The organism is Flavobacterium sp. MR2016-29, assembly GCF_015350695.1.
Classification (GTDB): domain Bacteria; phylum Bacteroidota; class Bacteroidia; order Flavobacteriales; family Flavobacteriaceae; genus Flavobacterium.
Genome location: NZ_JADKPU010000002.1, coordinates 1 through 57,671 on the forward strand (window position 1 = coordinate 1; position 57,671 = coordinate 57,671).

Genomic DNA, 57,671 nt, shown 5'->3' on the forward strand with positions numbered 1-57,671 from the left:
TTTTTTTGTTTTTAATACTTTTTGGTGATTGAACGCAAAGGTTCACAATAGTAAATCTTGTGTGAACCTTTGCATTTTTATTTGTGGGCTTTGCGGCAAAATGACAAAGCATGGCTTAATTTCTAAGCTTTTTATTTTGTGCTTGAGGTTAAATCTCAATTCCTACTTTAATATTTCTGATAATTCTAAGAAAAACATACCTAGATTTTATTCTTTAAGAAGAAACAACTTTCATTTTTATTTTTAAACTATAAAAGTCAGCAAATAATGTACTTTTGTTAAAAAAGTATTGATTATTTAAACAAATATGCTTTATATTCGTAAAACAATACCTTATACTTTTATTTATTAAGAAGAACACAAGATTATTTTATGGGTAAAAATTCTACAAAAGGCATTTGGAAAGTAATTTCGGCTTCATCAATGGGAACCATGATTGAATGGTATGATTTCTATATTTTTGGCAGTTTAGCTGTTGTTATATCAACTAAATTCTTTCCGAGTGATAATCCTACTGCAGCATTTCTATCGACATTGGCCACTTTTGCTGCTGGATTTGTAGTAAGACCTTTTGGAGCTTTATTTTTTGGACGCCTTGGCGACATTATTGGCCGTAAATACACTTTTATGGCTACCTTATTATTAATGGGAGGCTCTACTTTTTTAATAGGTTGTATTCCGAGTTATGAATCTATTGGTTTTTTTGCACCTTTATTGATTTTAATTCTTCGTTTATTACAAGGGCTTGCTTTGGGTGGAGAATATGGTGGCGCAGCAACTTACGTAGCTGAACATGCCCCTGTTGGACAAAAAGGATATTGGACATCATGGATTCAAACCACAGCTACAATTGGTTTGTTTATCTCCCTAATGGTAATTCTAGCCACTAAAAATGTACTTTCAAGCGAAGATTTTGATTCTTGGGGATGGCGTATTCCTTTTTGGGTTTCGATTGTAATGGTAGGAATTTCGTATTTGATCCGAAAAAATATGGACGAATCTCCTGTGTTTGCTAAAGCTAAAAAAGAAGGCAAAACGAGTACAAATCCGCTAAAAGAAAGTTTTGGCAACAGATATAACTTAAAATTCGTATTGCTCGCATTATTTGGAGCAACAATGGGGCAAGGCGTTGTTTGGTACACAGGACAATTTTACGCTATGAGCTTCATGAAAACAGTTATGAATGTTGATTCATCGCAAGTTGATGAATTACTTGGAATAGCTTTGTTGCTAGGAACTCCCTTTTTTATTGTTTTTGGATGGCTCAGTGATAAAGTTGGAAGAAAATATATTATGATGTTTGGAATGTTGCTTGCAATTTTATCTTATAGATCTATTTACACAGAAATGTACAACACAGCAGATGTTAGTTACAAAACCGAAATTGTAGAAAAAAGAAGTCAAAACATTGAAAGAACAAAAAATAATGATGTAATAACCACAATTTCAAAAACCTACACAGACGGAACTACGTACATTGAAAAAAAGACAGATTTTAATACTAAGAAAAAATCACAAGTCAATGTTAGTATCAATATCAATTCTGAAGACGAATGGAGTTTAATTTTTTGGGTCTTTATTCAGGTTTTATTTGTTACAATGGTTTACGGGCCAATTGCTGCATTTTTAGTTGAGATGTTTCCAGCTAAAATCAGATACACGTCAATGTCATTGCCATATCACGTTGGTAACGGAATTTTTGGAGGCTTGCTTCCAGCGATTTCAACCTATTTTGTAACACACGCCAAAGCGAATGGCAAACCAGAATTTTATCTTGACGGACTTTGGTATCCTATCATTATTGCTTCAGTCTGCTTTGTAATAGGTATGATCTATATTGATAATAAAAACAAAACGAATCACCTTTAATACCTACATATATATGAATACAATTAAAAAAATTTTAGGTGTTTTATGGATCATACTTTCCATCGCCGCTGCTTATTTTTGTGTGTTTGAATTTGGCTTGCCAAAGTTTTTATCAGACCAGCAAGATGACTTGGTTTTTGGAGTTATCATCCTATTTATTCTCACCCCGCTGATCGTTTTGGGTTTGGGTACTTTTGGTTATTTTTCTGTTATCGGCGAATACAACAATGATAAAAAATAACCAAAATCACTTAAACAACAAGAGGGCTGTCTATAATAGACAGCCCTCTTGCATTACTAACAAAACCAATTTTTAAATTACTGTACGCAATGTTTATTTTTTAATAAATTTCATTACCTGAATTTTATTATTCTCATCAAGTGCTTTTACAATATACAATCCCGTTTTTAGGTCGCTTACGCCAAATTGAAAATCTGTATTTCCATTTGCAGCAAAGCTTTTCACTAATTGACCTGATATCGCATAAACCTGAACTTTAGTTACAGCAATATTTAAAGTGAAATAATTTGAAACTGGGTTAGGATATAAATTAACTGAGCTTCCTTTTTCAAAATCAGGCAAAGCCAGATTAGCCGTTTTGTTTCCGTAAACTCTATATTCTCCAGGCACTAAATTTATAGTAGCTGTTGGGTCAGTAACATTTAAAGTTGAGTTGTCCATTAAATTGTACCAAGTTCCACTATACTGAAAACCTGTAGCTACATTTTGAGCCGTAACATCAAAATTGGCTATAATCAATACATCTTTTAATTGTGTCGAAGCCAAGCTTGCATTTGTAATTTTTATATTTACAGTTAATGTATTTGCATTTGCCATTGTAGCTGTTCCTAAAAACACAGGCTCAGTTACTTTCAGGTTAATCATTTTGGCCCAATCGTAATAAATTTTATTTCTATTTGGATCGCCCAACCAATTTTCTGCCCATTGTGGCTGGGGTTTAGTGTCTAATTTACAATCTCCGGTGATAGTTGCCGAAGCATCATTTACAGTTCCGTTATTACAGGTAAAAATAGAATCATCCCAACCAAGTTCTCCAAAATGCCAAATCATTTTTGGCCCCGGAATCAATAAAGAAACGGCTCCAATTGCAGACATTCTTGACAAGGCTGTATTTAATGTTTTTACGTTATAAGTTCCAGCAGCATTTCCATACTGTACATTTTTATACATCAAACGTTCTTCATCATGACTTTCTGCATAACCCATCAAACGATTCGCTGTAAAACCGCGGTTCGCACTAACCATTCTTGAAATATTATTGCTTGTAGCATATCCCATTGATAGTTGATTGTATTGATCTGTCATTTTTCCCCACAACATAATACCTTTGCTTGGCGTCTCGGCAACTCTGTAATTTGCCCATTGCTGTTCTTCAGTATCAGTTCCTAAATGTTCGAAAATAGTATAATGTGTTGGATCAAGGCTCCAAGAGTAGTCAGCATACTTCTTCAATACATCTACTCTATCTTGCTGATAAGCATTTGTACAAGATTCATCTGCTGCCGTACAGGCTTGAGTAAATCCTTTGGTTAAATCCCAACGGAAACCGTCAATTTTATACTCCTCAATCCATTGTTTTACAACGCGCTCTACATAATATTGTGTTTTAACAGATTGATGATTGAAATCTTCGCCAACACTATAACTGTGTTTTGCTACGGTATTAAAATAAGGATTTTCAGCTGTTGGCGATCCAAAACCATCTCCATCAGGATCATTCATCCACATTCTAACCATCGGATTTCTACCAAAAGCGTGATTTAATGCTACGTCAAGAATAACTGCAATTCCGTTTTGGTGACATAGATCAATCAACTCTTTTAATTTGTCAGAAGTACCGTAAAATTTATCTAAAGCCATATGAAATGACGTATTATAACCCCAGCTCTCATTTCCTTCAAATTCCATTACAGGCATCAATTCGATAGCATTTATTTTAAGTGTTTTAAAATAATCTATTCTGTCAATAATGCTTTGATAATTTCTTTTAGCATCAAAATCACGAACCAAAAGTTCATAAACTACTAATTTATCTTTTTCAGGTTTTGCAAAATTAGTTACCTGCCAATTATATGGAGTTTGTCCTGTTTTAAGAACCGTAACTTCAAAATTTTGTCCTGCTGGGTAAATTGGTAAATTAGGGTACGAAGCTGAAGGAATCGATGAATCATCGTAAGGAGACAAAACCAAAGTAGAATAAGGATCAGCCGTTTTTACTAATGAAGGCGAGTTTGCAAGCGGTGTATTGTCTACAACCCAATATTGATACGTATTATTAACTCCAGAAACTAATCCCGTTAATTCTAACCAGAATTTCCCTGAAACTGGGTCTTTTTTCATGGCATACGAAGATGTCGGATTCCAGTTATTGAAACTTCCTGCAACGTATACAAAATCTTTTAAAGGCGCATCTAACACTAAAGTTGCTTTTGTACCATCTGAAGGATTATAATTAATTCCGTCAACTAAACCTGCTGGCATAGCTTCAGAAACTGTATTTGGATTTATTACAATAGAAAACTTTTTAGAAATTGTAACCGTTCCCTGTACTACAACCAGCTCATAATTTTGATTAGCTGTTACATTAGCAGCAGTATACGAATAACTTGATGTGCTTGCATTAGTATCAATTGAGATTCCGTTTGCTTTTAAAGTATAACTTGCTGTTCCGTTTGTATTTGTTGCAGCAATAGTAAAATTAGAACCCGAAGCTAAAATTGCTGTGCTATTTTCTACAGGAGAAGTTAGATTAACTTGAAAAGATCCAACTTCAACTAAAATGTCTTGTGATTTTTTATCACCAGTTCCGTTTTTAGCTTTAATTAAAAAACCAATTTTGCCAATTCCAGTAGTATTATAATATGTTGTTGGCGTAATGGTTTTTGTATAAGTATCTGTAGCGGCATTGTAAGTAAATTTACTTGCTTCACTTGAAGCTTCCCAAGCACCATTATCTGGAGTTCCTTTTTGAGTAGTATCATTGGTATCAAAAGCCCAAGCCCAAAGATAAAGTGAGTTGTCTGTAACGCCCCAAGTACTTTCATTTATACTGCTCCCATTAATTGTAATCGTAATTGAAGCAGTTTCCTCAAAAGAAGAAGGACTCACCGTATAAGTTGCCGTTTGCTGCTGTGCGAATGACATCGCAGACAACAAAAGGAAAAGTAATAGTAAAGTTTTTTTCATAATTAATAGCTTTTATTAAAAAAGGCTATCCGTAGATAGCCTCTTTTTTGGTTTTCAACTTATTATTGTTTTACCATTGTGTAAGTATAATTTCTTGGACTGCTTAAATCTAAAGTGATTAAATAAGTTCCAGCAGAAGTACCAATATTAGTTCCTCCTTCTTCTAGAGTTCCATTAGCACCCGTATCTCCATAATTTAAATCCCAGTTGCCATTTGCTCTAAATTTCATACCATTGTCAGGAGCAGCTTGAGCTGTTAAAACTACAGTAACTGTCCATTTTTTAGTAGTAGGATTATAAGTCATTGGTGTATCTGCATCCCATCCTCCTGGAGTTCCGTTACCAATAATTCCCCAAGTAACTTTAGTTGCAGAGTATGTTAATTTTGCAGGATCAGTATCTGCTTTAATTCTATAGTAACCTGCTGTAAGAATTGGAAGATTTTTAGCTGTTGGAGCAGCACTTAATGTTCCAGCAGCAGCACCAATTCCGTAGTTTGTACCATTAAAGTCAGCTTGAGTAGTTAACTTAAATCCTTTTCCATCAACAGTGTTATCTTGAGCTGTTGCAAAATATACATAACCGTCAAAAGCAGTTTTTCCGTAACCTTCAGCTAATAATGTAGGAGCAGAAGATTGAGTCCAATCTGAACCGTAACCACTTGCCGCTTGATATCCTCCTGGAACCCATAATTTTGGAGTTTCAGTAGTGTAAGGTGTTACAACAATTCCGACAACGTTAGAATACATAATATTTGTTGCTACAGTAGATTTAACACGTACTTCAAAATCTGCTGTTACAAATGGAGTCGCTTTTAAAGCTAATGCCGCAGTATTTAATTTTCCAACAGAAACTGAAACCTGATTTGCAGATTTTACTGTTCCTAATTCTTGAGGTGTTTTAAAAGAATTTCCTTTTGAGTCAACCTCAACTGTATAAGTTACTTCAACATCTCCGCCGTAATTTGCAGAATTCCATGTAAAACGCTCTGCTTGTGCATCTGCGTTAGCCGGAGTTAAAACGTAAGCGGCACCAGATAAAGGAGCTGTTAAAACAGGAGCATCAACTCCGTCAATAACAGGTCTGTCTTGTACATCTTCAACGCTGCATGATACTGCAACTAATGCGAATAAAGCAATTAGTGATTTAGTTATATTTTTCATTTGTGGTATTATTTAGTTAGTAAGTTTTTTTTTAGTATCCAGGATTTTGTTTCAATTTTTGGTTTGAACCTAAAGCCCCTGCTGGAATTGGAAATAAGTCTCTGAAAGATTGTGTAGATGTTCCTGCAGCAACATTTCCTTTCCATGGCCATAAATAAGCGCCTCCAGTAAATTTACCGAAACGGATCAAATCAGTTCTACGGTGTCCTTCCCAGTGAAGTTCTCTTCCTCTTTCATCTAAAATGAAATTTAAGTTAAGATCTGTTTGAGTTATAGTATTACCTTTTGCTCTAGTTCTTAATGCATTTATATAATTAGTTGCAGTTCCTAAACTACCTCCTGCACCTCTTACAACACATTCTGCATACATTAAATAAGCATCAGCTAATCTAAATATTGGAAAATCAGTATCTGCAAAATTTCCTGCTTTATCTGATCCTTGAACACCATTCACATCAACGTTCTTAAATTTCTGAATAGCATATCCATCTGTAAATGAACCAAGATCTGCAATTTCTTTAGACTGTCCAGCTGTATAAAACTGACCTCTTGTATCTGTTGTATTAGCATCAAACTTATTTACAAAAGCAGATGTTGTTCTAATACCTCCCCAGCCTCCATTTATACCAAACTGCGCGATAGGCATACTTCCTCCAACTGGTGCATGAACTAAGAATGTCGTTCCTCCGTAAGTTTGAGTTTTGATTCCGTCAAACGCAACAGCAAAAATAAATTCATTTTGAGCTCCATTTTTATCGTTATCAGCTAAAAACAACTGATTGTAGTTATTATGAATAGTATAACCAGAAGTAATAACTTTTTCAATTAATGGAAGTGCAGCTGCATAATTGTCTGTACCAATATAAACTTTTGCATTCATGTATAATTTAGCATGCAGCATCCAAGCAGCAGCTTGATCAGCACGATACAATTCATTTGTTTTTGGTGCTTTCAATAACGGCTCAATTGCAGTAAGTTCTTCATCTATAAATTTATACAGCTCAGCTCTTGTAGCATACTCCGGATAGTAGAATGTAGTTGGAGAATCTTCTGTTACTAATGATCCTCCTCCAAAAGTATCTACCAAATGCCAGTATGTTAAAGCTCTTAAAAAACGAGCTTCTGCACGATACAACTTAATATCTGCTAAAATAGCAGCATCTGTTACTCCTCTTCCTGCTAATTTTTCATCTGTAGTTTGTCTTAAAAACTCATTACAGTTTACGATTTGAAAAGAAAAACGTGCAAATGTTGCAGCAATAAAAGTGTCTGATGATGACCAAGTCTGTGAGTGAAAATCTTTGATAGTACCATCATTCCATGCAATAACAGCTTCATCAGTTGTTAATTCCTGCATCATCCAAAAACCTCTAATATATTGGCTTGTTCCTTCGTCGATTCCAGAAATATCTGGACTTCCTGCTGGACCTTGCTGTCCTGTAGTTGCAAAACCAGCATATAATTTAGCTAAGTTTCCTTTGTAAGCGGCAGGATCTGCAAAAAGTTCGTCACTGCTTACAGAATCTCCTGTATCTGGTGATTGGTTTAAATCATCTGTACATGATGAAAACAACATCGTCATCATAAACAAAGAAATACCCATTAATTTTATTTGTATCTTTTTCATTTTTCTTGTTATTTGAATTAGAAGTTAGCGTTTAATCCTAACGTGAAAGTAATTGGACGAGGATAAATGTTATTATCTATACCTCCTGAAATTTCAGGATTCAATCCGTCATATTTTGTAATTGTCAAAACATTTTGAGCTGATGCCGTTAACTTTAGCGTAGAGATACCTTTAATTTTTTGATTAAAAGTGTATCCAATTGCAATGTTATCCAATTTTACGAAAGAAGCATTTTGCACGTAGTAATCAGAGTGCAATTGAAAATCGCTTGATTTTTTAAATCCTGTTTCTAAAAGATTCTCAACACCATTTGATAAGTCAGTTTGTCTGGTTAAAACATTGTTATAAGTACCATAACCTGAATCTACGTTATTGTACATATAGTTACCCCATGAACCTCTCCAGTTCATAGACATATCCCAACTTTTGTATGTTAAACTAGTATAGAATCCGTAAAAAATATCTGCTGCAGGTTTGTGAAAACGGTATCTGTCATCAGCATTTACAATTCCGTCTTTATTACGATCTACAAAAACGCCTTCTAAAGGTTTTCCGTCAGCGCCGTATGCTTGCTCGTACACATAAAATGAACTTGGAGCATAACCTACTTGATGATTTTGGATTTTATTTCCTGTTCCTCCTCCAATATCTCCTGTATCAATCCCTGGAGTATTATCTTGAGTAGTTGTTAATTTTGTAATTTTTGAATCTTGGAAAGTAATATTTCCACCAATTCTCCATTCTAAATTATCTGTTTGAACCGGAATCACCTCAGCAGCTAACTCAAGTCCTTTATTTTTAATACTACCAACATTGTAGTTATCATAATTTGAAAATCCAAAAAATGCAGGATTTTGAGTATACAATAATAAATCATCTGTTGTTCTTTGGTAAAGATCTGCTGTACCTGTAATTCTATTATTGAAAAGACCAAAATCTAATCCAATGTTTACAGTAGTCGTTTCCTCCCATTTCAAATTACTATTGTATGGCTGCGGTCTGTAAGTGGTATAAAATGTATTGCCAATTTGATATTGAGCAGCACTGTTTGATGCTAAATATAATGGTAAAGAAGGATAACTAACTCCAATATTTTGCTGTCCAGTTATACCCCATCCTCCTCTTAATTTTAATGAAGTAATAGCACTCACATCTTTTAAGAAACCTTCTTCATTCAATTTCCAAGCTACAGAAGCTGCAGGGAAATTTGACCAGCGATTATTTTCTGCAAATCTTGAAGTACCATCACGTCTGATAGAAAGCGTCACTAAATATTTATCAGCAACACTAATATTTGCTCTTCCAAAGAAAGATTGTAAATTAATATGTGTTGGTGTAAACAATTCTACTGTATTCAAATCATTCTCAAAATTGTAGCTTGATTTGTTTTTCTCTTCTCTAAAATCTTGGTAAGTATAACCTCCTGTAACATCTAACTGAGTATCAATCGACTCAATTTTCTTGTTATAGTTAAGATATAAATCCATTAATTTATTATTTCTCTTTTCTACGTTTTCATAGCTATTGTTATAACCTGACCCTTTAAGACCGTTTAAGTAATCTCCATTGATTCCACCATAACCACGACCATTCATTTGATCGTAACCAAAATTTGCAACAGCTTTTAATTCTGGTAAAAAGTGTAATTTATAATCCAATTGAATATTTCCTAGACTTCTATAAAAAGTACCTAAATTATCTTGTTGATTAATCAAAGCAACTGGGTTTTTTCCAGCCAATTGATTAAATTCTGTTGGATTAGTTAGCCATTGAAAATAAGTTCCGTCAGCATTTTTAACTGATTGAGTTGGATCAAAGCCTATCGCAGCACTTACAGCTCCAGTAGTACTATAATTACTTTTAATCACAGAAGTATTATTATTCACCTGAACTTTTAAGTGTTTGTCAAAAAAGTCTCCAGTAAGCGAAACTCCTAATGTAGTTCTCTCAAAATTATCTCTTAATAAAATACCATTTAAGTTTGTGTAACCAACAGAAGCTCTGTAAGCTATATTATCAACACCACCGCTAGCAGAGATATTTTGATCAGTACCCATAGCAGTTCTGTAAATTTCATCTTGCCAGTTTGTATTTGCAGAACCTACTAAAGCTTGTTGAGCAGCAGTTCCGTTTGCAGCTACAAAATCTCTAAATTGACCGCTTGACAAAGCATCAACTTTTTGAGTTACTTCTGAAACTTGAAAGTTTCCGTTGTAACTTACTTTAATATCACCAGCTTTTCCTTTTTTAGTCGTAATAATAATTACCCCGTTAGAAGCTCTAGAACCGTAAATGGCAGTAGCTGAAGCATCTTTTAAAACTGAAATCGATTCAATATCATTTTGGTTAATTGTTGAAAGTGGATTTCTTCCTCCTTCAACTCCTCCAGCTGCAACCGGAACACCATCAATTACATATAAAGGATCGTTGCTTGCACTAAGAGAAGACCCGCTTCTAATTCTTACAATCGGATCAGCTCCTGGAGAACCTCCACCGTTTATGATCTGTAAACCAGCTACTTTACCTTGAATCATCTGATCTGCAGATGTAACAGGTCCTTTATTAAAATCTTTTGTTGTTAATACCGTTACAGCACCTGTTGCATCCTTTTTCTTAACAGTTCCGTAACCTACTTGTACAACAACTTCTTTAAGTTGGTTGGTATCTTCTTCTAGCGAAACACTTACTGTTTTTTGACCAGAAAAAGCAACGGTAGTGCTTTTGTATCCAATAAATGAAACGACAACTTTGTCACCATTTTTTAGATTAGGCAATTGAAATTTCCCGTCAAAATCTGTAGAGGTGCCTCCTGTAGCGCCCTGTACATTTACATTTACGCCCGGAATCGGCTGTCCTGTAGCCTTATCGACAACAGTTCCGCTTAGTGTGCTTTGAGCTAACACAGTAAACGGCAGCAGTAGGAATAAAAATAACAACTTTTTGTAAATTGTTTTCATACTTTTTGTTTAAATTAGTTTGAGTTTGTGATTGTTAGTTAAGTTTTTAATTTTACTTCGAATTTCAAAATTAGGAATTTATTAACACTGGCAATACATAGCCATTTTTATTAGTTTACGAAAACGTGATAGTGTTGAAAACTTTCTATTTTTTGTAATCTTTTAAGTCAAAAATTATCAATTATAAAAATATAGCATACCTTTATTAACAAATAGATTTTTTCCAAAAAACCATTATGAAACGCAAAATAACCCTAAAACAGATTGCAAAGGAACTTGACGTATCTATTTCAACTGTCTCAAAATCACTCAGAAACAGTTTAGAGATAGGCGAAGAGACACGCTTAAAGGTGCAGGCTTTTGCAAAGTTTTACAATTATAAGCCGAATAATATAGCTTTAAGCCTAAAAAACAGAAAAACCAAGAGTATTGGTATTATCATTCCAGAAATTGTACATTATTTTTTCTCTACTGTCATTAACGGAATTGAGCAGGTTGCCAACGAAAATGGTTATAGCGTTGTAATCTGTTTGTCTGATGATTCTTTTGACAAAGAAGTATTGAATATGGAGATGCTGGCCAACGGAAGTATTGATGGTTTTATCATGTCTTTATCTAAAGAAACGCAATATAAAGGTGATTTTCACCACATTACAGAAGTAATCAATCAGGGAATGCCCGTTGTAATGTTCGACAGAGTTACTAATGATATTTTATGCGACAAAGTAATTATTGATGATAAGGCGGCAGCATATGAAGCCGTTCAAAGTTTAATTGACAACGGCAGAAAAAAGATAGCGCTCGTTACCACTGTTGATTATGTAAGTGTTGGAAAACTCAGAACTGACGGCTACGAAAAAGCACTTTTAGATAACGGATTACCTTTTAATGAAGATTTAATAATCAAAATTGAAGATGTAGACACTTGCGAAATTACCATTAGCCAACTTTTGCACGATCGTGCTTTTGATGCTGTTTTTGCTGTAAATGAACTTTTTGCAGTAACAATTATCAAGACCGCATCAAAAATGGGACTTAAAGTTCCTGAAGATTTAGCTGTAATTGCTTTTACAGACGGAATCATCTCAAAATATTCGACACCAAGTATTACAACCGTAAGCCAGAGTGGTGAAAAAATGGGAAATAAAGCTGCTAAAATGCTTATTGAAAGGCTCGAAGCAGAGCATGAAGATGAGGAGGAAGAAAATGAAAACTACACTACAGAAGTTATCGAAACACATCTTATAAAAAGAGAATCTACTGATTAATTTTCTTAAAATCAACCTATTCTAAAGCCATAAATAATATTTATGGCTTTTTTGTTAGCTAATATCTAAAAATAATTTATACTTTTACGGCCGTCAAAGCTTTTACTTTTACTTCGAAAAAAATAGTAAGTTTTGATAAGCAAAGCGCTTATCGTCTAGTTAATTTTTAATTACGATAATGGAAAAGCGTAAATTAAGTTTCTGGGAAATTTGGAACATGAGTTTCGGTTTCTTGGGAATACAGTTTGGTTTTGCACTGCAAAACGCAAATACTTCAAGAATTTTTGAAACCCTAGGTGCCAAAATTGACGAAATTCCAATTTTATGGATTGCTGCTCCTGTTTCAGGTTTAATTATTCAGCCCGTAATTGGTTATTTCAGTGATAGAACCTGGACTCGCTTAGGCAGACGCCGCCCCTATTTTCTTATCGGAGCAATTTTGTCATCAATTGCATTATTCATTATGCCGAACTCTCCAACTTTATGGATTGCTGCGGGAACTTTATGGATAATGGATGCCTCAATAAATGTGTCAATGGAACCTTTTCGTGCTTTTGTTGGTGACAATTTACCAGAAAAACAGCGTACATTAGGTTTTGCTATGCAGAGTTTCTTTATCGGAACTGGTGCTGTTGTTGGCTCTGTTTTACCTTATCTTTTTACCAATGTTTTTGGAGTCAGCAATACTGCTCCTGAAGGAATTATTCCAGATTCTGTAAAATGGTCCTTTTATATTGGAGGGATTGTTTTTCTGCTTTCAGTTTTATGGACTGTTTTTAAAACAACAGAATATACTCCAGAGGAACTTCATGCTTTTGAAGCCCAAAGCAAAAAAGATAAAGAAGATCTTATCCTAAATCCAGAAACAGAATCAAAAAGCAATATCAAAAAACAATTGCTTTTAGGAGTATTACTAACAGTTATTGGAGGTACTGTTTCTTTTCTTATTTTGGAAAACAGCCTTGCAAAAGAACTTTACATTCTTTTTGTTGGTCTTATATTCATGGGAGTTTTATTCATGATCGCATCACAATTAAGAACTTCGAAAGTACATAATGGCTTTACGATAATCATGACTGATTTATTGAACATGCCTGTCACAATGAAAAAATTGGCTTGGGTTCAGTTTTTCTCTTGGTTTGCGCTTTTCTCCATGTGGATTTATACAACACAAGCCGTTACACAACATATTTTTGGCACAACAGATACAACCTCTAAAGTATACAATGATGCTGCAGACTGGGTTTCTGTATTATTTACTGTTTACAACGGAATCGCCGCGGCGGTAGCATTCTTATTACCTGTTATTGCAAAAAAAGTTGGTGTTAGAGCAACACATTTATTGGCATTATGCGCTGGAGGTGTTGGTTTAATTTCAATTTATTTTATTGGTGATAAACAAATGCTAATCCTGCCAATGTTAGGAGTTGGCGTTGCATGGGCAAGTATTTTATCTATGCCCTATGCCATGTTATCTGGCGCTTTGCCTGCCGCAAAAATGGGCTATTATATGGGAGTTTTTAACTTTTTCGTCGTAATCCCACAAATTGTAGCAGCAACAATCTTAGGTTTTGTAATCAAACAATTCTTTCATAATGAACCTATTTACGCACTAATAATCGGAGGAGTATCGATGATATTTGCCGGATTACTTACCCTTAGAGTAAATAGCAGAACTAAAATTGAAATTCATGAATAACAAAAAAGCATTCATATTCGACCTTGATGGCGTAATTGTCGACACCGCTAAATATCATTTTTTAGCTTGGCAGAAAATCGCTCAATCATTAAACATAAATTTTACACACGAACATAACGAATTACTTAAAGGTGTAAGCCGCGTTCGTTCGTTAGATATAATTCTTGAATTAGGAAATGTTCAAGCTTCTCAGGAAGACAAAGACAAATGGCTGGTTCAAAAAAATGAAGATTACCTATCTTATTTAGTTGACATGGATGAAAGCGAGATTCTTCCTGGAGTTTTTAAAATTCTGCAATTATTAAAAGATAAAAAACAAGGAATTGCATTGGGTTCTGCCAGCAAAAATGCAAGACCAATTTTAGAGAAAACCGGAATCATTTTGTATTTCGATGTTATTGTAGACGGAAATGATGTTACCAATGCAAAACCAGATCCGGAAGTTTTCTTAAAAGCGGCTCAATTGTTAAATATTGATCCAAAAGATTCAATTGTATTTGAAGATTCTGTTGCCGGAATTCAGGCGGCAAACATAGGAGAGATGGTAAGTGTAGGAATTGGTGAGGAAACAATTTTACATGAAGCTGATTATATTTTTAAAGATTTTACAGAAATAAACACCGCGTTTATTGAGAAACTAATCGGTTAGTGAAAAAATGTGGCAATGCGTCAATTTGATAATTAGAAAATGACTTATTACCACGTTAATTCAACCATTAGATATTTTAAAAATATCAATCATCTAATTAAAAAAGTAAAATAGTAGAACAACAGGCAATTATAAAGATAGAATCAAATTAGAAGTAAGACAAAATAAATAATTATCAAATTAGCACATTATCTAATTATCTAATTGAAACATTATCAAATTGCCATATTATCAAATTAAAAAATAATGAATCAAGATTATATAAAACCAGACAATTGGTCCATCATAGAAGAAGGATTTGATGTAGAAAGAGTAAAATCGTCTGAAAGTCTCTTTAGTATCGGAAACGGTGCGATGGGACAGCGTGCCAATTTTGAAGAAACCTACAGCGGTGAAACTTTTCAAGGAAGTTATATTGCTGGTATTTATTATCCAGACAAAACAAAAGTGGGCTGGTGGAAAAACGGTTATCCTAAATATTTTGCCAAAGTATTAAACGCGCCAAACTGGATTGGAATTGACATCGAAATCAACGAAGAAAATCTTGATTTAAATACATGTTCTGAAGTTAGAAATTTTCGTAGAGAATTGAATATGAAAGAAGGATGGTACAATCGTTCTTTTGAAGCAGTTTTGAAAAACGGAACTGAAATTGCAGTTAATGTACGTCGTTTTCTTTCTTTAGATTTGGATGAAACTGGAATAATCAAATTCGAAATTACACCTTTAAACAAACATGCAAAAATCGTTTACAAACCTTATATTGACGCTGGTGTAACAAACGAAGATGCAAACTGGGAAGAAAAATTTTGGGAACCTCTTGAAGTAAAAAAAGGAACAAACGAAGCTTTTGTTACAGCACAGACTTTTAAAACGCATTTTAAAGTTACGACTTTTATGCACAATACGATTTTTGCAAACGGAGAAGATATTCATATTTCTCCTTCAACAATCGACTCTACTGCTGATAAAGTTCAGTTTACTTACGGAACTATTATTGCAAAAGGACAAACCTCATCAATTCAAAAAATTGGTGGTTATACAGTTTCTTTAAATCACGAAAATACATTGTCAGCAGCAGAAAAAGTAATAAAATCGGCTCTAAATTCAGGATACGATGTTTTACTTCAAAATCAAATTGAAGCTTGGGCAAAAATCTGGGAAATGTCAGATATTACAATCGATGGAGATGTAAAAGCCCAACAAGGTATTCGTTTCAACATCTTTCAATTAAATCAAACTTACCTTGGAAAAGATTCTCGTTTAAATATTGGCCCAAAAGGTTTCACAGGAGAAAAATACGGCGGATCTACTTATTGGGATACCGAAGCTTATTGTATTCCGTTTTATATGGCGACAAAAGATCAGCAGGTTGCGAGAAATTTATTGACGTATCGTTTTAATCAATTGGATAAAGCGATTGAAAATGCTAAAGATAATCTAGGTTTCAAAAACGGCGCAGCATTGTACCCAATGGTGACCATGAACGGTGAAGAATGCCACAACGAATGGGAAATCACCCATGAAGAAATCCACAGAAACGGTGCGATTGCTTTTGCAATTTATAACTATTACCGTTACACGGGCGACTACTCTTATATTCCGGAAAAAGGATTAGAAGTTTTAATCGGAATTGCTCGCTTCTGGCACCAAAGAGCTTCTTTCTCAAAGCAGAAAAATCAATATGTGATTTTAGGAGTTACTGGTCCAAACGAATATGAAAACAACATCAACAATAATTTTTACACCAATTATATTGCAAAATGGTGTATTGATTATGCTGAAGCACAAATTAAAAAAGTAGCTGTAGAATATCCCGCAGATCACAAACGTATTTTAGAAAAAGTAAATCTTGCCGGTGCTGAAATTCAGGAATGGAAAAAAGTGGCAGATAACATGTATTTTCCAACTTCAAAAGAATTGGGTATTTATTTACAGCAAGATGGTTTCTTAGACAAAGATCTAGTTCCAGTAAAAGATTTAGATCGTTCGCAGCGTCCAATCAACCAGAAATGGTCTTGGGATCGTGTTTTACGTTCGCCATACATCAAACAAGCTGACGTTTTACAATGTTTTTATTTCTTTGAAGATCATTTTTCGAGAGAAGAATTAGAAAAAAACTTCGATTTTTACGAGTCATTTACGGTTCATGAAAGTTCGCTTTCGCCTTGCGTACACTCGATTCAGGCTGCCGTTTTAGACAAAATGGATATGGCATATACATTCTATTTAAGAACTTCTCGTTTGGATTTAGATGATTATAATAAAGAAGTTGAAGAAGGCTGTCACATCACGTCTATGGCTGGAACCTGGATGAGCATTGTTGAAGGTTTTGGCGGAATGAGAGTAAAAAACGATCAATTGCATTTCTCTCCAAAAATCCCAAAAGAATGGAAAGGTTACTCTTTTAAAATTAATTTCAGAAATCAAATTTTAAAAGTAGCTGTAAATCATAACGAAACAACATTTACTGTAGACGGCGATCAAGATTTAACAATTGTGGTTAATGGAAATCCTGTAATTGCAAGTAAATTTGTACAAATAAATTAAATTACAATACACTTAAAACTTAAAAACATGAAAAACTTATTTTTCGCAAGTTTAATTTTGTTTGCGGTCAGCAATATTGCAAAAGCGCAGCAATTAAAATCACCCGAAGGAAAGTTCGTAATGGAATTTTCTCTGCAAAACGACGGAACTCCAACGTACAATTTAAAATACAAAAATAAAGAGGTTGTAAAAACCAGTAAATTAGGTCTTGAACTTAAGGATGACAAAAAATCTTTGTTGAATGACTTTACAGTTGTTGATACTAAAACTTCGACTTTTGATGAAACGTGGAAACCAGTTTGGGGAGAAGTTGACAATATCAGAAATCATTATAATGAATTGGCTGTAACTTTAAATCAAAAAGGAACAGACAGACAAATCATAATTCGTTTCCGTTTATTTGAGGACGGTTTAGGATTTAGATATGAATTTCCTGCACAAAAGAATCTTACTTACTTCGTAATCAAAGAAGAAAGATCTCAATTTGCAATGACTGGAGATCATACTGCTTTTTGGATTCCAGGAGATTATGATACTCAGGAATATGATTATACAAAATCGAAATTATCTGAAATCAGAGGTTTGTCTGAAAAAGCATATACAGCAAACGTTTCTCAAAAGAACTTTTCACCAACAGGAGTTCAGACTTCTTTGATGTTAAAAACAAATGACGGGATTTACATCAACTTACACGAAGCCGCTTTGATCAACTATTCTTGTATGCACTTGAATCTTGATGATAAAAACATGACTTTTACTTCTTGGTTAACGCCAGATGCAAAAGGTGATAAAGGATATATGCAGGCGCCAAGCCATTCGCCTTGGAGAACGATTATGGTAAGCGACGATGCAAGAGAAATCTTGTCTTCAAAAATGACTTTAAACTTAAATGATCCATCAAAAATTGATGATACGTCTTGGATTAAACCTGTAAAATACGTTGGTGTTTGGTGGGAAATGATTACAGGAAAAAGCTCTTGGTCTTATACAAATGATTTTCCTACAGTTCAATTGGGTGTTTCTGATTTCTCAAAAGCAAAACCAAGCGGCACACACGGAGCAAACAATGCCAACGTAAAAAAATACATTGATTTTGCTGCTGCAAATGGTTTTGACGCAGTTTTAGTTGAAGGTTGGAACGAAGGCTGGGAAGACTGGTTTGGACATTCAAAAGATTATGTTTTTGATTTCTTAACGCCTTACCCAGATTTTGATGTAAAAGGTTTGCACGAATACGCTAAATCTAAGGGAATAAAAATCATCATGCACCACGAAACTTCTGGTTCTGTTCGCAACTACGAACGCCATATGGACAAAGCGTACCAATTCATGAAAGACAACGGATACGATGCTGTAAAAAGCGGTTACGTTGGAGATATTTTGCCTCGCGGTGAGAACCATTATGATCAATGGATTGTAAACCATTATCAATACGCTATCGAAAAAGCGGCTGATTATAAAATTATGGTGAATGCTCACGAAGCAGTTCGCCCAACAGGAATTTGCAGAACATATCCAAACTTAATTGGTAACGAAGCTGCAAGAGGAACAGAATACCAAGCTTTTGGAGGTTCTAAACCAAATCACGTAACAGTTTTACCATTTACACGTTTAATTGGAGGTCCAATGGATTACACTCCGGGAATCTTCGAAATGGATATCAGCAAAATGAATCCAGATAACAAATCGCATGTAAACAGTACAATTTGTAATCAATTGGCTTTATACGTTACTATGTACAGTCCGTTGCAGATGGCGGCAGATACTCCAGAAAATTACAACCGTTTTCCAGATGCATTTCAATTCATTAAAGATGTAGCTGTAGACTGGTCTGAAAGCAAATATATTGAGGCTGAACCAGGCGATTTTATCACGGTTGCCCGTAAAGCAAAAGGAACAAACAACTGGTTCGTTGGAAACGTAAACGGAGAAACGCCTCGTACATCAAACATCGATTTCAGCTTCCTTGAAAAAGGTAAAAAATACACGGCAACAATTTATGCTGATGCAAAAGATGCGCATTACAAAACAAATCCGCAGGCTTATACGGTCAAGAAAATTGCTGTAACAAACAAATCAAAATTATCGCAATTATCTGCTCCAGGCGGAGGATACGCAATAAGCATTATTGAAACAAAATAATTTAATTAACTATATAAGAAATGTAAGTTCATTTAAAATTAAAATCTCCCCAGTTTTTTTCTTAATTGTTCTTACATTTTTTATATGGTTTAAATTCTTCATTATTATGAACAATCCAAAAACATTTTTTCAAACAAACCTTTCTTTTTATAAAATACTCCTTATAGTTCTGTTGTTTTCCGCTTCCGCGAAAGCGCAAATCCAAAAAGTAGAACCGCCATTTTGGTACGCCGGAATGAAAAACCCAGAACTGCAAATAATGTTCTACGGAAAAAATATCGCACAATATGAAGCTTCGGTTTCAAATAATGTAGTGATTAAAAATGTAGAGAAAACAGAAAACCCCAATTACCTTTTCGTAACAATAGATACGAAAGACGTAAAAGCATCTGAATTGGTTTTCTCTTTCAAAAACAAAAATAAAGTAGCTTTTACACAGAAATATTCGCTTAAAGAAAGAAGAGCAAATTCTGCAGACAGAAAAAGTTATGATGCATCAGACATGATTTACTTAATCATGCCGGATCGTTTTGCTAACGGAAATCCTAAAAACGACAGCGATGCCATTTTAACCGAAAAAGGAAACCGCACAGAACCAGGCGGACGCCACGGCGGTGATATCGAAGGAATTATCAAAAACTTAGATTACATTTCATCTTTGGGTGCAACAACAGTTTGGAGTACGCCTTTATGCGAAGACAATGACGCAAAACATTCATATCACGGTTACGGACAATCTGATGTTTACAAAATAGATGCACGTTACGGAACAAATGAAGATTATGTTCGTTTATCTTCAGAACTGCATAAAAAAGACATGAAACTGGTTATGGATTACGTTACCAATCACTGGGGAATTACACATTGGATGATTAAAGATTTGCCAACAAAATCTTGGATAAATCAATTCGAAAACTACACACAAACGCACCACAGACGTGAAGTTATTACAGATATTCATGCCTCTAAATTGGATCAGGAAATTTGTGTTGACGGTTGGTTCGTGCCTTCTATGCCGGATTTGAATTTAAGAAATCCCTTAGTTGCAAAATACTTAACTCAAAACGCCATTTGGTGGATTGAATATGCCAATCTTGACGGATTTAGAGTGGACACTTACAACTATTCTGATGCCACTGCAATGTCAAATTGGGCGAAAGCAATTACTACAGAATATCCAAGCTTTAATATTGTTGGCGAAATCTGGATGCACAATCAGGCAAATTTATCGTATTGGCAAAAAGACAGTAAAATTGGCGCAATCGAAAACTACAATTCGAATTTACCAAGCGTAATGGATTTTACTTTGCAAGATCAAATTGGCTCTGCTTTCAATGACGATAATGCGAATTGGGATAACGGAATGATTAAATTCTACAACAATTTTACGTTAGATTATTTATATCCAAATCCGAATAGTATTTTAGTTTTCGCCGAAAATCACGACACAGATCGCATTAATAATACCTATAAATACGATTTCACGAAATACAAATTGGTTATGACTTTAATAGCAACCGTTCGTGGAATTCCGCAATTGTATTACGGTTCAGAAATTGGAATGGGTGGTGACAAAGGCAAAGGCGGTGATGCAGACATTCGTCAAGATTTCCCTGGCGGATGGGCTGGCGACAAAAACAACGCATTAACCGCAGCAGGAAGAACAGCTGAGCAAGCAAAATATTTTGATTTTACTTCAAAATTATTCACTTGGAGAAAATCAAATGAAGCGGTTCACTTTGGAAAAATGACGCATTATATTCCAGAAAACAACATTTATGTTTACTTCAGATATACGGATACTAAAACCGTAATGGTCGTTTTCAATAATAATTCAAAAGAGCAGTCAGTTAAAACAAGTCGTTTTAAAGAAAACATCAAAAACTTTAAATCAGGAAAAGATGTTTTAACTGGAAAAACATTTGATATTTCTTCTGAAATTACTTTAGAACCAAAATCCGCTATTGTTTTAGAATTGGAATAAGATTTCAACACACAGTATGTATATAAAGTAGAAACACACTGCTGTGCGTTTACGCAAACTTTTTCCGCCACGAAATCACGAATTTTTAAAATAATAATTCGTGATTTCGTGGCGGAATTTTTTATTATACGCCATTCTTTTTTTATCTTTAAGATTCATAATCATTTCAATGAATAACGACAATACTCAAAAGCCACCTTTCATCTGGGAGGGAGCAAACGTTTACTTTTTACTTACCGATCGTTTTTACAACGGAAATCCTTCAAACGATATCAATTTCAACAGAACCAAAACTCCAGGAAAATTACGCGGTTTTGAAGGCGGTGATATCATCGGAATTATGAAAAAAATCGACGAAGGCTATTTTGATGAACTGGGAATAAATGCTATTTGGTTTACACCAATAGTCGAACAAATTCACGATGGTGTTGATGAAGGAACTGGTCTTACTTACGGGTATCACGGGTATTGGGCAAGAGACTGGACGGCTTTAGATCCTAATTTTGGCACCAAAAATGATTTAGCCCTTTTGGTTAAAAAGGCTCACGAAAAAGGCATCAGAATTATTTTAGACGGCGTTATAAATCATACGGGACCTGTAACTCCAGAAGATCCTATTTGGCCGGAAGACTGGGTTCGAACTGGCATTGTCTGCGATTACAAATCATTTGAAAACACAACAATGTGTACTCTTGTTGATAATCTTCCGGATGTAAGAACTGAAAGTACTAAAGAAGTCGAGCTTCCTACTTTTCTAATCGAAAAATGGAAAAAGGAAGATCGTTATGAAAAAGAAAGTACTTCACTTGATGAATTTTTTAAAAGAACAAATTATCCAAGAACACCAAAATACTACATTATAAAATGGCTGACAGATTATATTCTAGAATTTGGAATTGATGCTTATAGAGCCGATACTGTGAAACATACAGAAGAAAATGTATGGATTGATTTTAGAAAAGAATGCGATTACGCTTTTGAAACCTGGAAAAAACATCATCCTTTGCAAGTGCTCGATCAAAATCCGTTTTATACTATTGCTGAGGTTTACGGTTACGAAATTAGTAGCGGACAAGAGTATGATTTTGGCGACCGAAAAGTAAATTATTTTGAAAAAGGTTTTAACAACATGATCAATTTTGAGTTTAAGTTAGATGCTCAAAATGACTATGAATTTATATTCTCTAAGTATTCAGACAAGCTTCAAAATGAATTAAAAGGTTTCAGCGTACTTAATTATGTATCATCGCATGATGATAGTCCGTTTGATGCGGATCGCAAACGCGCTTTTGAATCCGGAACTAAATTATTGCTCTCACCGGGCATCTCTCAAGTATATTATGGAGACGAATCTGGACGTTCGCTTGCCATTGAAGGTACAGAAGGCGACGCCACTTTTCGATCTTTCATGAATTGGGAAGAGATTGAGTCAAATCCTGAGACACAAAGAATTCTTTTGCATTGGCAAAAATTAGGGCAATTTCGAAGAAATCATCCTGCAGTTGGCGCAGGAATCCACAAAATGATTTCAGACAAACCGTATATTTTTTCAAGAGTTTATAACAAAGAAAATCATAAAGATGAGGTCATAATTGGACTAGATTTAGGAACCGGATATAAAGAACTTCCTGTTGATTCTGTTTTTAAGGACGGAACAAAATTAAAAGACGCTTTTTCTGGAAAAGAAACCGAAGTTCAAAACGGAAAAGCAATAATAGATTCTGAATTTGGACTTGTTTTATTAGAAAAAATCTAAAAGTTTAACCGCAAAGAACGCAAGGCAAAATCGCTGGTCTCGCAAAGATTTAAAAAAACTTGTGACCTTTGCGTAAAACTTTGCGACCTTTGCGTTTAAACTTTCTAGACATGCTAAAAATAGCACATCGCGGTGCCAAAGGATACGAACCCGAGAATACTTTACAATCTTTTCAGAAAGCATTAGACTTAAATGCTGACGGAATTGAACTCGACGTTCATTTAAGCGCTGACGGACATATTATCGTAATTCACGACGAAACCATAGACAAAATGACCAACGGAAAAGGTTTTGTAAATACATTATCTTTGACCGAATTAAAATCATTTTTGATTGACGGGAAACATGAAATTCCGACCCTAAGAGAAGTTTTCGATTTGGTTGACAAAAAATGCTTTATCAATATAGAATTGAAAAGTTACGAAACTTTAGGCAAAGCTGTAGCTTTAATAGAAGAATACATTTCGGAGAAAAACTGGAATTACGAGCATTTTATCGTTTCTAGTTTTGATTGGAATGCCTTGCAGGAAGTTCACAATTTAAATTCAAATATTCCGATTGGGGTTTTAACAGAAACAGATCTTAATTTGGCTTTGGCTTTCGCCGAAACGATAAAAGCAAAAGCAATTCATCCTTATTATCATTTATTGAATTCAGAAAATGTTCTTCAAATGCAAGAAAAGGGATTTCTGGTTTTACCTTGGACAGTTAATATTGAGGAAGACATTCAAAAAATAAAAAATTTAAAAGTAAACGGAATCATCACTGATTTTCCAGATAAAATATGATCAAAAATTTCGACATAATCATTGTTGGCGGAGGCGCTGCAGGTTTTTTTACAGCAATTAATATTGCAGAGAAAAACCCGAAAATGAAAATTGCCATTTTAGAAAGAGGAAAAGAAGTGCTTTCTAAAGTTCGCGTTTCCGGAGGCGGACGATGCAACGTAACACACGCTTGCTTTGAGCCCAATGAATTGGTTAAATTTTACCCCCGTGGCGAAAAAGAACTTCGCGGGCCTTTTCATCAGTTTTGTTCAGGAGATACAATTGAATGGTTCGAAAAACATGGCGTAGAATTAAAAATCGAAGATGATGGACGAATGTTTCCAATCTCTAATTCATCCCAAACTATTATTGATTGTTTTCAGGAAGCAACTGGCAAATTAGGCATAAAAGTTTTGACAGGACAAAGTGTACAATCGATTTTTAAAGCCGAAAATCACTGGAAAATTGATACTCAAGATACAAATTACGCAACAGAAAAATTAGTTTTAGCAACGGGAAGCAATCCTAAAATCTGGGAAATGCTTCAAACACAAGGTCATGCCATTGTTAGCCCAGTTCCTTCCCTATTTACTTTCAACATCAAAGATTCACGAATTAAAGAATTGCCTGGTGTTGCCGCACAAGTTACTGTAAACGTAAAAGATACTAAGCTAGAATCGACCGGACCTTTATTAATCACGCATTGGGGAATGAGCGGCCCTGCAATTCTAAAGCTTTCTGCTTGGGGTGCTAGAACTTTATTCGATAAAAATTATCAGTTTACTATTTTCGTAAATTGGCTAAACGATGTTGATACCGAAGATGCAGAAAAAATCCTAAAAGACTTAAAACAGGAACACGCCAAAAAAGCAGTTTCAAAAAAATCTCCTTTCGATTTTCCTAATCGTCTGTGGGAAAGTTTAGTTCTTGCTTCAGAAATTGAAGGAGAAACAAAATGGGCCGATTTATCTAAAAATCAATTGCAGAATTTAGCTTCTCAACTCACAAAAGCCAAATTTCAGGTAAACGGAAAAAGTACTTTTAAAGAAGAATTTGTAACCGCCGGAGGAATAGATTTAAAAGAAATCAATTTTAAGACAATGGAAAGCAAATTGCATCAAAACCTTTATTTTGCTGGTGAAATTGTAAATATCGATGCGATTACGGGAGGTTTCAACTTTCAAAATGCCTGGACAAGCGGGTTTATTTTGGCCAATAATATATAATAGAATGAAATTTAAAGGAATTATTTTTGATTTAGACGGAACATTAGTAAACTCATTAGAAGATATTTCAGATGCAATGAATACTGTACTTACAGGTCTAAATTATCCAACTCATACTTACGATACCTATCAATATTTTATAGGAAGCGGTTTGCGAAACTTAGTTAGCAAGGCTTTACCGGCATCCAACAATTCTGAAGAACAAATTGAAAATTGTTTTGATTGTATGATCGAAACGTATCGTGAAGTTTGTACGATAAAAACAAAACCGTACGAAGGCATTGTCGAATTATTAGATAATCTGGCTTCTCAAAATATCAAATTAGCGGTTTTCTCTAACAAAGCCGATGAGCTTACCAAAAAAATCGCAGCCCAAATATTTCCTGATTATTTTGATGCTGCAGTTGGTTTAAGTACCGAAGCATTAAAAAAACCAAATCCGTTTGAGGCGTTGGAAATTAGCAAGAATTGGAATTTAAAACCAGAAGAAATTCTTTTTGTAGGCGATTCAGATATTGATATGCAGACGGCAATAAACGCTAATATGCTTCCCGTGGGAGTTTCTTGGGGTTATCGAACAGAAGAAGAATTAATGGCAAGCGGCGCGAAATTGGTTATTCATAATCCTTCAGATTTAATTGAAATAGTTTAAAGTATTTCAAATAGTTTTCATTCTCATTTTTACACTGCCAGTTTACTGTGGCTGAAAACTAAAACCTTATCGATTCAGCCACCAAATACTTGCATTCAAAATCCCTGCAAAACTTACCCAAGCCATGTATGGAATCAGCAAATAACCCGCAATTTTATTGATTTTGTCAAACTTTAAATACGTTTCATAAATCATAAGCCAAAGAAGTGCAATTTCGATCAAAGCCAGCATCGGATTTTTTAGTCCGAAGAACAAATACGACCAAACTGCATTAAGTATCAATTGAATCAAAAAGAAACCTAAAGCTTTTTTTACTTGCTCTTCCTGTTGGTTTATTTTATCCCAAACTACTCCTGCTGCCACTCCCATTAAAATAAAAAGCAAGGTCCAAACTGGCATGAAAACCCAATTTGGCGGATTAAAACTTGGTTTCAGAATTGTTGGATACCACGTTTCTACTCCCGCTTTTGTAAAGGTTGATGATGAATATCCAACTGCCAGACAAATGATTACCGCTATTGCAATTCGTGTTACTTTATTCATTTTTGTGTTTTTTTTTATTCAAAAATAGTCAAAAAGAAAGTTTAAACCACATAAGTCATGTAAGTTCATTGCAGTTAACTTCAACATTTTCTTATATAACTTATACGGTGAAAAAAATATCTTTTATGGTGAAAAAGCTATCTTTGCCAAAATTTTATAATTCATGTTTACAGCAGCTGATTTTATTCCTAAAACATATACTTCAACCATTGAAAACGGAAATTTTGAGTGGAGCGCTCCCAGCAATATTGCATTAGTAAAATATTGGGGCAAAAAAGACAATCAGATTCCCGCAAATCCATCGGTGAGTTTTACTCTTAATAATTGTAAAACTGTTACGAAATTAGGATTTGAGAAGAAAGAGAATTCAAATTCTTTTTCTTTTGATTTACTTTTTGAGGGACAGCCAAAAGAAGATTTCAAACCAAAAATTCAAAAATTTTTAGAAAGAGTTGAAGTTTATTTGCCGTTTTTGAAAGAGTATCATTTTACGATTGATACCCAAAATACGTTTCCACACAGTTCAGGAATTGCGTCTTCGGCATCTGGAATGGCCGCTTTGGCAATGAATTTTATGAGTTTAGAGAAAGGTTTAAATCCTGAAATGACCGATGAATATTTCTACCAAAAAGCATCATTTTTAGCGCGTTTAGGTTCTGGAAGTGCATGCCGAAGCGTAAAAGGAAATGTAGTAGTTTGGGGAAATCAAGCAAATATTGAAGGAAGTTCAGATTTATTTGGAATCGAATTTCCGTACGCAATTCATAAAAATTTCAAGAATTATCAAGACACTATTTTATTGGTTGACAAAGGCGAAAAACAGGTTTCAAGCACAGTTGGCCATGATTTAATGCACAATCATCCGTATGCTGAAAGACGTTTTGCTCAGGCGCACGAAAACTTAGATCAGTTAATTAAGATTTTTGAAAGCGGAAATTTAGACGAATTCATTAAAGTTGTCGAAAGCGAAGCTTTGACTTTGCATGCCATGATGATGACATCGATGCCGTATTTTATTTTGATGAAACCAAATACATTGCAAATCATAAATGCAATTTGGAAATTTAGAACCGAAACTCAAATTCCGGTTTGTTTTACGCTGGATGCTGGAGCAAATGTGCATGTATTATATCCCGAAAACGTTAGCGAAAAAGTACTGCAATTTATTCAGGACGAATTAGTTGTATTTTGTCAGAATCGTCAGTACATTTGCGATCAAATTGGAGAAGGATCTTTATTAATTGATAATTAACAATTGTCAATTAATAATTTGTAACTTTATGGAAAAGAAAAACATTATTAAAGATAAATCTTTTGCTTTTGCAATTGACATTGTAAACCTTTATAAAGTTTTAAGCGAGAAAAAAGAATTTGTTTTATCTAGACAAGTTTTGCGCTCAGGAACATCAATTGGTGCAAATGTAAGAGAATCTGAACATGCTCAAAGTAAAGCAGATTTTATTCATAAATTATCTATTTCATTAAAAGAAGCGAATGAAACAGAATATTGGTTAGATTTGCTGCACGAAACAAAATATCTTTCTGATATAGAGTTTCAAAATATTAAACCTAAAATCATAGAATTATTACGATTACTTACGAGTATCATAAAAACTTCTAAAAACATATAATTATCAATTGTTAATTATTAATTTTCAATTATGAAGGGACCATTATTTTACTCAAAAATATTACTCTTTGGAGAATACGGAATCATCCGCGACTCTAAAGGACTTTCTATTCCTTATAATTTTTACAATGGTGCTTTGAAGAAATCCGAAAATCCTTCGGCAGAAGCAATTGCATCAAACGCAAGTTTAAAACGTTATACAACATATCTGGAAGCTTTACAAAATGAACAGCCAAATTTGGTTTCTTTTGATTTGCTGACTTTAAAAAATGATGTCGAAACCGGAATGTATTTTGATTCTAGTATCCCGCAAGGATATGGTGTTGGAAGCAGCGGTGCTCTTGTTGCAGCTATTTACGACAAATATGCTACACATAAAATTACCGTTTTAGAAAATTTAACACGCGAAAAACTTTTACAATTAAAAAATATATTTTCTCAAATGGAGAGTTTTTTCCACGGAAAAAGTTCTGGTTTAGATCCTTTAAACAGCTATTTGAGTATTCCGATTTTAATTAATTCTAAAGATAATATTGAAGCAACCGGAATTCCGACTCAAAGTTTTGACGGAAAAGGTGCTGTCTTTTTATTAGATTCTGGAATTGTCGGCGAAACTGCTCCAATGGTTAACATTTTTATGGAAAACCTAAAAGACAAAGGTTTTCGTGCGATGCTTAAAAACCAATTTGTAAAATATACAGACGCCTGCGTAGAAAACTTTTTGCATGGCGATATGAAATCTTTGTTTACCAATACTAAAAAGCTTTCAAAAGTCGTTTTAAATAACTTTAAACCAATGATTCCAGAACAATTTCATGGAATCTGGCAAAACGGAATTGACACAAACGATTATTATTTAAAACTTTGTGGTTCTGGCGGCGGCGGTTATATTCTTGGTTTTACCGAAGATTTAGAACGCGCAAAAGCATCTTTGAAAGATTATAAACTAGAAGTGGTTTATCAGTTTTAAGCAAAATTCCCTAAAAGCCTCCGTTATTTGAATACATTTTCCTAAATCTAATCCTAAAAAAGTTATTGAAATGAAAAGTATTTTAAAAATCATCAAAGCAACTTTTTTAGGAGGAATTTTATTTTTGGCCCCGCTAATTTTATTAGTTGTTCTTTTCGAAAAAGGATATCATATCATTCAAAAAATAACACTGCCGCTAGTAAGTCATCTGCCAAGAGTACAATTTTTAGGACTAGCACTCCAAGAACTTATAGGTATTTTAATTATAATCGTTTTATGCTTTATAGCTGGATTATTAGGCAGAACAGCAAAAGCCCAAAAGCTGGTTCAAAAATTAGAAAACGGAATTTTAAGCTTCATTCCTGGATATTCATTTATGAAAAACATGAATGAAAATATAATGGGTTTTGAATCTAAACAAGATTTAAAAGTTATCTTGGTTCCTACAGATGCTGGATTGCAATTCGCTTTTTTGATCGAACAGATAAATGAAAATAATTTTGCAGTCTTTGTTCCAGATGCTCCAAATCCGTGGAGCGGGTCAGTTTGTTTTGTAGAAAAAAAAGACATCAAAGAAATCGAAATTTCTCAAAAAGAAGCCTTAGCTTGCATTCGAAAATTAGGTTATGGCTCTGCATCATTATTAAAAGACAAACTTTAATTTTACAAAAAACATTTTTTAAAAATATTCAAAAAATAAAAATTCCAAACTAACTACAGAAAAATGTTAAGCAGACAGCAGAAGCTTTTAGTAATGAAAATTGTTAGTTTGTTCTCCGTTGTGAGAGGCTATAACATTCCGATTATTGTTTTGGCACAATATCTCTCGGCAATTTTTATATTAGCTCCAGATAAGAGAGCACTTGATATTTTGCTCGATTTTAATTTGTTTTTGATTGTTTTTGCATCTGCGATTACAATTGCTTCCGGATATATTATCAATAATTTTTACGACAGTCAGAAAGATTTGATCAACAGACCCAATAAATCGATGCTGGATCGCTTAGTCAGTCAGAAAACAAAATTGTCGGTTTATTTTAGTTTGAATTTTTTGGCGGTTTTAATGGCGCTCATTGTTTCTTGGCGCGCTTTTTTATTCTTTTCAGCTTATATATTCCTGATTTGGTTTTACTCTCATAAAATAAAAAAATACGCTATTATTGGCAACTTAACTTCGGCATTGTTAGCGGTTATTCCTTTTTTTGCGATTTTATTGTATTTCTACAACAAGATCTCGTTTGAAGAAATTGAAGATCATATGAGTCATTTTATGGTAATTTCAGCCCATGCTGTTTTCTTGTTCTTATTATTGCTGATTCGCGAAATGATAAAGGATTTAGAAAATTTAAAAGGCGACTTGGCCAACAATTACAGAACGATTCCAATACTTTATAACGAAACCGTTTCGAAACAGATTATTACTGCTTTAACAATTTTGACAATACTTCCGGTGTATGTTTTAATCAATGTTTACGATGTTGGTTATATGGATCTATATTTTTATCTATGTTTCGCTATATTGCTGTTTTTCTTGATTTTTTTATGGAAATCTAACTCTAAAGAGCAGTTTTTAATCCTTCATAATGTTTTGAAGTTTTTGATTGTATCTGGCGTTTTTTGCATTATCCTGATAAATCCGAGTGTTTTATGGCACGGAAAAAATTTACTTTTAAAGGTTTAAAATTAGTATACCGCAGAGATACACAAAAAAAATCACAAAGCTTCACCGAGTTTTTTTTAATGTTTTTACCAGAAAGTTCCTAGAATGCCTGAAAAAAAGGCCAATTGTTTGAATCTAGCCCCGATTGTTGCGAAAATCCTTTTGTGGCGGGGTTCGCCATAAAAGATTGAAGCAAAAAGCGGGAAACCATGCCTAAAAAAAGGCCAATTGTGATGCTCCTATATCTCTAAAAAATCATAGCTATTAATCTAAGAACAATGAACTTAGGATTATTTAGCAAGAATAAACTATCTTTGCACAAATTACAGAATTTATGAACAATAAGGAAGGCAATAATAAAAGAGGCGGATCTAGACCAAGTGGCTCTAGACCAAACTCTAACAAGCCAAAACCTCCTATGGCGAAGCGCGCTCAAGGGCCAAAAAAAGTGAACCCTGCTGTTAAGGCTGCTGCTGAAGAAAAGGCAGAAAAAATTAAAAAACAAAACCAGGCTCCTAAAAGACAGAAAGCTGCAGACGAGATTCGTTTGAACAAATACATCTCTAATTCAGGTGCTTGTTCGCGTCGTGATGCCGATATATACATTCAGTCTGGAAACGTAAAAGTAAATGGCGTTCCGGTAACTGAAATGGGTTATTTAGTAAAATTAAACGATGTTGTAAATTTTGACGGCGTAACCTTAACTCCTGAAAAGAAAGAATACATCTTGCTTAACAAACCAAAAAACTTTACAACTGCTCTTGACGAAGGTCAGGAATATCGTAATGTTTTAGAACTTGTGCGTGGTTCTACTACTGCAAAAATTGCTCCTATCGGAAGAATGGACAAAAACACAACTGGTTTATTGTTGTTTACTAACGATACAGATATGATTCGTAAATTTACTTTACCGAGTCAGAAATCATCTAAAATCTATCAGGTTTCATTAGATAAAAACTTGAAATTTGAAGATTTAGAAAAAATCAGCAAAGGTTTGGTTCTTGACGGGCACCGTGTATTTGTTGAAGAGGTGAGTTATATTGATAATGAACCTAAAAGTGAGATAGGTCTTAAATTACGTTCATCTAATGTAAAAGTAGTTCGTGCTATTTTCGAAAACTTTGAATATGATGTTTTACGTATTGACCGCGTGTCATTTGCTGGTTTAACCAAAAAGAATTTGCCAAGAGGAAACTGGCGCTTTTTGACTGAGCAAGAAATCATCAATTTGAAAAACGTTTAAGAAACGGTTCAAATAGTACTTTATATAAAATCCTATTTTACTTTGTAAGATGGGATTTTTTTTATTTAGAAGCTGAAAAAGTTATGTCCGAAAAGAGTAAATATTGATCTTCCCATTGTTTGGTTTTTATCTTCAACTACTTCGTGGCACGTAAATCCTAAGATAATTTTGATTCCCGGCTGAATGCTGTTTAAAATATCTCGTTTTTGTTCTTCTAACAATAATTTTAAACTGTCTAATAATTGGATATTATTTTTAAGATAAGAAACTACTAACAGGGCTGAGAAGTTAAGTATTTCTCTTGCAGTTTCACTTTTGATTCCGACTTCATTTGAAATCATTTCTGAAATTCTTCCTTTTTTAGTAGTAAAGATTTCTTTAAGCAGTGCATTTCCTTCTAATCTGTAACAGTCGTCGACCGCTAAAATTCTGCCAGAGACAAAATCGACTTCTTGGTAAAATGTGGAATTGTCTTCTATTAGTGAAATAATTTCTTTGTAGAAACCTGATTCTCCGGCTTTATTATACAATCCCATTAGAATGGTTCCGATTGATACATCAATTCCTTTGATTAAAAGTGCATCATTTTCAAAATAAAACTTATTTAACTTTGAAACAACATTAGAAGAGATAAAACGTCTAAGTTCAATTTGTAGGTTTGGAGTCATAGTAATTTAATTTAAAATTATTTAAAACTATTCGAAATAATCGACAAAAGGGGCTATTTCATCGTTTATCAGGATAAAAATATAAAATATTTTAACATTTCCAAAAAATAAGTTAAAAATTACAGACACCGATTAACACTTGTTTAACATAAAAAACTTCAACTCCCAGCAAACATAACCCTTTCGTAATCAAAACAAAGTGAAAATATTTTTTTACAAAAATGAATTATTTTATTAAAATGAAAGAAAAATAAGAAAAAGCTTAACTGAATGTTACATAATTAAAACAAAATATTTCGATATTCCCATGTCACACTTAAAAAAATACCTAGAAAAATAATACAAAATAAGAAATTAATAAAACTTGATGCAAGAAATCCGAGTACCGATCCAGTGGCCGCTTTTAATGCTCTTTTATGATTTGTCGAGTCATAAATCATTTCGCCGACAAATGCTCCAACAAATGGACCAATGATAACTCCAAAAGGTATAGGAGCCAAAATTCCCACTATTAAACCAATATTCGTTCCCCAAACTCCATACGAACTTCCTCCAAATTTTTTGGTTCCTTTTGAGGGAATTACGTAATCGAGAATGGTGATAACAATCGTAATTAAAAGGGTAATTCCTAAAAGCCAATAGTTATTGTCTACTGCTTTTGTTAAATGTAATAGCAGCAAACCTATCCAGCAACTCGTTAAGCCAGGCAATACGGGCAAAAAACTGCCAAAAACCCCAACAATCATGCAAATAAAACCTAGTGCAACTAATAGTAAATCCATATATTTTTGTAATTTTGCCCCTACAAACCCTTGGTAAAAATAGGCTATGTATAAGCTTTTGAACTTTTTTTTATTTTGTTTTTTAATGTTCTTGATTTGTAATAATACATATTCACAGGCAAAAAAAACATCTGTCCACGATCAACTATTGCAGGACAGCATTTATAAAAGTAATAAGAAAAAAGTATTAAATTTTTCTATGAAAGAATTTGATGCTCTTTTCTTTGAATATTTTAATCGCAAAAATGATTCAAAAGTAATTTTAACAAAAACAGAATTTTACAATTATACAGTTCAAATAGCAACATTCTCAGATCGATTGGCTCACTTATATCCTGATCAAAAGCAAGTTGCAGCACAAAACAAAGAGCAATGGCTTTCAGAAACCTATGAAGATTATCTGCAATACAAAGCTTCTCAAAAAAAATAATCGTATTTTTATACCATAATCTATTATTCAATTCAATTTCAAAATCTTGAAGCAGTTTTCTCTTTTTTTATTCGTTTTATTTTTTAATTCTTGTCAATATTTTGAGAAGCAGGTTCCGTCTGAAAAAGAATTACTCCAAAAGGAATTAAAATCCATCAACTGGAAAGAAGTTGACGAATATCCATCAGTTGTAGACTGCGAAAAAATCCCTGATAAAAAACAGCGTCAGCAATGCTTTTTTGAAGTTATGGCACAGCTTATTCAGGAAAAATTAGACATTGATACCTTGTCGATTATGTATCCAGAATTAGATACTATTGAAGTAAAAGTAACTGTATTTCCTAACGCGACGATGAAATTTGAGCCACAGTTTCCTAAAGATTCTGTTGCTTATGATACAATTAAAATTGACAGTATTCTTCATGCCCGTTTAGTCGATTTTCCTAAAATAAATCCTGCCATAAAACGTGGTATTCCAGTAAAAACACAGTTTATTTTACCTGTAATTCTTAAAGAAAGAGATAGAAAATAATTTATAAATCTCAGCATATAAGTTATGTAAGCAATTCAAGCTAAGGTTTTTATTAAATAAAACTATAGAACTTATATTGTTGAAAAAACTAGCTTCTAAACTTTCTTCCTTTCCACTCGTAGGAGCCAAAAAAACTGTATAACGCCACAGCTGAACTGAAAAAAGGATACAGCAAACTGCTCAAAATAAGACTTTTGATTCTGCTTTTCGTTAAGAATCGATTTGTGATATAAAGCAAAACAAAATCGGTTATAAACTTGAAAAAAGCGAGCATGACAAATAAAGGGTAAGAAAGTGTTCCAAAAAGTAAAAAAAGAAAACCGAGCACGAAACTGAGATTTCCAATAAAAACTATTACTCCCAAACACTTTCCGAAAATACTTTTATACGAACTTGTTTTTGCTGCCCAGCGCACTCTTTGATGAAATAAGAATTTCCAATTTTCTGTTGGTTTTGTGCTTACAATTGCATCTTTTGCTTTTAAATAATGAACTTCATCTGGGAATTTTTCAATTGCTTTTTGCAGTAAAAAGACATCATCTCCACTTGCAATTTTGTCATTTCCAGCAAAACCATTTAAATTTTCAAACAATGATTTGGTGTAAGCAAAATTAGCTCCGTTACACATAAAACCTTTGTTCAAACCAAAACTTCCAATTGTTGCGCCTTGTAAACTTGTCAAATCTAATTGCTGAAAATGATGCAGAAATGAATCTCCACATTCATACGTTACTGCTCCCGCCAGCATCGAAACTTTATTTTCCTGAATATAATTATCAAAAGTTAAAAGCCAGTTTTCTGGAACAAGACAATCAGCATCTGTGGTAATTACCCAATTCGTCTTTACGCGCAGCATTGCGGTTGTAATCGCATCTTTTTTGGGAGAATTTGAAACCCGAATATTGTTTATTTGTGAAATGTGAAATGTGAAATGTGAGACTTGAAATTTCTCTCTCGAACTATCATCAACTAAAATAACTTCAAATAAATCTGTTGGATAATTTAGTTTTGAAAAGCTATGTAAAAGTTTTGGAAGGTTCTCTTCCTCATTTCTAAACGGAACTATTATGGCAAAACTTGTCTGTGGCTTTAAATCTTTTTTTTGATATTTTTTGACTTTGAAAAAACCATAAATAAGCAAACTAATGTTTACAATGTAAATAGCTAATATGGCAAACAAAGCAAAAATCATGCTGCTGTTTTCGTTTTAAAATTCAGCACAAAATAACTCCCTAAAAATACTGGTAATACAACATTTAAAAACCACATCAAAGTGCTTATAAAAATGACAATCCATTCGTTAACGCCAAGAATTCCGAAAAAATAAATAGCGACGCTTCCTTTAACTGCAAAATCTAGAAACTGAAATGTTGGTAATGATGAAGCTAAAAAGTATACTGATGTAATTGCTGCCATTAAAGTTAAATAAGGCAGATCGACATCAAAAGCTAAAAACAAAAAGTAATATTGGTGCGAAAAAACCAAATATCTTAAAATGCCTAAAAAAATGTTTTTTCTATGAATAGGCTTCGGAATTTCGTTGATTTTATGAATTAGTTTTTCAATTGAATATCCTTTGACTTTTATTTTTTTGATTGAAAATAAAATAATCAGAATTAGCAGAAATCCTCCGAACAAGATTAAGACTGTTTTGGTTGTAATAACATTAAACTGTGCATTGAAATAAAGTAACCCAAAAATTCCAAAAATGATCGTTAAAATCATTTGGATTCCGTTGCAGATCAAGTTTAAAAAAACAACTTTTTTTGCTTCCGATTTTGGATAATACAAAGCTTTTCCTGCGTACTCTCCTACTCCATTTGGTGTGAAAATTCCAGCCGTTAAAGCGGCTAAAACCTGCTTAGTAGCTTCGTGAATCGAGATTTGATGAATTACTTTGGCGAGATTCTGCCATTTTAAAATCTCAAAATACCGATTCAAAACACTCAAAAGTAATATAAACGAAATGCCTAAAACCGACTGATTTTTTCGAAATAAAACAATGAACTTATTCCAGTCCAATTTGTCGTTGTTGGCCAGCTGATTGTAAATAAAATAAAATGCACCGCCAACAATCAAAAGTTTGATTAGAAGAACTAGGAATTGCTTAGCTTTGTGAGGAATTGAAATCATGCCGCAAAAGTAATCAATTTGGAAATGTGGCAATTTGAAAATGAGAAAATGAATCGTTTCATTTCAAAAACTTGAAACTTTAAACATCAAACTTGAAACAAAACTCTCTTGACAAAAGAACGCATCATATTAGGAATTGACCCTGGAACCACAATTATGGGTTTTGGATTAATTAGAGTCATCAATAAAAAAATGGAATTTTTGCAGTTAAACGAATTGCAATTGTCCAAATATGACAATCATTACCAAAAACTAAAAATCATTTTTGAAAGAACCATCGAATTAATCGAAACGCATCATCCTGACGAAATTGCGATTGAAGCGCCTTTTTTTGGTAAAAATGTACAATCGATGTTAAAACTTGGACGCGCACAAGGCGTTGCCATGGCAGCAGGCCTTTCAAGAGATATTCCGATCACGGAATATGAACCTAAAAAGATAAAGATGGCGATTACCGGAAACGGAAATGCCAGCAAAGAACAGGTTGCGAAAATGCTCCAACAGCTTTTAGGATTAAAAGAATTACCCAAAAATCTCGATTCAACCGACGGTTTGGCAGCGGCAGTTTGTCATCACTTTAATTCAGGAAAAGTCGTAGCAGGAAAAAGTTATTCGGGCTGGGATGCTTTTGTGAAACAAAATGAGGACAAAATTAGAAAATGAGATAATTAGATAATTTCTTCGAACCTAATTTTCATTATCTAATTATCAAATTGGCACATTATCTAATTAAAAAAAATGAGCGGTATCTACATCCATATTCCTTTTTGCAAACAGGCTTGTCATTATTGTGACTTTCATTTTTCGACTTCAATGAAAAAGAAAGATGAAATGGTTTTGGCTTTGGCCAAAGAAATTGGCATGCGTAAAAATGAGTTTGAGAACGATCCCGAATTCTCGGGAGTAGAGACAATATATTTCGGAGGTGGAACTCCTTCTGTTTTGACCAATGACGAAATCAATTTTTTAATTTTAGAAGTTTATAAAAACTATAAAGTCTCAGATAATCCAGAAATTACACTTGAAGCTAATCCCGATGATTTGTCCGCGGAGCGAATTTTTGAATTATCTAAGAGTCCGATAAACCGATTAAGCATTGGTATTCAGTCTTTTTATGAAGAAGATTTGAAGATGATGAACCGCGCTCATAATTCGGTGGAAGCCATAAAATGCTTACAAGAAGCGACAAAATATTTTGATAATATTTCACTCGATTTAATTTACGGAATTCCTGGATTGACAGATGAAATGTGGAAACAGAATATCGAAACGGCTTTGAGTTTTGGCATTCCACATATTTCGAGTTATGCATTGACGGTTGAACCCAAAACAGCCTTGAGCAAATTAATTCAGACTGGAAAAATCGCTGAACCGCAAGATGAAGCCGCTTCAAATCATTTTATGATTTTGGTTGAAACGCTCCAAAAAAATGGATTTATTCATTACGAATTATCGAATTTTGGGAAAGAGAATTATTTTTCCAAAAACAATTCGGCTTATTGGTTAGGAAAAAAATATATTGGAATTGGCCCTTCGGCACATAGTTATGACGGCGAAAAAAGAGGCTGGAATATTGCAAATAATTCATTGTATTTGAAAGCGATTCAGAACAATGAACTTCCAATTGAAACAGAAATCCTGACTATTTCAGATCGCTATAACGAATATATTATGACTGGTTTAAGAACAATTTGGGGCGTTTCTTTAGAAAGAATTGAAAATGAATTTGGTTTGGAATATTTGAATTATCTGAAAAAACAATCTCAAAAATTCTTAAACGATGGTTTGCTTTCCATTGAAAACAACATTCTAAAACCAACTCCAAAAGGAAAATTTTTAACGGATGGAATTGCTTCAGATTTATTTTATCTAAATTTGGAAGAATAAAATTTGGACGCTGATAAAACGGATGCAAGCAACGCTGATCAATCTGTAAAATCTGCGTTAGAATATCCGTAAAATCCGTGTTCCATTATGCTAGCATTTTTAGACAATAAATATCAAATCGACTTATCAAAACCCATTGATATCTCTATTCCATTAACCAATACAGACGAAAACCCAATTGCCTGGTATATCGAAAAACCAGTTATTGAACCTGTAGTTTTCGGCGATTGGATCGGAAAAGTTTCGGAAGGAAAATCATCTACAAATTTTAATAATATATTCTTCAACCCTCATGGGCATGGGACGCACACAGAATGTTTGGGGCATATTACAAATGATTTTTACAGTATTAACCAGTCGCTTAAGCAATTTTTCTTTTCTGCTAAATTGATTACCATTGAGCCTGAGAAAATTGGGGATGATCTCGTTATTACGAAAGAAAGCATCTCGACTTCCCTCAATGTGACATCGTTCGAGGCTTTGATTATTAGAACACTTCCCAATCAAAAAGAAAAAAAATCAAGAAAATATTCAAATACAAATCCGCCTTATTTGTCTGAAGAAGCTGCCACTTTCATCCGCGAAAGCGAAATTCAACATTTATTGATTGATTTACCAAGCGTTGACAAAGAACATGACGAAGGTAAATTACTGGCTCACAAAGCATTTTGGAATGTAAAAGACACACATAATCTAAATTCTGATGCCAGATTGAATGCGACAATTACCGAAATGATTTATGTGCCAGACGAAATTGAAGATGGAAATTATATTTTAAATCTTCAAATCGCTTCGTTTGAAAACGATGCAAGTCCATCAAAACCGATTTTATATAAGATTTAAAGGTTTGCCACAACGCGAGCGAAAGGGAATTGGCGAACCAATTACACTAATTTTCACTGACTAAATCTTGCTTTTTTTTGCCAAAGGTTTACACAGATTGAATTATTTTTCATCCTTTAATCTTGGCAAAAAATAAATTCGTGTAAATTCGTGTAATTCGTGGCTAAAAAAAACAAAACTATGATTAGTGTCTCAACTGATAAAACCAAACTTGACGTTCCGTTTATACACAACTTTTTGGCAGCTATTTATTGGACAGCGCCCAGAACTATCGAAGAAGTTCAGACTGCAATTGATGCTTCTGTTTGTTTTGGAATCTATTTAGATGACAAACAAATTGGCTTTGCGCGCGTAATTACCGATTTTGTAGTTTTTGGATATGTGATGGATGTTTTTATTACTGAAGAACATCGCGGTAAAGGATATTCGTCTGTTTTAGTTGAAAATATGATGAACGAACCTGTTCTTAAAAATATTAAAATTTGGAGATTAGCGACAACAGATGCGCACTTTTTATATGAAAAATTTGGTTTTAAAAAATTAGAACATCCTGAAAAAATGATGGAAAAAAAACTATTATGAAAGAAATAATTAAACTAGAAGAATTAAGCTTATTTGTACTCGGAATCTATTTATTCAGCCTTTTGAATTATGAATGGTGGTGGTTTTTGGCTTTAATTTTAGCACCTGATTTATCGATGCTGGGTTATATTTTTGGAAATAAAAGCGGTGCATTTTTCTACAATGTTTTTCATCATAAAGGAATTGCCGTTATAATTTACATATTGGGCTGTTATTTTAAAATTGAAATTTTGCAATTGTCCGGAATTATTTTATTTTCACACTCATCAATGGATAGAATGTTTGGTTACGGATTAAAGTATGAAACAGGATTTCAAGACACACATTTAGGTAAAATTGGTAAAAATAACATGGTATGAATCTAGAAACTTTCTATGAATATTGCCTTTCTAGAAAAGGCGTAACAGAACATTTCCCTTTTGATGAAGATACTTTAGTTTTTAAAGTTGGTGGTAAAATGTTTGCTTTATCCTCATTATCTCAATGGGAAAAGAATGAAGCTTCTGCCAATTTAAAGTGTGATCCAGATCGTGCTCAGGAATTGCGAGCGGAATATGAAGAAATAAAACCTGGTTTTCATATGAGCAAAGTACATTGGAATACGATTGCTTTGAACGGAAATCTTCCAGACAAATTCGTCAAAGAACTCATTGATCATTCGTATGAATTGGTTTTCAAAAGTTTGACGAAGAAAATTCAGAATGAAATTATCGAATTAGAAAATTAGGCATTACATTTGCACGGTAAGAAAAAAACTTAGCAACTCAGTTACTTAGCAACTTATTAAAATATGAAAGAACAATTTAAAAAATTTCTGAACGAAGAACAAGATCCAAAAGCGATTGAAAAAATCACTTCAAAACTCAACGATTTGTTGATGAAAGGCGAAGAAGTTGGATATATAGCAGTTCAAAAAAAACCTGCAATTACTGTTTTTCCTGATAGTATTGTTTTAACAAATAAAAGAATAATCATCTGCAAGCCTAAAAATTTAGGTCTTTCTATGGATTTTACAGATTATACTTGGGATGATATCGCCGGTGCTTTTGTAAAAGAAAATATTCTAGGTTCAGAATTCTCATTTAATACAAATACTGATTTATCAATTTCTATCGATTATATTCCAAAAATTCAAGCTAGAAAAATTTATACATATGCCAAAGAACAATTGGATTTACTTAAAAATCCAGTTACAATTTCGGCACCAGCTATAGAAACTGCTCAGCCAACCCCAGAAGTGGAGAATTTTGAAGATGAGATCGAAGAAGTAGAAACTGAAGAAGTAACAAATTATGCTGAAATTCTGCCAGCAACAACTCCTTCTTATGAAACTTATGAGCCAATTCAGCAAACACAATCTTCTACAGGAGAACGCAAATTAAGTGAATTATCTAAAGAAGAACTTTTTGATAAATTACAGAATTACAAAAAACTGCTTGACAACGGTTTGATCATGCAGGGAGAATACGATGCATATAAAAAAGAGATTTTGAGCTACATGTAAAATGTAATTTGTGAGAAGTGAAATGACTTCTTACTGAAAATAAAAAAAGTCTTAAGTTCATTTAGAGCTTAAGACTTTTTACATTTTTACCGATTACCTTTTACAAGGTCGCTTTCTGTTTGTCTAAAAAGTTATGTGATTGCAATTCTAATAATTCCTTGGCATTTTTACGCTGTAAATCATAGAGGTTTTTATCTTCTGCAATATCTGCATACACCTTATCATGCATTTCGGCACTTGTTTTTACTAATAAATCACGTTGGTATTTGTTTTGTGCCAAAGTAGCTTTCATAGCCGTTTCAGCTTCTTCTTGTTTAAAATCGAATTCTCCTTTTGGAGCTAATAATTTTGCAATAATTGGAGACGTTTCAATAGCTAAAAACAACAGCATTATAAAAAATGACGGCAGCCAAGGCAGTTTATTCAACGCATTAATTCGCGCCATTAATCCGTCAAAACCTTCAATAATGGGTTGTGTCTGCGAAACTTTTTTATCTAAGTCAGCTTGGAGTTGTTTGCCTGCTTTTTCTTTCTCGGCAATTTTAGCTTCGTTTGCTGTTTTTAGCGTTTCGAATTCTTTTAAAGATGCATCGTGCTTTTCGCGTTTTTCTTTATAAACTGGACCTTTCCCTAATTTTTTAGTTCCTGTAGTTCCTTCGGCTTCTGTAATATAAGTCGAATATAGAGCGTTTACTTCTTTTTCTTTTGTGACAATATCCGCTTTTAAAGCTGCGATTTCCGCTTTATTCTTATCTAAATCTGTTTTGAAATAAGTTCCGATTTGCTTTTTATTGGCCAATTCCATTTCATTTTTTTCTTTCAATAAAACGGTGTTGATTTCTTTTTCGAAAATTTTTATCTCCAAAGGCTTAGAAATTACGATTGCAATAATAATTGCCAGCATAATTCGTGGCGTCGCCTGCAGAAATTCATCCATAAAACGGTCTCTCTTTTTAATTGTCGACACAATAAATCGGTCTAAATTAAAGATCAGCAAACTCCATACAAAGCCAAAAATTAAAGCTGGATAAATAGAGTCAAATACAGTAAAAAGTGCATAAGCACTGGCCAAGAAAGCCATAACTGCAGTAAAAAAAACGGTGGCTCCAATACCAACATATTTGGTTTGTTCGCCTTCTGAACATCCTTCGAGAAGATCTCTGTCTGCTCCAGAACAAAGGATAAAAAATTGTTTTAACATGATTGATGATTTTTGATTGTGATTGATAAGGCAAATTTAGCGCCAAAAATTTAATTCTGACATAAATAGTTGATTTGTTTTTAACTGAACCTCAATTATTTGAAACTCGAATGTTAGTTTAAGATTAATGTAATTCGATTTTAAGCGGGGAATCATAACAGTATGTTAATTTTTTTTAACGGCTTTAATAACATTAAGGTTCTAGTTTCGCAACAAATCAAACTAAAAAACAATGAAAAAAATTTATTTAGTAGTAACATTCATGCTTTTAGCCTTTTCAGGTTATGCTCAAAAAGCCATAATTTCTGGAAAAGTATTAGATATTGACGACAAACTTCCGTTGCCTGGAGCGATGATTCAGATTGTAGGTGAAAACAAATACACAGTTTCAGATTACAATGGTCGTTTTGAATTGCTTAACATAAATGCTGGAACTTACCAAGTACAAGTAAAATATATAGGATACGAACCAATTACTCACGAAATAACAGTTGAACAAGGCAAAAATAACGTCCTTGATTTCACTCTAAAAACTTCAGGAACAGAATTAAATGAGGTTGTTGTTGGAGACATTTTAAAAGGTCAGGCCAAAGCGCTGAATCAACAAAAAAACAGCAAAAATATAGGAAACATCATTTCATCTGATCAAGTAGGGCGTTTTCCTGATGCCAATATTGGAGACGCTTTAAAACGTGTTCCAGGTATCACAATGCAAAATGATCAAGGTGAAGCGCGTAACATTATTATTAGAGGTTTAGCTCCGTCATTGAACTCGGTAACCTTAAATGGTGACCGAATTCCATCTGCAGAAGGAGACAATAGAAACGTACAAATGGATTTGATTCCGTCTGATATGATTTCGACAATCGAAGTAAACAAAACCTTAACTTCTGACATGGATGCTGATGCTATAGGAGGTTCTGTAAATTTAGTTACAAGAGCAACTCCAAACGGCGAAAGAATTTCTGCAACGCTGGCCGGAGGTTATTTGCCAATTCGCGAACACGCCTCTTACACAGCAGGTTTAGTTTACGGTAATCGTTTTTTTGACAATAAATTGGGTGCTGTTTTCAGCGGATCATACAATAATGTAGATTACGGATCTGATAATATCGAAAATGAATGGGTAAAAGATGATTTCGGAAACGAATATCTACAAGCTTCAGAGATTAGAAAATATGATGTACAGCGTATTCGAAGAAGCGGATCTGTAGCTTTAGATTATAAATTTGACGAGAATAACACGATTTTCGCTAATGCCATTTACAATTGGAGAGATGACAGGGAAAACCGTTTCAGAACAACTTATGATGATATCGAGCCTCTTTATAATGGAGAAGAAATCATTGGTTTTGAAGGTCGTGTAAAACGCCAGACAAAAGGCGGAGTCGATAACAGCAGAAACAAAAACAGAAGATTAGAAGATCAGCGCGTTCAAAATTATTCGATTCGTGGAGAACATTTAATCAACTCCAACTTAGATTTAGACTGGTCAGCAAATTATGCAAAAGCAAGAGAATATCGTCCGGGAGAACGTTATATCGAATACCGTCAGAAAGGTTTAGAAATGATGGAAGATTTGTCTGATCCTAGATTTCCTTTGATGACAACGGTTGGAGAATCAACAGATGAATTCAAATTTGATTCTGTTACAGAAAACACAGATGAAACCAGCGAAAGCGAATTTGGTGCAAAAATCAACATCCGTTTTCCTTTCTCTGTTATTCCATCTGAAAAAGGAAGATTAAGAACTGGTCTTAGACTTCGATTGAAAGAAAAAGAAAGAAATAACATGTTCTACTCTTACGAGCCAATAAACGACGGAATGGAATTATTATCTGAAGTTCCGACTAGTTATTATGATGGAAAAAACTTTAATCCAGGAAGCAAATATGTACCAGGAGCTTTTGCTTCGGCAAATTTCTTAGGAAGTTTAGATTTAAACAACGCTGCTTTATTTGATAAAGAAGCAAATCCATCTGAATATTTAGCAGTAAATTATAATGCTAAAGAAAGTATTTATGCGGCTTACGTAAGATGGGATCAGGATTTTAACGACAAACTTTCAATGGTTTTAGGTTTCAGAGTAGAAAATACGCACATCGATTACACTGGAAATAGAGTTTTAGATGAAGAAGAATTAGAGAGTCAAATCAACAATACCAATTCATACACGAATTTATTGCCAAGCATTTCTTTTCAATATAATGCGACCAAAGATTTAGTTTTAAGAGCGGCTGCAACCACTGCTTTAGCAAGACCAAATTATTATGCACTGGCTCCTTATGTAAATAACATTGCTGCCGACAAAGAAATTACAGCTGGAAATCCAGGTTTAGATGCAACATATTCATATAACTATGATTTCATGGCAGAGAATTATTTCAAATCAGTTGGATTAATTTCTGGAGGTGTTTTCTACAAAAGATTAAATGACTTCATTTATAATTACAGTGATAATCAATATACTGATGCAAAATTTGCTGCAGATTTTCCAAATCAGACAAATCCAATCCCAGCTGGCGAAAACTGGTCGTTTGTACAATCAAGAAACGGAGACCAAGTTGATGTTTATGGTTTTGAAGTGGCGCTTCAGCGTCAGTTAGATTTCTTGCCGGGCAAATTTTTAAAGGGATTTGGTGTATATTTAAACTACACTTACACAAAATCTAAGGCTAAAGGAATTGCCGACGAAGACGGAAACGAAAGAAATGACATCAGTCTTCCGGGAACAACACCACATATGTTTAACGGATCATTATCTTGGGAAAACAAACGTTTTTCTGCTAGAATTTCGACCAACTTCACTTCAGATTATTTAGATGAATTAGGTTCAGAATCTTATAAAGACAGTTATTACGACAAACAATTTTTCTTAGATGCGAATGCTTCATTCAAAATCACAAAACACCTTCGCGTATTTGCCGAAGCTAACAACTTAACTAACCAGCCTTTGCGTTATTATCAAGGAATTGAGGCGCATACCAAGCAAGCAGAATACTATCAAGCGAGATACAATTTCGGCTTGAAGTTTGACTTGTAATAATCAATTTATAAAATTCTTAAATTGGGCAGAACTTAGCGGTTCTGTCTAATTTTATTCAAAAGAAATCATAATGAAAAATAAATATATAATCACTTTTTTACTTTTAAGTGTTTTATTTACCGCATGCAAAAACGATGATAAGTTAGCTCCAGTTGCAAAAAATGCAATAAAACCAACTGTTGTCACACAAGCGCTGCCACATGATACGGATGATCCTTCGATCTGGATTCACCCTACAGACGCTTCAAAAAGCATAATTATTGGTACAGATAAAGATACAGACGGCGGATTGTATGCGTTTGATTTAAAAGGAAAAATTGTTGCCAAGTCTGAGGTTTTAAAACGCCCTAACAATGTTGATATCGCTTATGGATTAATTATCGACGGAAAAAAAGTAGACGTTGCCGTAACCACAGAACGCGAAAACAATAAAATCAGAATTTTTAGCTTGCCTGATTTAAAAGCAATTGATAACGGCGGAATTTCTGTTTTTGAAGGCGAAACCTTGCGTGACCCAATGGGAATTGCGTTATACACACGCCCAAGCGACAAAAAGATTTTTGCTGTTGTAGGAAGAAAATCTGGCCCTTCAGGCAGTTATTTATGGCAATATGAACTTTCTGGTGCTGGAAAATTTGCAACAGCAAAAGTGGTGAGAAAATTTGGTGCTTATAGCGGAAAAAAAGAAATAGAAGCCATTGCAGTAGATAACGAATTAGGAACTATTTTGTATTGTGATGAACAATTCGGAATCAGAAAATACAAAGCTGATCCTGCATTAAACAATAATAAAGAGCTAGCAATATTTGGAAAAACAGGTTTCAAAGCCGACAACGAAGGAATTGCAATTTATAAAAAAACAGATTCTACCGGTTATATCTTAGTATCAAATCAGCAGACAAATACTTTTATGATTTATCCAAGAGAAGGTGTAAAAGGAAATCTAAACCATTATCCTTTATTAGCGGAAATTCCAACTTCAACGATTGAATGTGATGGTGCTGATGCAACGAGCATTAATCTAGGAGGGAATTTAAAAAATGGCCTTTTTGTAGCCATGAGCAACGGAATGACTTTTCACTACTATTCTTGGGATTTAATTCAAAAACGAATCGACGAAAGTAAGAAATAAAGTTTTCAGGTTTTCAGTCGCAGTTTCAGTGTTCAATTTATTTTTTTTTTTTTTTGCGATTGAGACCAAACAAAAAAGCTGTTCATAATGAACAGCTTTTTTTAATTTGAATTAGTAACCCCCTTATTCTGTTTTTGGTGCGCCAGCTAAAATTTCAGCGTTAGCGAACTCTTCAAATTTGGCAAAATTAGCTTTGAATTTCTTAGCCAATTCGATTGCTTTTATATCATATAACGCAGGATCTTCCCAAGTATTTCTTGGATTTAAAATTTCGCTTGGAACATTCGGGCAAGATTGTGGTTTTGCGATTCCAAATACGGCGTGATTTTTATATTCTACATTATCCAACTCACCGTTTAATGCAGCGGTAATCATAGCGCGAGTGTATTTTAGTTTCATTCGGCTTCCTGTTCCGTAAGCACCGCCCGTCCAGCCAGTATTAATTAACCAAACTTTTACTCCTGCATCTTTCATTTTTTTAGTCAGCATTTCGGCATAACGCGTTGGATGCAAAGGCATAAATGGCGCTCCAAAGCAAGCTGAAAAATTTGGCTGCGGTTCTGTTACTCCTGCTTCAGTTCCTGCAACTTTAGCTGTATATCCTGAGATAAAATGGTAAGCTGCCTGACCTGGCGTAAGTTTTGAGATTGGAGGCAAAATTCCAAAAGAATCTGCCGTCAAGAAAAATATGTTTTTAGGATTGTGGCCAATAGAACCTGGCTGAATATTATCAATATGAGTTATTGGGTAGCTCACACGTGTATTTTGAGTAATCGAAACATCGTCGTAATCTACTTCGTTTGTTCCGGCTTTGAAAACCACATTTTCTAAAAGAGCTCCTTTTTTGATCGCTCTAAAAATGTCTGGTTCATTTTCTTCTGATAAATTAATCACTTTTGCATAACAGCCACCTTCAAAGTTAAAAACTGTATTTTCAGCAGTCCATCCGTGTTCATCGTCTCCAATTAATTTACGTTCTGGATCTGCAGACAAAGTTGTTTTTCCAGTTCCTGACAATCCAAAGAAAATTGCTGTATCTCCTGCTTCACCAACATTAGCGCTGCAATGCATTGGCAATGTGTTTTCGAAAACAGGCAAAATGAAATTTAAAGCAGAGAAAATTCCTTTTTTCATTTCTCCAGTATATCCTGTTCCTCCAATAAGAGCTATTTTTTTAGTAAAATCTAGAATAGCAAAATTAGACTGGCGCGTTCCGTCTACAGCAGGATCTGCCATAAAACTTGGCGCACAAATCACAGTCCATTCTGGAGTAAAATTTGCTAATTCAGACTCTTCTGGTCTTAAGAACATATTGTAGCAAAACAAGTTTGACCAAGCGGTTTCTGTTACAACACGAACATTTAATCTATAATTTGCATCAGAGCAAACGTAAGAGTCACGAACAAAAACTTCCTTATTAGATAAAAATTGAGTTACCTTATTGTATAACTTTTCAAAAGCTTCTGTCGAAAAAGGAATATTTACATTTCCCCACCAAACTTTATCTTCAGTAATGCTGTCTTTTACAATAAAACGGTCTTGAGGAGAACGTCCTGTAAATTCACCTGTATTAATCGCCAATGCGCCTGTAGAGTTTTCAACTCCTTGGCCAGACTCCAAAGTAATCGCATGCAATTCATCTGCAGATAATTGATAGCGAACTTTTGCATTTTCAATTCCTAATTCTTTCAACGAAATCGATTGCGAGAAAAGTGTGTTAGTGTCCATAAATTTTAAGTTGTGTGTGATATTTTTATAAAAAGCAAAATTATAGAATTTATTATTAATGCTTTAAATTATTTCAATTTCACTTTTATTTATATCAAAAAGGTAAAATTTAAACTTCAAAATCAGTAAAATAAAAAAATAACTGCCTCTAATTTCTTTTTCTATAATCCAGTAAATGAATTTGTTATATTTTTTTCTAATTAAAGTAAAAAACAAAATAAATTCACATAAATAAGATTATATGTTATTTATGAGACAAAATTAAAGATTAATTTTTAGATAGAATTTTTTATTCGGGATTTTATGATTTTTGCCTCAAAATCGTAACAAATAATGTCAGCCAAGCAATAATTAATAATAATCCGCCTAAAGGAGTTGCGAATACTATAATTTTAAAATCGAAGAGTGTAAGGTTTTTAGTAGCTAATAAATAGATAGAACCACTAAAAAGAACTACGCCTGCAACCACCAAATTATAAATTGTTTTTAAGGTTTTTTCAGCAAGTTCTTTTCTTGTAGAAAGGAAAAATAAAAAAAAGGCATGATAGATTTGATAGCGAACACCAACTTCAAAAGTATTTAATTGATCTACAGAAAGCCATTTCTTTAATAAATGAGCGCCAAAAGCACCTAAAATTATAGCTAGCATTCCGATAAAAGCTCCAGTCAAAACTATTTTTCTTTTCATTTTGTTTGTTTTTCAATTACTATGCAAAAGTACTTCAATCCAATTAAAATTGGCATTCTGATTTCCTAAAAAATTATTCACCGAAAGAATAATGCCTTTTTTAACGTATTTTAAAAATAAATCATTTTTTACACCTTAATCAATTGTTATATTTATAACATTTTAATACATTTGTGTTATATATTAAAAACATGAGAAGCATTTTAATTATCGGAGCTGGTCGATCTGCATCATCGTTGATACGTTATCTACTATCAAAGTCAGAAAGTGAAAATTTACATCTTGTTGTGGCAGATTTGTCATTGGCTTTGGCCGAAAAAAAGACACAGAAACACCCCAATGCGACTCCAATTGCTTTAAATATTTTTGATACTGACGAAAGAAAATCGGCAATAGAAAAAGCTTCAATCGTGATTTCGATGCTGCCGGCTCATTTACATATTGAAATTGCAAAAGACTGTCTAGAATTCAAAAAACATCTTGTAACCGCATCTTATATAAGTGATGCCATGCAGGCTTTAGATGAAGAAGCGAAAAAAAACAATCTAATTTTCATGAATGAAATTGGTCTTGATCCTGGAATCGACCACATGAGCGCCATGAAAGTGATTGATGAAATTAGATCGAAAGGTGGCAATATGCTGCTTTTTGAATCGTTTTGCGGTGGTTTAGTAGCTCCAGAATGCGATAATAATTTATGGAATTACAAATTTACCTGGGCGCCAAGAAACGTTGTTTTAGCCGGTCAGGGCGGTGCTGCAAAATTTATTCAGGAAGGCACTTATAAATATATTCCGTACGGAACTGTATTTCGCAGAACAGAATTTCTTGAAGTAGAAGGTTACGGAAAATTCGAAGCGTATTCAAACCGGGATTCACTTAAATACAGATCGATTTATGGTTTAGATGATATTTTGACTTTATACCGTGGAACTATAAGACGAGTTGGCTTTTCGAAAGCTTGGAATATGTTTGTACAGCTCGGAATGACAGATGACAGTTATATTATGGAAGGTTCTGAGAATATGAGTTACCGCGAATTTGTAAACTCATTTTTGCCTTATCATCCAACGGATTCTGTCGAAATAAAAACACGATTGATTTTAAAAATTGATCAAGACGATATTATGTGGGATAAACTTTTAGAACTGGATTTGTTTAATCCTCACAAAAAAGTGAATTTGCCCAATGCTACTCCAGCTCAAATTTTAGAAAAGATACTATCGGACAGCTGGACATTGGCTCCAGATGATAAAGATATGATTGTGATGTATCATAAATTTGGCTATATACTGAATGGCGAGAAAAAACAAATCGACTCAAAAATGGTCTGTACCGGAGACGATCAAACTTATACAGCAATGGCAAAAACAGTTGGTTTGCCCGTTGCAATGGCAACATTATTGATTTTGAATGGAAAAATTACAACTCCAGGCGTTCAGCTTCCAATAAAGAAAGAAGTTTATTTGCCTATTTTGAAAGAATTAGAAGAATACGGGGTCATTTTTAACGAACAAATAGTACCCTATTTTGGATATAATCCAGATTTATTTTAAGTCTGATTTTTAATTTTATTTTTAGAATTTTTTTTTAGTTTTTTATTTTATCCGCTTCTAAGTTTTAGAAGCGGATTTTTTTTAAAAAAAGGTTCAAAGGGGCAAAGGTTCAGAGGTACAAAGTTTTTCCAATTAATAGTTTTATCCGAAGCTAAAGCCTATGCAAAACTACACCTTAGTATCTCTGAACCTTTGCCCCTTTGAACCTTTAAAAAAAAACCTATTTCTCAGCCTGAATCGTAATTGGCAAACTATACATTACTCGAACTGGCTTTCCATTTATAGAGCCTGGAGTCCATTTTGGAGCAAGTTTTAATACACGAATTACCTCATCGCCTATTCCGTAACCGGCATCTTTCATTGTTCTGATCTCAGATAAACTTCCATCTTTTTCAACAATAAACTGCATATACGCTTTACCTTCAATCTTGTTTTTTGCTGCTTCGGCAGGCATTTTAAAATTAGAACCAACAAATTTGTAAAATGCTAAAACACCACCCGGAAATTCTGGTTTTTTTTCAATAGCATCATTTGTATAAATATCTTTTTCTTTTACATCGGCTTTATTGCTAACTGTTTGAGCCATTGTTTTTGTGCTGAAAACAAATAGCAGCAAAACATAAACAGCACTTACAGTACAAACTTTCAATATGATCTTAATCGGAGATTCTTTTTTGGTCATCATTAGTAAACGTTTTTTAGTTATTAGATAATTAATGTTACTGGCAAGCGAAATAGTGTTTTTATCGGATGCAAAATCAAGCAAAAGATTCTGATAGCTTGTAACCGAATCAAACTGCTTGTTTACCGCTTCATCAGCTAAAAATTCATGATTGAGTTTGATTGCTTTTTTATAAAAAACAAGCAGCGGATTGAACCAGAAAATAATTTGAATAAGTTCTGCAAACAAAATATCTAATGTATGTTTTTGCTGTAAATGTGCTTTTTCGTGCATTATTAATTCGACTGGAATTTTACCGTTTTCAAATTCATTTTTATTAATAAAAATTACATTCCAAAAAGAATGCGGCAAGACGGCATCATCTATTAAAATCACTTTTTCGCCGTTTACTAACTGTAGTTTATTTCTTTTAATCTTGCTGAAAAAAGAATATATATTCACCGCAAATCTGAAAGCTAAAAGCAAAACTATAAAGGCATAGAAAACAAGAATTAAAACACTCAAAAAATCATTTTTTGAAACTGATTCTAAATTTTGACTGCCTTTTTGAAGCACCAATTCATTTAATTCGATTAATTGAATTCTTGAAGAAAACTGTGTTTCAAAAGAAATAATCTTAAGAGGAATTACAAAACTAAAAATCAAACTTGCTAACAAATAAGCGCGATTAAAACGAAACATTTTTTCGTTTTCCAGCCATAATTTATAAATGGCATAAAAAATTAAAAGCAGAACTGCCGATTTTAAGATGTACGTTATCATTTTTTCTTTTTTTGAATTTGTGAATCGATTATCTTTTTGAGTTCTTCTAATTCCGAAGTCGATAAATCAGTTTCGGTAGTAAAAAAAGAAGCAAATTGCGAAGCCGAATTATTGAAAAAGTTGCTTATTAAGCCGTTTACGTGTTTCGAAAAATAAGCTGTTTTCTTGACTAACGGATAATATTCTCTAGAATTTCCGAATTCGTTGTACGCAACAAATTTCTTGTCGATCATTCGTTTTAAAAGTGTTGCAACCGTTGTTGTTGCAGGCTTTGGTTCTGGATACGCCTCGAGCAAATCTTTCATAAAAGCTTTTTCTAGCTTCCAAAGATGTTCCATTAATTGTTCTTCTGAGTTTGATAGTTGCATATTTTTTAGGTTCTAAGGTTCTGAGATACTACGTTTTTTTTTGCATATTAAGTTTAATTAATGAGCTCCTTTATTCTTTATTATTAAACGTGAAAGTTATAGTGTGATTATTTAATATTTTCAAGTTTTTTTAATTCCGGCAATTCTTTCTTATAAGCTTCAAGATTCCAGTCAATATTCAATTGTACTGCATATTCAGCTATGGGACCAAGACCAACTTCAGCACGTCTTTTATCTACATTATCAGGATCGATCATAGGCGATATATGCCATGTGTTTTTCATTTTATTATTTGCATACTGGCTTCCATAAATTTGCGGTCTTCCTTCTCTTAGCGCTATTCTATCTTCTAAATAAGCTAAATTACGCTGATTTGCATCACCTTTTTTTACCGCCTCTCTCATCATTGGCAAATACTTTTGCTGGTATATTAAAGGAGAATGCTGCATAACCAAAAACAAGGTTTTATTTGCCTCTGCACCCACAACATTTTTTCCGACCCAGCCTTTTTCGTCCAGTATTTTCATTACTTTAATGAGATTGATACTGTCTTTATTATTCATTATTTTGCCAATGCTGTCTATTTTCCTTTTATCTGATTTAGGATCTTTATAAATATCCATGAATTTTATGCGAATGTTTTGATCTTCCGTATAAATATCTAACAGTTCTTTTTGGAGTGGTTTATCATAGTTGGCTCCTATAAGATCTACTTTCTTTTGCAGTTTATCAATTGTATTTTGCCATTCTTTTTCTGCATGCAAAGACATCAAATCCTTCTCAATTTGTATGTGTGCTATATTTTCATATCCGTTGTCAATTGCTAAATTAAGCCATTTAAATGCTTTTTCTTTTTCCTTAGCCATAGATGCTGAACATCCTGCATTGTAAAGATGTATTGATGATTTTTGCTCAATTTCAAAGGCTTTTTCGTAATAACCAACAGACATTTTATAATGCTCTGCTCTATAGCAGGAATCTGCTTTTCGAACAAGTTCTTTATAGTTCTGCGCTTGTATTAAACTAAGGTTCATTACGATAAAAAAGAAAACCATTATTTTTCTCATAGGTTTAAAGTTAGTAGTTTATTTTATTTTTTGTTCCGAGATTAATTCTCCATTATTATACTTTTTGATCTCGGTTATTTTTCCTTTATCTGAATAGAATTTCCAATCACCAAAATAAAACCAATGCGTTTCTTTTGCATTAACTTCTAGTTTTGTTTTTCCTTTTGATTGTACTTTTCCATTTTCATAATAATAGGTAACAATGCAAATTCCGTTTTTGTATTTTTCTGTTTTATAGATTTTTCCGCCAATGTAAGATTTCCACTTTTTTACTGGTTCGTCGTGCTTATAATATTCAAACGATTTGTATCTGACATTATCTTGTGTGTAGTCATCCATCCAAACGCCTTCTTTTTTATGGTCAATCTTCTGATTAATTGGTTTGCTTTTGCATCCAAAAAGTAATATTCCAAAAAATAGTATGATAAAAAACTGTCTCATTTTTTTTACTTTTGCTCTACATTTATAGATGTTGCTCTACAAATGTAGAGATTAATTTTTAATGTGCAAGAAAAAAGGTTCAGATTTTTTTGTTTCACGTTTCACATTTTAAGTTTACCAAAAGTTGAATAAGCTCCAGCTTTAGCTAATAAATTGTTGGATGCTAAAATATTTCGGCTAAAGCCAATTCTTTTCTCAAAAAAAACTCCAGCTAAAGCTGGAGGCTATTCAATAAATTAAATTCCAATTTTATCACGAAGCCTCGGGACCATATTCCATAAAAAAATCCGCTCATTTCTGAACGGATTTAATATTATATTTTAAATAAAATTTGTCTCTTAGCGCTTTAGCGGCAAAAACCCTTATTTACTTAATTCAACAAAATACTTGTAAAACAACGGAATAGTTTCAATTCCTTTTAAGTAATTAAAGATTCCGAAATGTTCGTTTGGCGAGTGAATGGCATCAGAATCCAAACCAAATCCCATTAAGATTGTTTTGCTTTTTAATTCTTTTTCAAACAAAGCCACAATCGGAATACTTCCTCCTGAACGAACTGGAATTGCAGGAACTCCAAACGTTTCTGTATACGCTTTATTTGCTGCTTGATATCCAATGCTGTCAATTGGCGTTACGTAACCTTGACCACCGTGGTGCGGGGTAACTTTTACAGTAACTCCAGCTGGCGCGATGCTAACAAAATGTTTGCTGAAAAGTGCTGTGATTTCTTCCCAGTCTTGGTTTGGAACCAAACGCATTGATATTTTAGCAAAAGCTTTGCTCGCAATAACTGTTTTAGCGCCCTCTCCTTGATAACCGCCCCAAATTCCGTTTACGTCTAATGTTGGACGAATTGAGTTGCGTTCGTTGGTTACATATCCTTTTTCGCCATAAACATCGTTTAAATCTAAGGCTTTTTTATATTTTTCTAAACTGAAAGGTGCTTTTGCCATTTCAGCTCTTTCTTCAAGAGACAATTCCTGAACTTTATCGTAAAATCCTGGAATCGTAATATGATTGTCATCGTCATGCAAGGAAGCAATCATTTTTGCTAGAATATTAATTGGGTTCGCCACTGCTCCACCGTATAAACCGGAATGTAAATCACGATTTGGACCTGTAACTTCTACCTCAACATAACTTAAACCACGCAAACCTGTGGTAATTGATGGTTGTTGATTAGAAATCATTCCAGTATCTGAAATCAGGATAACATCATTTTTTAATTTTTCCTGATTGCGTTCTACGAACCAAGCCAAACTTGCAGAACCTACTTCTTCCTCGCCTTCGATCATGAATTTTACATTACAAGGCAAAGTATTGCTTTGTACCATATATTCAAGCGCTTTTACGTGCATGTACATCTGACCTTTGTCGTCGCAGGCACCACGAGCAAAAATAGCTCCATCAGGATGAATTTCTGTTGTTTTGATAACGGGTTCAAATGGTGGCGATGTCCATAATTCCATTGGATCTGGCGGTTGAACATCATAATGTCCGTACACTAAAACTGTTGGTAAATTTGGGTCGATTATTTTTTCTCCATAAATAATTGGATAACCCGGAGTGTCGCAAACTTCGACTAAATCGCAGCCTGCTTTTGATAAACTTTCTTTAACAGCTTCGGCAGTATCGATAACATCTTGTGAGTATGCACTGTCGGCACTAACCGACGGAATCTTTAATAATTCGATCAATTCATTGATAAACCGATCTTTATGTTGTTGAACGTACGACTTAATATTTTCCATTTAAATAATTTTTATAGAATTTCAAAAGTACAAAAAAGAGAATAAATATTTTTTTTCAAAATTGCTTTGAAAATTCGAAGTTATGCTTATCTTTGCACCCACAATTGAGCGGATATGGTGAAATTGGTAGACATGCCAGACTTAGGATCTGGTGCCGCAAGGCGTGTAGGTTCGAGTCCTATTATCCGCACTGAAAAAAGCTTCTGAAGTTAACTCAGAAGCTTTTTTGTTTTATTACTGTTTTAGATTTTTAGCTTATTTCTAATAAAATTCTTCATTATATTTGATCTATAAAAGCAACCTAAGAACGTTCCTAAATGATTAAAACCAAAAAATTTCACTTTACTAAAAAAGAATACCTCTCATTTATTATTAGAATTCTATTAAAAAAGCGATGGTGGCTATATACTTTTATTATTTTTATTTCTATCGCAATTCTATTTAAAGACAACAAAGATTCATCTGATATTTTTATGATTGTATTTGGCTTTCTTTTTCCGCTAATTACATTTTTTCAATACTGGAGATTTGCAAACTCAAAAGAAAACAAGATTATTCTTTCAGAAAGAGAACATGAAATTTTCAACGACAAAATTATTTCTCGCTTTGATGAAACAACAGAAAGTACAATTGCAGTAACTAATTTCATAAAAGTTTTAGAACTAAATGATCTTTATATTCTATACCTTTCAAAAGGACAAAGTGTATTTTTCCCAAAACGAATTTTTGAAACCCCTGAAGACGAAAATTGGTTTAAGAATGAAGTATTTTTGAAGATTAAAAACAGATAAAATTTGGCAGTAAGCAACCTATAAACAATTTATTAGAAAATGCAATTATCAAAACAGAAAAAAAGAGGAATTATAATCTTTATTATTTTGATAATAATGGGTTTTGTATTTTATCTAAACTATAAAAATTTACACGTCAAGTTCTACAATAAAACAGGAGAAGATATTGATTCATTGGTTATAGCTGGAACTTTTATTGGACATCTAAAAAATGGAAGTTCGACAGAATATATAAATTATAATGAATTCCTTTTTGATAGTGGCATACCATACGAACAAATTAGCGGACTAATAAATAATAAAAAAACACTCGAACTCAATTGGAGCGATTGTGGCACAGAGAGAAATAAAGAATCTAAAGGATCTTATATTTTTGACTTGAAAAAAGATACACGACTTACAGACACAACTTTTCTTTATTTGGTAAGTCATAATCATAAAATCTTCTGGGAAGAAAACTAAATCTCTCCATTTTACTTTTCAAAAAAATCAAAACAAAAAAAACCAGAACTTCTATTTTTTATATTAACCCGTATCCTTATTTTTACTTTTTAATAAATCCTTAACCCGGTTAATCTACTTCGTTTTAAACTCATAGTTATGTTCAAAAAATCAACTTTTGTTATTGCTCTGCTTATTATTCTAAATTCCTGCGTTGTTCAGCGAAAAGTTTTAGAAATGGACGATTGGTATGCTTTTACTAAAACCAATACTGCACAACAGGAACCGTCAAAAGTGTATGAGTTTGCAGACGGAATGATTCGCATGCACGGAGAAGATCCAAGTTGTTTGATGACCAAAAAAAGCTATAAAAACTTTGAACTTACTTTAGAATACAGATGGAATCTTGACGAGAAATACAAAATGAAAGGTGTAAAAAATAGTGGCGTTATGTACAACATTCCGTTAGGTGCTTCTGACAAAATCTGGCCAAAAGGAATTCAATTTCAAATAAAAGAAAATACTACCGGTGATTTTATCTTTTTGGATCAGGTAACGGCAAAAGTAAATGGAAAATTAGTTGAAGCCGGCGCAAGTGTTGTTTCTCCTAAATTTTTAGAAAATGAAAATCCGTATGGTGAATGGAACATCGTAGTTATTAAATCTTTAAACGGAAAAATTAAGCAATACTTAAACGGAAAATTGGTAAATGAGTGCACAGAAGCTTCTTCGACAGAAGGGAAAATTTCTTTGAATTACGAGCGTTCGCCAATTGATTTCAGGAATATTACCATAAAAAATATTTCTAAAGATTAAAACTAATTAGTCTAGTTTGTGATTCCTCGTTCCTCGGAATGACAAACAGAGCAGAAAATAAAAACTTCAGATAAAACTTTTCCTTTTAAAATATAAAAAAACCTCCAGTCAAAAACTGAAGGCAATGCAAATTATGCTCATTCTTTAAATGAACTTATATTAATTATATGTTTAAAAATTTTAGCCTTTTAATATTTCTAAAACTTTATCCACATTAACCTCACTATAATCATTAATATAAAAATCACAAACAGGAAGCTGTTCTTTTGTATGTGTA

General features: G+C 33.5%; 51 protein-coding genes and 1 tRNA gene (1 of these 52 running past the window's edge). 34 read left to right on the plus strand and 18 right to left on the minus strand.

Going from position 1 to position 57,671, the window contains the following annotated elements; translation table 11 throughout:
- The first annotated feature begins 372 nt into the window (after positions 1–372).
- The gene (locus IR010_RS05945; protein WP_194602477.1) at positions 373–1,869 is read left to right on the plus strand and encodes an MFS transporter; all 1,497 of its coding nucleotides are present in this window, start codon (positions 373–375) and stop codon (positions 1,867–1,869) included.
- A 13-nt stretch (positions 1,870–1,882) separates the two neighbouring features.
- Entirely contained in the window at positions 1,883–2,110 is a 228-nt protein-coding gene (locus IR010_RS05950; RefSeq protein WP_029271743.1) for a DUF6814 family protein, read from the plus strand.
- A gap of 93 nt (positions 2,111–2,203) precedes the next feature.
- Here the strand turns inward: IR010_RS05950 and IR010_RS05955 are convergent, their stop codons facing one another.
- The 4 genes from IR010_RS05955 to IR010_RS05970 form a co-directional block, all read right to left on the minus strand.
- A complete protein-coding gene (locus tag IR010_RS05955; protein WP_194602480.1) occupies positions 2,204–5,077 on the minus strand; it encodes an alpha-amylase family glycosyl hydrolase in 2,874 nt (957 codons plus the stop codon).
- 62 nt (positions 5,078–5,139) lie between these two features.
- Complete coding sequence (locus IR010_RS05960) at positions 5,140–6,240, minus strand: SusE domain-containing protein (protein WP_194568017.1); 1,101 nt, start codon at positions 6,238–6,240, stop codon at positions 5,140–5,142.
- A gap of 31 nt (positions 6,241–6,271) precedes the next feature.
- Positions 6,272–7,867 (minus strand): RagB/SusD family nutrient uptake outer membrane protein, encoded by a 1,596-nt coding sequence (locus IR010_RS05965; protein WP_029271739.1) that lies wholly within the window; start codon positions 7,865–7,867, stop codon positions 6,272–6,274.
- Positions 7,868–7,884: 17 nt separating this feature from the next.
- On the minus strand, positions 7,885–10,824 hold the full coding sequence (locus IR010_RS05970; RefSeq protein WP_194568013.1) for a SusC/RagA family TonB-linked outer membrane protein: 2,940 nt from the start codon (positions 10,822–10,824) through the stop codon (positions 7,885–7,887).
- Between the two features lie 236 nt (positions 10,825–11,060).
- On the opposite strand from IR010_RS05970, the gene IR010_RS05975 reads away from it, so the two are divergent.
- The 10 genes from IR010_RS05975 (at position 11,061) to IR010_RS06020 (ending at position 25,517) form a co-directional block, all read left to right on the plus strand.
- A complete protein-coding gene (locus IR010_RS05975; RefSeq protein ID WP_029271737.1) occupies positions 11,061–12,092 on the plus strand; it encodes a LacI family DNA-binding transcriptional regulator in 1,032 nt (343 codons plus the stop codon).
- Positions 12,093–12,270: 178 nt separating this feature from the next.
- Entirely contained in the window at positions 12,271–13,791 is a 1,521-nt protein-coding gene (locus tag IR010_RS05980; protein ID WP_029271736.1) for an MFS transporter, read from the plus strand.
- On the plus strand, positions 13,784–14,440 hold the full coding sequence (gene pgmB, locus IR010_RS05985) for a beta-phosphoglucomutase (RefSeq protein ID WP_194602483.1): 657 nt from the start codon (positions 13,784–13,786) through the stop codon (positions 14,438–14,440). Before IR010_RS05980 ends, pgmB begins: the two co-directional genes overlap by 8 nt.
- Before the next feature lie 246 nt (positions 14,441–14,686).
- On the plus strand, positions 14,687–16,990 hold the full coding sequence (locus IR010_RS05990) for a glycoside hydrolase family 65 protein (RefSeq protein WP_194602486.1): 2,304 nt from the start codon (positions 14,687–14,689) through the stop codon (positions 16,988–16,990).
- 27 nt (positions 16,991–17,017) lie between these two features.
- The gene (locus IR010_RS05995; RefSeq protein WP_194568005.1) at positions 17,018–19,132 is read left to right on the plus strand and encodes a glycoside hydrolase family 97 protein; all 2,115 of its coding nucleotides are present in this window, start codon (positions 17,018–17,020) and stop codon (positions 19,130–19,132) included.
- A 106-nt stretch (positions 19,133–19,238) separates the two neighbouring features.
- Positions 19,239–21,116: a glycoside hydrolase family 13 protein gene (locus tag IR010_RS06000; protein ID WP_194602489.1), complete on the plus strand. Its 1,878-nt coding sequence runs from the start codon at positions 19,239–19,241 to the stop codon at positions 21,114–21,116.
- A gap of 169 nt (positions 21,117–21,285) precedes the next feature.
- Positions 21,286–22,872 carry an alpha-amylase family glycosyl hydrolase gene (locus tag IR010_RS06005; protein WP_194602491.1) on the plus strand — a complete coding sequence of 529 codons (1,587 nt, stop codon included), beginning with the start codon at positions 21,286–21,288 and terminating at the stop codon, positions 22,870–22,872.
- A gap of 110 nt (positions 22,873–22,982) precedes the next feature.
- The gene (locus tag IR010_RS06010) at positions 22,983–23,660 is read left to right on the plus strand and encodes a glycerophosphodiester phosphodiesterase (RefSeq protein ID WP_194568002.1); all 678 of its coding nucleotides are present in this window, start codon (positions 22,983–22,985) and stop codon (positions 23,658–23,660) included.
- The gene (locus tag IR010_RS06015) at positions 23,657–24,865 is read left to right on the plus strand and encodes an NAD(P)/FAD-dependent oxidoreductase (RefSeq protein ID WP_194602494.1); all 1,209 of its coding nucleotides are present in this window, start codon (positions 23,657–23,659) and stop codon (positions 24,863–24,865) included. The genes IR010_RS06010 and IR010_RS06015 overlap by 4 nt, the downstream gene beginning before the upstream one ends.
- A gap of 4 nt (positions 24,866–24,869) precedes the next feature.
- Entirely contained in the window at positions 24,870–25,517 is a 648-nt protein-coding gene (locus IR010_RS06020) for an HAD family hydrolase (RefSeq protein ID WP_194602497.1), read from the plus strand.
- 66 nt (positions 25,518–25,583) lie between these two features.
- Here the strand turns inward: IR010_RS06020 and IR010_RS06025 are convergent, their stop codons facing one another.
- Positions 25,584–26,060, minus strand: coding sequence for a TspO/MBR family protein (locus IR010_RS06025; protein WP_194567997.1), 477 nt, complete (start codon positions 26,058–26,060; stop codon positions 25,584–25,586).
- 163 nt (positions 26,061–26,223) lie between these two features.
- Between IR010_RS06025 and IR010_RS06030 the strand changes: the two genes are divergently transcribed.
- The 6 genes from IR010_RS06030 (at position 26,224) to IR010_RS06055 (ending at position 31,563) form a co-directional block, all read left to right on the plus strand.
- Complete coding sequence (locus tag IR010_RS06030; protein ID WP_194602499.1) at positions 26,224–27,312, plus strand: diphosphomevalonate/mevalonate 3,5-bisphosphate decarboxylase family protein; 1,089 nt, start codon at positions 26,224–26,226, stop codon at positions 27,310–27,312.
- A 28-nt stretch (positions 27,313–27,340) separates the two neighbouring features.
- Entirely contained in the window at positions 27,341–27,691 is a 351-nt protein-coding gene (locus tag IR010_RS06035) for a four helix bundle protein (protein WP_194567993.1), read from the plus strand.
- A 30-nt stretch (positions 27,692–27,721) separates the two neighbouring features.
- The gene (locus tag IR010_RS06040; protein WP_029271721.1) at positions 27,722–28,660 is read left to right on the plus strand and encodes a mevalonate kinase; all 939 of its coding nucleotides are present in this window, start codon (positions 27,722–27,724) and stop codon (positions 28,658–28,660) included.
- 70 nt (positions 28,661–28,730) lie between these two features.
- Complete coding sequence (locus tag IR010_RS06045) at positions 28,731–29,321, plus strand: DUF502 domain-containing protein (RefSeq protein WP_194602502.1); 591 nt, start codon at positions 28,731–28,733, stop codon at positions 29,319–29,321.
- 63 nt (positions 29,322–29,384) lie between these two features.
- Complete coding sequence (locus tag IR010_RS06050; RefSeq protein WP_194602505.1) at positions 29,385–30,341, plus strand: geranylgeranylglycerol-phosphate geranylgeranyltransferase; 957 nt, start codon at positions 29,385–29,387, stop codon at positions 30,339–30,341.
- 313 nt (positions 30,342–30,654) lie between these two features.
- Positions 30,655–31,563: a pseudouridine synthase gene (locus IR010_RS06055; protein WP_029271716.1), complete on the plus strand. Its 909-nt coding sequence runs from the start codon at positions 30,655–30,657 to the stop codon at positions 31,561–31,563.
- A 65-nt stretch (positions 31,564–31,628) separates the two neighbouring features.
- On the opposite strand, the gene IR010_RS06060 is transcribed toward IR010_RS06055, so the two are convergent.
- Together IR010_RS06060 and IR010_RS06065 are read right to left on the minus strand one after the other, a co-directional pair.
- Positions 31,629–32,231, minus strand: a complete 603-nt coding sequence (locus IR010_RS06060; RefSeq protein WP_029271715.1) for a DUF937 domain-containing protein — start codon at positions 32,229–32,231, stop codon at positions 31,629–31,631.
- 281 nt (positions 32,232–32,512) lie between these two features.
- Positions 32,513–33,013, minus strand: a complete 501-nt coding sequence (locus tag IR010_RS06065; RefSeq protein WP_029271714.1) for a DUF456 domain-containing protein — start codon at positions 33,011–33,013, stop codon at positions 32,513–32,515.
- A 199-nt stretch (positions 33,014–33,212) separates the two neighbouring features.
- Between IR010_RS06065 and IR010_RS06070 the strand changes: the two genes are divergently transcribed.
- Positions 33,213–33,443, plus strand: a complete 231-nt coding sequence (locus tag IR010_RS06070; protein ID WP_157495026.1) for a hypothetical protein — start codon at positions 33,213–33,215, stop codon at positions 33,441–33,443.
- Positions 33,444–33,489: 46 nt separating this feature from the next.
- Positions 33,490–33,975 (plus strand): hypothetical protein, encoded by a 486-nt coding sequence (locus IR010_RS06075; RefSeq protein ID WP_029271712.1) that lies wholly within the window; start codon positions 33,490–33,492, stop codon positions 33,973–33,975.
- 88 nt (positions 33,976–34,063) lie between these two features.
- On the opposite strand, the gene IR010_RS06080 is transcribed toward IR010_RS06075, so the two are convergent.
- Complete coding sequence (locus tag IR010_RS06080; protein WP_194602508.1) at positions 34,064–35,167, minus strand: glycosyltransferase family 2 protein; 1,104 nt, start codon at positions 35,165–35,167, stop codon at positions 34,064–34,066.
- Complete coding sequence (locus IR010_RS06085) at positions 35,164–36,108, minus strand: lysylphosphatidylglycerol synthase domain-containing protein (protein ID WP_194602511.1); 945 nt, start codon at positions 36,106–36,108, stop codon at positions 35,164–35,166. The genes IR010_RS06080 and IR010_RS06085 overlap by 4 nt, the downstream gene beginning before the upstream one ends.
- Positions 36,109–36,216: 108 nt before the next feature.
- On the opposite strand from IR010_RS06085, the gene ruvC reads away from it, so the two are divergent.
- The 7 genes from ruvC to IR010_RS06120 all read left to right on the plus strand — a co-directional run bounded on the left by ruvC (position 36,217) and on the right by IR010_RS06120 (position 40,924).
- Complete coding sequence (gene ruvC / locus IR010_RS06090) at positions 36,217–36,771, plus strand: crossover junction endodeoxyribonuclease RuvC (RefSeq protein ID WP_082586749.1); 555 nt, start codon at positions 36,217–36,219, stop codon at positions 36,769–36,771.
- A gap of 75 nt (positions 36,772–36,846) precedes the next feature.
- Positions 36,847–37,995 carry a radical SAM family heme chaperone HemW gene (hemW, locus tag IR010_RS06095; RefSeq protein ID WP_194602514.1) on the plus strand — a complete coding sequence of 383 codons (1,149 nt, stop codon included), beginning with the start codon at positions 36,847–36,849 and terminating at the stop codon, positions 37,993–37,995.
- Positions 37,996–38,082: 87 nt separating this feature from the next.
- Entirely contained in the window at positions 38,083–38,838 is a 756-nt protein-coding gene (locus IR010_RS06100) for a cyclase family protein (RefSeq protein ID WP_194602517.1), read from the plus strand.
- Positions 38,839–39,018: 180 nt separating this feature from the next.
- Positions 39,019–39,420 carry a GNAT family N-acetyltransferase gene (locus IR010_RS06105; protein ID WP_029271703.1) on the plus strand — a complete coding sequence of 134 codons (402 nt, stop codon included), beginning with the start codon at positions 39,019–39,021 and terminating at the stop codon, positions 39,418–39,420.
- Positions 39,417–39,779, plus strand: coding sequence for a DUF4260 domain-containing protein (locus IR010_RS06110; RefSeq protein ID WP_029271702.1), 363 nt, complete (start codon positions 39,417–39,419; stop codon positions 39,777–39,779). Before IR010_RS06105 ends, IR010_RS06110 begins: the two co-directional genes overlap by 4 nt.
- Positions 39,776–40,147 carry an MmcQ/YjbR family DNA-binding protein gene (locus IR010_RS06115; protein WP_029271701.1) on the plus strand — a complete coding sequence of 124 codons (372 nt, stop codon included), beginning with the start codon at positions 39,776–39,778 and terminating at the stop codon, positions 40,145–40,147. The genes IR010_RS06110 and IR010_RS06115 overlap by 4 nt, the downstream gene beginning before the upstream one ends.
- Positions 40,148–40,210: 63 nt before the next feature.
- Positions 40,211–40,924 carry a PH domain-containing protein gene (locus IR010_RS06120; RefSeq protein ID WP_194567981.1) on the plus strand — a complete coding sequence of 238 codons (714 nt, stop codon included), beginning with the start codon at positions 40,211–40,213 and terminating at the stop codon, positions 40,922–40,924.
- Between the two features lie 100 nt (positions 40,925–41,024).
- Here the strand turns inward: IR010_RS06120 and IR010_RS06125 are convergent, their stop codons facing one another.
- Positions 41,025–42,125: a DUF4407 domain-containing protein gene (locus IR010_RS06125; protein ID WP_029271698.1), complete on the minus strand. Its 1,101-nt coding sequence runs from the start codon at positions 42,123–42,125 to the stop codon at positions 41,025–41,027.
- A 232-nt stretch (positions 42,126–42,357) separates the two neighbouring features.
- Between IR010_RS06125 and IR010_RS06130 the strand changes: the two genes are divergently transcribed.
- Together IR010_RS06130 and IR010_RS06135 are read left to right on the plus strand one after the other, a co-directional pair.
- Complete coding sequence (locus IR010_RS06130; RefSeq protein WP_194602520.1) at positions 42,358–45,168, plus strand: TonB-dependent receptor; 2,811 nt, start codon at positions 42,358–42,360, stop codon at positions 45,166–45,168.
- A gap of 73 nt (positions 45,169–45,241) precedes the next feature.
- On the plus strand, positions 45,242–46,303 hold the full coding sequence (locus tag IR010_RS06135) for a phytase (RefSeq protein ID WP_194602524.1): 1,062 nt from the start codon (positions 45,242–45,244) through the stop codon (positions 46,301–46,303).
- 123 nt (positions 46,304–46,426) lie between these two features.
- Here the strand turns inward: IR010_RS06135 and pckA are convergent, their stop codons facing one another.
- On the minus strand, positions 46,427–48,031 hold the full coding sequence (gene pckA / locus IR010_RS06140) for a phosphoenolpyruvate carboxykinase (ATP) (protein WP_029271694.1): 1,605 nt from the start codon (positions 48,029–48,031) through the stop codon (positions 46,427–46,429).
- Positions 48,032–48,332: 301 nt separating this feature from the next.
- Positions 48,333–48,719: a DUF423 domain-containing protein gene (locus IR010_RS06145; RefSeq protein ID WP_029271693.1), complete on the minus strand. Its 387-nt coding sequence runs from the start codon at positions 48,717–48,719 to the stop codon at positions 48,333–48,335.
- 191 nt (positions 48,720–48,910) lie between these two features.
- Between IR010_RS06145 and IR010_RS06150 the strand changes: the two genes are divergently transcribed.
- Positions 48,911–50,275, plus strand: a complete 1,365-nt coding sequence (locus IR010_RS06150) for a saccharopine dehydrogenase family protein (RefSeq protein ID WP_029271692.1) — start codon at positions 48,911–48,913, stop codon at positions 50,273–50,275.
- A 220-nt stretch (positions 50,276–50,495) separates the two neighbouring features.
- Here IR010_RS06150 and IR010_RS06155 read toward each other — a convergent pair whose 3' ends face one another.
- From IR010_RS06155 to IR010_RS06175, 5 genes are all read right to left on the minus strand, one after another.
- Positions 50,496–51,719, minus strand: coding sequence for an energy transducer TonB (locus IR010_RS06155; RefSeq protein WP_194567978.1), 1,224 nt, complete (start codon positions 51,717–51,719; stop codon positions 50,496–50,498).
- Positions 51,716–52,087 (minus strand): BlaI/MecI/CopY family transcriptional regulator, encoded by a 372-nt coding sequence (locus IR010_RS06160; RefSeq protein WP_029271690.1) that lies wholly within the window; start codon positions 52,085–52,087, stop codon positions 51,716–51,718. Before IR010_RS06160 ends, IR010_RS06155 begins: the two co-directional genes overlap by 4 nt.
- Positions 52,088–52,194: 107 nt before the next feature.
- The gene (locus IR010_RS06165; protein ID WP_194567977.1) at positions 52,195–53,154 is read right to left on the minus strand and encodes a DUF6624 domain-containing protein; all 960 of its coding nucleotides are present in this window, start codon (positions 53,152–53,154) and stop codon (positions 52,195–52,197) included.
- An 18-nt stretch (positions 53,155–53,172) separates the two neighbouring features.
- Positions 53,173–53,595, minus strand: coding sequence for a hypothetical protein (locus IR010_RS06170; protein ID WP_194602527.1), 423 nt, complete (start codon positions 53,593–53,595; stop codon positions 53,173–53,175).
- A 362-nt stretch (positions 53,596–53,957) separates the two neighbouring features.
- The gene (locus tag IR010_RS06175; protein ID WP_029271686.1) at positions 53,958–55,346 is read right to left on the minus strand and encodes a dipeptidase; all 1,389 of its coding nucleotides are present in this window, start codon (positions 55,344–55,346) and stop codon (positions 53,958–53,960) included.
- Between the two features lie 108 nt (positions 55,347–55,454).
- Between IR010_RS06175 and IR010_RS06180 the strand changes: the two genes are divergently transcribed.
- The 4 genes from IR010_RS06180 to IR010_RS06195 all read left to right on the plus strand — a co-directional run bounded on the left by IR010_RS06180 (position 55,455) and on the right by IR010_RS06195 (position 57,394).
- A tRNA-Leu gene (locus tag IR010_RS06180) sits at positions 55,455–55,536 on the plus strand.
- A 127-nt stretch (positions 55,537–55,663) separates the two neighbouring features.
- Positions 55,664–56,137: a YcxB family protein gene (locus IR010_RS06185; RefSeq protein ID WP_194602529.1), complete on the plus strand. Its 474-nt coding sequence runs from the start codon at positions 55,664–55,666 to the stop codon at positions 56,135–56,137.
- 39 nt (positions 56,138–56,176) lie between these two features.
- The gene (locus tag IR010_RS06190) at positions 56,177–56,599 is read left to right on the plus strand and encodes a hypothetical protein (RefSeq protein WP_194567969.1); all 423 of its coding nucleotides are present in this window, start codon (positions 56,177–56,179) and stop codon (positions 56,597–56,599) included.
- Between the two features lie 138 nt (positions 56,600–56,737).
- Positions 56,738–57,394: a DUF1080 domain-containing protein gene (locus tag IR010_RS06195; RefSeq protein WP_228515109.1), complete on the plus strand. Its 657-nt coding sequence runs from the start codon at positions 56,738–56,740 to the stop codon at positions 57,392–57,394.
- A 180-nt stretch (positions 57,395–57,574) separates the two neighbouring features.
- On the opposite strand, the gene IR010_RS06200 is transcribed toward IR010_RS06195, so the two are convergent.
- Positions 57,575–57,671, minus strand: the 3' portion of a protein-coding gene (locus IR010_RS06200; RefSeq protein WP_194602531.1) for an HAD family hydrolase. It continues 563 nt past the right edge of the window; the window shows 97 of its 660 coding nt (coding positions 564–660); the start codon falls outside the window, past its right edge; its stop codon occupies positions 57,575–57,577.

What these genes read in the sequence shown, in the direction of transcription:
- IR010_RS06175 (WP_029271686.1), bottom strand. Translation starts at nt 55,346, where the DNA reads ATGGAAAATATTAAGTCGTACGTTCAACAACATAAAGATCGGTTTATC.
- IR010_RS06055 (WP_029271716.1), top strand. Translation starts at nt 30,655, where the DNA reads ATGAACAATAAGGAAGGCAATAATAAAAGAGGCGGATCTAGACCAAGT.
- IR010_RS06070 (WP_157495026.1), top strand. Translation starts at nt 33,213, where the DNA reads ATGAAAGAATTTGATGCTCTTTTCTTTGAATATTTTAATCGCAAAAAT.
- IR010_RS05945 (WP_194602477.1), top strand. Translation starts at nt 373, where the DNA reads ATGGGTAAAAATTCTACAAAAGGCATTTGGAAAGTAATTTCGGCTTCA.
- IR010_RS06185 (WP_194602529.1), top strand. Translation starts at nt 55,664, where the DNA reads ATGATTAAAACCAAAAAATTTCACTTTACTAAAAAAGAATACCTCTCA.
- IR010_RS05980 (WP_029271736.1), top strand. Translation starts at nt 12,271, where the DNA reads ATGGAAAAGCGTAAATTAAGTTTCTGGGAAATTTGGAACATGAGTTTC.
- hemW (WP_194602514.1), top strand. Translation starts at nt 36,847, where the DNA reads ATGAGCGGTATCTACATCCATATTCCTTTTTGCAAACAGGCTTGTCAT.
- IR010_RS06005 (WP_194602491.1), top strand. Translation starts at nt 21,286, where the DNA reads ATGAATAACGACAATACTCAAAAGCCACCTTTCATCTGGGAGGGAGCA.
- IR010_RS06170 (WP_194602527.1), bottom strand. Translation starts at nt 53,595, where the DNA reads ATGAGACAGTTTTTTATCATACTATTTTTTGGAATATTACTTTTTGGA.
- IR010_RS06115 (WP_029271701.1), top strand. Translation starts at nt 39,776, where the DNA reads ATGAATCTAGAAACTTTCTATGAATATTGCCTTTCTAGAAAAGGCGTA.
- IR010_RS05950 (WP_029271743.1), top strand. Translation starts at nt 1,883, where the DNA reads ATGAATACAATTAAAAAAATTTTAGGTGTTTTATGGATCATACTTTCC.
- IR010_RS05955 (WP_194602480.1), bottom strand. Translation starts at nt 5,077, where the DNA reads ATGAAAAAAACTTTACTATTACTTTTCCTTTTGTTGTCTGCGATGTCA.
- IR010_RS06190 (WP_194567969.1), top strand. Translation starts at nt 56,177, where the DNA reads ATGCAATTATCAAAACAGAAAAAAAGAGGAATTATAATCTTTATTATT.
- IR010_RS06065 (WP_029271714.1), bottom strand. Translation starts at nt 33,013, where the DNA reads ATGGATTTACTATTAGTTGCACTAGGTTTTATTTGCATGATTGTTGGG.
- IR010_RS06130 (WP_194602520.1), top strand. Translation starts at nt 42,358, where the DNA reads ATGAAAAAAATTTATTTAGTAGTAACATTCATGCTTTTAGCCTTTTCA.
- IR010_RS06060 (WP_029271715.1), bottom strand. Translation starts at nt 32,231, where the DNA reads ATGACTCCAAACCTACAAATTGAACTTAGACGTTTTATCTCTTCTAAT.
- IR010_RS06110 (WP_029271702.1), top strand. Translation starts at nt 39,417, where the DNA reads ATGAAAGAAATAATTAAACTAGAAGAATTAAGCTTATTTGTACTCGGA.
- IR010_RS06040 (WP_029271721.1), top strand. Translation starts at nt 27,722, where the DNA reads ATGAAGGGACCATTATTTTACTCAAAAATATTACTCTTTGGAGAATAC.
- IR010_RS06000 (WP_194602489.1), top strand. Translation starts at nt 19,239, where the DNA reads ATGAACAATCCAAAAACATTTTTTCAAACAAACCTTTCTTTTTATAAA.
- IR010_RS06100 (WP_194602517.1), top strand. Translation starts at nt 38,083, where the DNA reads ATGCTAGCATTTTTAGACAATAAATATCAAATCGACTTATCAAAACCC.
- IR010_RS06160 (WP_029271690.1), bottom strand. Translation starts at nt 52,087, where the DNA reads ATGCAACTATCAAACTCAGAAGAACAATTAATGGAACATCTTTGGAAG.
- IR010_RS05965 (WP_029271739.1), bottom strand. Translation starts at nt 7,867, where the DNA reads ATGAAAAAGATACAAATAAAATTAATGGGTATTTCTTTGTTTATGATG.
- pgmB (WP_194602483.1), top strand. Translation starts at nt 13,784, where the DNA reads ATGAATAACAAAAAAGCATTCATATTCGACCTTGATGGCGTAATTGTC.
- IR010_RS06015 (WP_194602494.1), top strand. Translation starts at nt 23,657, where the DNA reads ATGATCAAAAATTTCGACATAATCATTGTTGGCGGAGGCGCTGCAGGT.
- IR010_RS06105 (WP_029271703.1), top strand. Translation starts at nt 39,019, where the DNA reads ATGATTAGTGTCTCAACTGATAAAACCAAACTTGACGTTCCGTTTATA.
- IR010_RS06020 (WP_194602497.1), top strand. Translation starts at nt 24,870, where the DNA reads ATGAAATTTAAAGGAATTATTTTTGATTTAGACGGAACATTAGTAAAC.
- IR010_RS06085 (WP_194602511.1), bottom strand. Translation starts at nt 36,108, where the DNA reads ATGATTTCAATTCCTCACAAAGCTAAGCAATTCCTAGTTCTTCTAATC.
- IR010_RS06195 (WP_228515109.1), top strand. Translation starts at nt 56,738, where the DNA reads ATGTTCAAAAAATCAACTTTTGTTATTGCTCTGCTTATTATTCTAAAT.
- IR010_RS06030 (WP_194602499.1), top strand. Translation starts at nt 26,224, where the DNA reads ATGTTTACAGCAGCTGATTTTATTCCTAAAACATATACTTCAACCATT.
- IR010_RS06025 (WP_194567997.1), bottom strand. Translation starts at nt 26,060, where the DNA reads ATGAATAAAGTAACACGAATTGCAATAGCGGTAATCATTTGTCTGGCA.
- IR010_RS05990 (WP_194602486.1), top strand. Translation starts at nt 14,687, where the DNA reads ATGAATCAAGATTATATAAAACCAGACAATTGGTCCATCATAGAAGAA.
- IR010_RS06045 (WP_194602502.1), top strand. Translation starts at nt 28,731, where the DNA reads ATGAAAAGTATTTTAAAAATCATCAAAGCAACTTTTTTAGGAGGAATT.
- IR010_RS06050 (WP_194602505.1), top strand. Translation starts at nt 29,385, where the DNA reads ATGTTAAGCAGACAGCAGAAGCTTTTAGTAATGAAAATTGTTAGTTTG.
- IR010_RS06125 (WP_029271698.1), bottom strand. Translation starts at nt 42,125, where the DNA reads ATGTTAAAACAATTTTTTATCCTTTGTTCTGGAGCAGACAGAGATCTT.
- IR010_RS05995 (WP_194568005.1), top strand. Translation starts at nt 17,018, where the DNA reads ATGAAAAACTTATTTTTCGCAAGTTTAATTTTGTTTGCGGTCAGCAAT.
- IR010_RS06165 (WP_194567977.1), bottom strand. Translation starts at nt 53,154, where the DNA reads ATGAGAAAAATAATGGTTTTCTTTTTTATCGTAATGAACCTTAGTTTA.
- IR010_RS06035 (WP_194567993.1), top strand. Translation starts at nt 27,341, where the DNA reads ATGGAAAAGAAAAACATTATTAAAGATAAATCTTTTGCTTTTGCAATT.
- pckA (WP_029271694.1), bottom strand. Translation starts at nt 48,031, where the DNA reads ATGGACACTAACACACTTTTCTCGCAATCGATTTCGTTGAAAGAATTA.
- IR010_RS06150 (WP_029271692.1), top strand. Translation starts at nt 48,911, where the DNA reads ATGAGAAGCATTTTAATTATCGGAGCTGGTCGATCTGCATCATCGTTG.
- IR010_RS06145 (WP_029271693.1), bottom strand. Translation starts at nt 48,719, where the DNA reads ATGAAAAGAAAAATAGTTTTGACTGGAGCTTTTATCGGAATGCTAGCT.
- IR010_RS05970 (WP_194568013.1), bottom strand. Translation starts at nt 10,824, where the DNA reads ATGAAAACAATTTACAAAAAGTTGTTATTTTTATTCCTACTGCTGCCG.
- IR010_RS06135 (WP_194602524.1), top strand. Translation starts at nt 45,242, where the DNA reads ATGAAAAATAAATATATAATCACTTTTTTACTTTTAAGTGTTTTATTT.
- IR010_RS06155 (WP_194567978.1), bottom strand. Translation starts at nt 51,719, where the DNA reads ATGATAACGTACATCTTAAAATCGGCAGTTCTGCTTTTAATTTTTTAT.
- IR010_RS05975 (WP_029271737.1), top strand. Translation starts at nt 11,061, where the DNA reads ATGAAACGCAAAATAACCCTAAAACAGATTGCAAAGGAACTTGACGTA.
- IR010_RS06010 (WP_194568002.1), top strand. Translation starts at nt 22,983, where the DNA reads ATGCTAAAAATAGCACATCGCGGTGCCAAAGGATACGAACCCGAGAAT.
- IR010_RS05960 (WP_194568017.1), bottom strand. Translation starts at nt 6,240, where the DNA reads ATGAAAAATATAACTAAATCACTAATTGCTTTATTCGCATTAGTTGCA.
- IR010_RS06120 (WP_194567981.1), top strand. Translation starts at nt 40,211, where the DNA reads ATGAAAGAACAATTTAAAAAATTTCTGAACGAAGAACAAGATCCAAAA.
- IR010_RS06080 (WP_194602508.1), bottom strand. Translation starts at nt 35,167, where the DNA reads ATGATTTTTGCTTTGTTTGCCATATTAGCTATTTACATTGTAAACATT.